The sequence below is a fragment of the Herbaspirillum frisingense GSF30 genome, assembly GCF_000300975.2.
Classification (GTDB): domain Bacteria; phylum Pseudomonadota; class Gammaproteobacteria; order Burkholderiales; family Burkholderiaceae_D; genus Herbaspirillum; species Herbaspirillum frisingense.
Window position 1 is genome coordinate 1 of the sequence record NZ_AEEC02000002.1, and the last position, 55,899, is coordinate 55,899.

Genomic DNA, 55,899 nt, shown 5'->3' on the forward strand with positions numbered 1-55,899 from the left:
CATTGGCCGCGCCGGCGCCGGACACCGCCGAGGTATCGATGGCCAGTCCGTGGCCGACGATGCCGGGGTGCAATTGCTCGGGCGCGTTGCGCACCGCCACCGTGTTCAGGCGGAAGCGCTTGAACAGCGCCACCACGGCGCTCCAGTCGATGCCGGCAGCCGCATCGGCATCCAGGGAGCCGATATCGAGGACCGCGAACTCGTCTTCGAAGAAGTCGGCCACACCACCGGTCATTTCCTTCAAGGCGGATTCCAGCGAAGTCGGATCAGTTTCATGCAGGATTGCCGAAATGGCAACCACAGTGGAAATTTTGATTTCGATCGGTTTGCGGGCTTTTTGCATAAATCCTGTAGTTCAATGCGGCAGAAAGTGAAGGAAAAAGCCAGCTTTCCGCCCGGGCTGGCTGTGCATTATACAGGCAGGATGCGGCTGCGATAGCGGTGGATCGCGGCTTTCAGCGGATATCCGCCGCACCGCCCGCAAGCCGAAATCGCCTATCAAAAAATTGTATGGAGGCAATATATAGACGAGACGCGTCCTCTGTGGAATGCCGATTTGCCAAAAAAAAGCCGCCGACACCTCGCGGTGCCAGCGGCCTTTCATGCTCACCCCCGGTACGGGCGCCGTGACTGCGCCCGTACCACGGTAATACCGTAACAATCAGCCCGGAACCTTGCCGTCCACGCCTTCGACGTAGAACTTGATGCCATGCAGGAAGCCGTCATCGGCCACGGCGTCCTTGCCCAGCACTTCCTTGCCGGCGTTGTCCTTGATCGGACCCTTCCAGATCGGCGCGGAGCCATCGACGATGCCCTTCTTGCGCTCTTCCACCAGGGTCTTCACGTCAGCCGGCAGTTCCGGATTGAAGGCGGCCAGGTCGATGCCGTTTTCCTTCAGGCCGATCCAGCTGGTGCTGCTCTTCCACGAGCCATCCAGCACTGCCTGCACGCGGGCGGTGTAGTACACGCCCCAGTTGATCATCGAGGCGGCCAGGTGGGCCTTGGGGCCGAAGCTGGTCATGTCGCTGTCCCAACCGAAGGCATAGACGCCCTTTTCCTGCGCGGTCTGGACCACGGCGGCGGAGTCGGTGTTCTGCATCAGCACGTCCACGCCCTGGCCGATCAGGGTGGTCGCAGCTTCACGTTCCTTGCCCGGATCGAACCACTTGTTCACCCAGACCACGGCGGTGGTCACCTTGGGGTTCACCGAACGCGCACCCAGGGTGAAGGAGTCGATATTGCGGATCACTTCGGGGATAGGCACCGAAGCCACCACGCCCAGCTTGCCGGACTTGCTCATCTTGCCCGCGACCACGCCGGCCAGGTAGGCACCTTCATAGGTACGCACGTCGTATTGCGCCAGGTTGTCGGCGGTCTTGAAGCCGGTGGCGTGTTCGAACTTGACGTCCGGGAATTCCTTGGCGACCTTCAGCATGGCTTCCATGTAGCCGAAGGTGGTGCCGAAGATCAGCTTGTTGCCATCGGTGGCCAGCTGGCGGAACACGCGCTCGGCGTCGGCTGCGGATTCAGGAATGTTTTCCACGAAGGTGGTCTTGACCTTGTCGCCGAACTTTTCCTCGACGGCCTTGCGACCCTTGTCGTGGGCGAAGGTCCAGCCGGCATCGCCCACCGGGCCGATGTAGACGAAGGCTACCTTCAGCGGATCGGCGGCGGGAGCGGCGGCGGCCGGCGCAGCAGCGGGCGCGGCGGCAGCGGGTTCTTCCTTCTTGCCGCAACCGATCAGGGTTGCTGCCGCCAGGGTGGCGAGCATCGTCAAGGATGCCCTGCGCGAAATCTTCATTGTGTTCTCCCTCAAGGTCAGTGGATAAATACAGGTGCTGCTACAAAAACGGAACGAAAGCAAAAAACGAAAGCAAAAAACGAAAGCCGCAAAGACCGTCAGCGCCGATCAGGACGCCCCCGGGCGGAAGGGCTTGCCCAGCGAGGCCGGCATGTTCAGGCGGATCCAGTCGGGGTTGCGCGAGATCAGCGCCAGCACCACGATGGTGGCCAGGTAGGGCGCCATCGACAGGATCTGCGACGGCACCGTCACGCCCATACCCTGCAGGTAGAACTGGGCGATGGTGACGCCGCCGAACAGCAGCGAACCCAGCAGCACCCGCGCCGGACGCCAGGTGGCGAACGCGGTCAGGGCCAGCGCGATCCAGCCGCGTCCGGCCACCAGGCCCTCCACCCACATCGGGGTGTAGACCAGCGACATATAGGCCCCGGCCAGTCCGCAGCAGGCACCGCCGAACAGCAGCGCCAGATAGCGGATGCCGCGTACCGAATAGCCCAGCGCATGGGCCGACTCCGGCGACTCCCCCACCGCGCGCAGCACCAGCCCGGCGCGCGTGCGATACAGGAACCAGATGCTGGCCAGGCACAGCGCCAGCGCCACGTAACTCATCCAGTGCTGGTGGAACAGCGCCTTGCCCAGGAAGGGAATGTCTTCCAGCAGGGGAATCGAATTGGGTTGGGCCGGCAGCGCCAGTCCGACGAAGCGCTGGCCGACGAACGCCGACAGGCCCGCGCCGAAGATCGACAGCGCCAGGCCGGTAGCCACCTGGTTGGTGGCCAGGCGCAGCGCCAGCCAGCCGAACAGCGTAGCCATCAGCATGCCGCACACGGCACCGGCCATGAAGCCCAGCAGCGGGCTCTTGGTGGCATAGCCGACAGCGAAACCGGCGATGGCCGCCACCAGCATCATGCCCTCGGCGCCCAGGTTGAGCACGCCGGAGCGTTCATTGATCAACAGCCCGATGGCCGCCAGCAGCAAGGGTGTGCCGGCATTGATGGAGGCTGCGATGAGAGGAGCGAGTTGTTCCATGTCCTGTCCTGATTCCTTAGACTTTCTTTTTCCACGCCAGGCGGTAATCGATCAAGGTATCGCAGGCCAGCAGCAGGAACAGCAGCATGCCCTGGAAGACCCCGATGATGGCCGATGGCAGGCCCAGACGCGACTGCGCCAGCTCGCCGCCCAGATACAGCAGCGACATGATCAGCCCGCCCAGGATCGCGCCGATCGGATGCAGGCGGCCGATGAAGGCCACGATGATGGCCGCAAAGCCATAGCCCGGCGATACCGACGGCAGCAACTGGCCGATCGGTCCGGCGATCTCGAACGCCCCGGCCAGGCCGGCGAAGGCCCCCGAGATCAAGAGCGACACCCACAATGCCGAGCGTGCCGAGAAACCCGCGTAGCGCGCCGCATGCGGCGCCACCCCGCCCACCATCAGCGAAAAACCGCGCAGGCTGCGCATCATGAAGATCGCCATCAGCACCGCCAGCACGATGGTCACCGCAAAGCCCACGTGCAGGCGTGTGCCGGAGAGCAGCATGGGCAGCATGAACTCGCTGGAGAACACTTTCGATTGCGGGAAGTTCATGCCATTGGGGTCCTTCAGCGGACCATTGACGGCCCACATCAGCAACAGCTGCGCCACATAGGTGAGCATCAGCGACACCAGGATTTCATTGGCATTGAACTGGTCGCGCAGGTAGGCCGTCACCGCCGCCCACAGCGCTCCGCCGACCACGCCGGCCAGGATCATGAGCACCAGACCCATGCCGCCGGAGATACCATGTCCCGGTACATCCAGCCAGACCAGCATGGCGCCCGAGCACAGCGCGCCGACGGTGAACTGGCCCTCTGCACCGATGTTCCAGATGCTGGCGCGGAAGCACACCGCCAGTCCCAGCGCACACAGGATCAGCGGTATCGATTTGAGCAACAGTTCGCTGATGGCGCGCTTGCCACTGAAGGGATCGACCAGGAACACCTTCAACCCGGCCAGCGGGTCCTTGCCCAGCGCCAGGAACAGCAGCGCGCCAAGCAGCAGCGTGGCGACGATGGCGATCACCGGCGAGAGGTAGGTCATCGTCTTCGACGGTGCGCCACGCAGCTCCAGGCGCAGCGGGAAACTCATGCGCTCAGCCATGACCCACCTCCGTGGCGGCGGGGGCATCCCACAGGCCGCTCATCCACACGCCGACCTGCTCGCGGGTGGCTTGCTCGATGGGAATGGAGGGCGACAGCCGACCCTTGGCGATGACGTGCAGGCGATCACATAACGCGAACAATTCGTCAAGTTCTTCCGAGATCACCAGCACCGCACACCCTTCCTGTTTCAGTTTCAAGATTTCACCGTGGATCTGTGCCGCCGCGCCCACGTCCACGCCCCAGGTCGGCTGTGCCACCACGAAGACGGCGGGCTTGCGCTCCATCTCGCGGCCGACGATGAATTTCTGCAGATTGCCGCCCGAGAGGCTCTTGGCCGGCGCATCGGGGCCTGCCGCCTTGACCTTGAAGCGTTCGATGATGGAGGCCGCGGCGCGCCGGGTGAAGGCGAAATCGATCATGCCGCGCTTCACGTAAGGCGCCTTCTGGTGTGAAAGCAGCATGTTGGCCGTCAGCGAGAGCGTGGGGACGGCACCGCGTCCCAGGCGCTCTTCCGGCACCAGGCCGAGCCCGGCGGCGCGACGCGGGTTGGGCGACAGATCCCCGACCGCCTTGCCGCCCAGCATGATCATGTTGGGCGCGGCGCGCTGGTCCTCGCCCGAGAGCGCCGCCAGCAATTCCTGCTGGCCATTGCCGGACACCCCGGCGATGCCGACGATCTCGCCAGCCCGCACTTCGCACTCGATGTCCTTCAGCTCGGTGGCGAACAGGTGGGCCTTGGGCAGCGACAGGCGATTGACGTGCAGCTTGCGCTCATTGCGCTGCGAATCGGGATTGCGCTCGCGCTGCAGGCGCACCAGTTCGTCGCCGATCATCATGCGCGACAGGCTGGCGCTGCTTTCATTGCGCGGATCGCAGTTGCCGGTCACGCGACCGCCGCGCATCACCGTGGCGCTATGGCACAGGGCGCGGATCTCGTCGAGCTTGTGGCTGATGTACAGGATGCTGCAACCCTCGTCGGCCAGGCGACGCAGGGTGACAAAGAGTTTTTCCACCGCCTGCGGCGTCAGCACCGAGGTCGGTTCGTCCAGGATCAGCAGTTGCGGCTCGGTCAGCAGGGCACGCACGATTTCCACCCGCTGGCGCTCGCCCACCGACAGGGTGTGCACATGACGTTGCGGTTCCAGTTCCAGGCCGTATTTCTCGCCGGTACGGGTGATGCGCTCGGCCAGTTCCTTCAGGTCGGTCTTGGCATCCAGGCCCAGGGCGATGTTCTCGGTCACCGTCAAGGTATCGAACAGCGAGAAATGCTGGAACACCATGGCGATGCCCAGCTTGCGCGCCACCTGCGGATTGGCGATCTGCACGGTCTCGCCGTTCCAGCGGAGTTCGCCGGCATCGGGCTTGACCGCGCCAAAGATGATCTTCATCAAGGTGGACTTGCCCGCGCCGTTCTCTCCGAGCACGGCGTGGATCTCGCCAGGCGCGACCGCCAGGCTGACATCGTCGTTGGCCAGCACGCCCGGATAGGACTTGCGCACGTGGCTGATTTCAAGACGGAGTGGAACTGCGCTCACGTGATTTCCCTGTGGTTTCGTATCGTTGTTGCTTCGATGGTCGCGGGCAGCCCCTCTGCCCCGGTTTCTTCAACTGCCTGCTGCGGCCTACCGTGCCGGTCGCCAGCAGCCGGCGCGCCCGCGCGACATCATAGACAAATTGGGCCGCGCCGCATACCGCTTTCGCCGTGTTGGTCCCGGCGCTGTGGCGCAAAGCCCGATTTGTTTCATTTTCCGCGATGCGCCCAGCCGGTGGTGCGCCGTTCGATGATCGCAAACAGTTCGTACATCGCCATGGCCATGGCGCCGATCACCACCAGCCCGGCAAAGGCCAGCGGCATCTTCATCGACGACCCTGCCGATACCAGCAGATAGCCGATGCCCTGGTTGGAGGCATTCATCTCGGACACCGTGGAACCCACAAAGGCCAGCGTGATGGCCACCTTCAGCGAGGCGAAGAAGTAGGGCATCGAGCGCGGCAGGCCCACTTTGAGCAGGATATCCATGCGGCGCGCGCCCAGCACGCGCAGCACGTCCTCCAGTTCAGGCTCCAGCGTGGCCAGCCCGGTGGCGATGTTGACCATGATGGGGAAGAAGGAAATCAGGAAGGCCGTCAGGATCGCCGGCCCCGCCCCGATTCCGAACCAGACCACCAGCACCGGCACGAAGGCCGCCTTGGGCAGGGCATTGAAGGCCGTCATCAGGGGATAGGCGGCGGCATACAGCATGGGCGAGGAGCCGATCACGAAGCCCAGCGTCACCCCCACGAACACCGCAATGGCAAAGCCCACCATGGTGACCCAGAAGGTCGAGAGCGCATGCTCGGTGATCGGCCCGGCATAGTCCACCATGGCCTGCAGGATGGAGGCCGGACTGGGGAAGATGAAGTCCGAGACCTGCCAGACACTGCAGATGAACTGCCAGATGCCGAGGATGACGATCAGCAGGAACCACGGCGCGAGCGTGGTGGCGGCCTGGTTGAGCTTGCCGTTGAACGGTGTTTTCATGTTGGGTCCTTGGCCGGTCGATCAGGGTCAGGTATTGCGCACATGGCCGATGTGCTCGCGCAGTTCATGCACCAGCGCGTTGAAGCCGTCGGTATAGGTGGTTTCCAGGTCGCAGGGACGCGGCAGCGGGTTTTCGCGGCGCACCACGATGCGCCCCGGGCGCTTGCTCATCACGTAGATGGTGTCGGCCAGGAAGGCGGCTTCGCGCAGGTCATGCGTGACCAGGATGACGTTGAAGCGGCGCTCGGCCCACAGGTCGCGCAGCACGCACCACAGTTCCTCGCGGGTGAAGGCATCGAGCGCGCCGAAGGGCTCGTCCAGCAACAGCATCTTGGGTTCGTGGATCAGCGCCCGGCAGATCGAGGCGCGCTGCTGCATGCCGCCCGACAGTTGCCAGGGAAACTTGTCGGCGTAGCCCTCCAGGCCTACGGTCTTCAACAATTTCAGGGCGCGCTCGGTATATTCGGCCTTCTTCTGCTTGAAGTCGCGCCGGTAGGGCTCGACGATCTCCAGCGGCAACAGCACGTTGTCCAGCGTAGTGCGCCACGGCAACAGGGTCGGCGCCTGGAAGGCCATGCCCACGAACTTCAGCGGCCCGGTCACTGGCTGACCATCGATGACGACGCTGCCGCGATTGGCTTGCTTCAGGCCCGTGGCCAGTTTCATGAAGGTCGACTTGCCGCAGCCGGAGGGGCCGACGATGGCGATGAATTCGCCCGCACGGGTCTGCAGGTCGATGTCTTCCACCGCAAAATCGGTGGCGCCATCATAGGCCAGGTAGACGTGGCGGAAATCGACGAAGGGTTCGCTCATGGAAACGGTCTGCCAAGGATGCGGCCTTGATCCTGGCTGGCCCGTTGTGGCCAGCCAGGGTCGTGGCCGGAAACAATATAAATGATTTACTTCGGGAATACGTCCAGCTCGGCCTTGGAGGGCAGGAAGCTGGCATTCCAGATCTTGTCGGCATTGACCCGGGTCTTGGTGCCATAGGCATCCGAGACCTGCGAGGCCATCAGCGTCAGGCGCGGGCCGTAGACCTGGCCATAGCCTTCCGACTTGGCATGCGGCGTGGCGATGGCGCTGGCAATGGCCAGCTTCAGGCGACGCAGTTCTAGTTTTTCGTCGATCAGGCCGTCGCGCTCCTTGAGCACCTTGATGGCGGCGTCCGGATTGGCCATCACGTCACGGCTGGCCTTGGCGAAGGCGCGCAGGAAGCCCTTGATGGCTTCCGGCTTCTGCTTGACCATGGCGTCGGAGGCGATGATGGCGTTGCCGTACAGACGCACGCCATAGTCCGGATACATCATCACGTTGATGTCTTCATCCTTGATGCCGCGGGCATTGAGGTTCAGCAGGGAGGTGAAGTAGAAACCGGTGATGGCATCCACATCGCCGCGGGCCAGCATGGTTTCACGCAGCGGCGGGTCCATGCTGGTCCACTGGGTCTTGGTGGCGTCCAGGCCGTTGGCCTTGGCAAAGATGGGATAGGCACGGCGACCGGCGTCGAATACCGGTGACCCCAGCTTCTTGCCGACCAGGTCGGCCGGTTTCTTGATGCCGGATTTCTTGAGCGAGAAGATCGCTGCCGGCGTGTCGTTGTAGACCATCATCACGCCCACCGGCTTGCCCGGCGCATCCGGGTTGTTGGCGGTGAATTCCATCAGCGCGGCCATGTCGGCAAAGCCCATGTCATAGGTGCCCGAGGCCACGCGGTTGACCGCATTGCCCGAGCCATTGCCGGCGTCGATGGTGACATCCAGTTTTTCCTGGGCGAAGTAACCCTTGGACTTGGCCACCAGGAACAGGGCCGACGGACCCTCGAAACGCCAGTCGAGCTGGAACTTGATCCTGGTTTCCTGGGCGGCCGCGAGGGTGCAGCTGGCGCCCAGCAGCAGGCTGATGCCGAATTTGAAGAACTTGCTGGAATGCACGGTGGACTTCCCTTCCTGGTTCGTTTGAATGGCAGATTCCCACCGGTTAAAAGCATTTAATGTGCCAAGCGCCGTCCGGCCCCGTTGAGCACCCTCACGCTCCCCGCGGCTCGCGGCCGCAAGCGCAATCCGGTCGGCAAGCCGGTCAGCAAGCCGCGGGGCAATGATCGACAGCGCCTTGATTTTTTGTCGACAATCAAAAAATCCATTTGCGACAATTTGGTGCTTGTCTGCACCTTCATAGATAAAAATGCACTAAAAAAAATACGATCACGGGGCTGAAAGGCTTATCGGCTGCGCCTTTGCCTGTTCCCTGTCGGTTGCGGGCAGAGTGGGTTGATTGTTGACAATCGAAGTGGCGGACCTGGGGTGTCGCCTGCAGGCCCTTGGGATTCGGCCCGGACTCGGCTAGGATTGCGCCCCTGCGCGGGCCGATGCCTGTCCTTTCGGGGGAAAGCGACTCGTGTTTTTGACCACCGCAGACAAGTCAACCGAAGCCCTCGGAAGGGCTGGCACGGGCTTTGCGTAATGGCTGCCGTCGGTGCGGGTGTCGGCAGTGCTGTCAGCAATTTGCCAGACCTTATTTGACAGGTAAGCACAGCGGAATGGCCGGTTTCATCCGGTGGCGGGGAGAGTGCAGGACGCCACGGGTGAACACGGAGATCCGGTCCAACAGCATTTTTTACAGTAGCAATACAGGGAGAAACTTATGAACAAGGGTATCAAGGGGAAGTACTGGATGATGGCGGCCGTGGTCGCCTCGGCAGCCGGCAGCATGTCGGCGCAGGCCGCCGACTGGGCTGACAACTCGATTGGCTATCGCTACGGCACCCGCTTCGCCGAGCCGTACAACTCGCAGGACATCACCAAGAACATCGTCAACTTCCAGCACGCCAGTGGCTACAAATACGGTACCAACTTCCTCAACGTCGACCTGCTGATGTCCGACAGCAAGGATGACAATGCGCAGGAAGCCTACATCACCTATCGTCATACCCTCGATTTCAGCAAGATCAGCGGCAAGAACCTGGCCTTCGGCCCGGCACGCAGCGTGGGCCTGACCCTGGGCTTCGACTGGAACACCAAGAACGACAACAGCTATGCCTCCAAGAAGCGCATGCTGGTGATCGGTCCGACCCTGATGATGGATGTGCCTGGCTTCCTCAACGTGAGCGTGCTGGCACTGTTCGAAAGCAACCAGCCCAAGGGCATCAGCAGCCGCTATACCTACGATACCCACCCGATGCTGAACCTGGCCTGGGGTATCCCGCTGGGTTCGACCGGCCTGGCCTTCGAAGGCTACATGAACTACATCGCCGCCAAGGGCAAGAACGAGTTCGGTGGTTCCACCGGTCCCGAAGTCAACTTCGACGGCCAGATCATGTATGACGTCGGCACCCCGCTGGGCATGGGCAAGAACACCTTCCGCGTCGGTCTGGAATACCAGTACTGGCGCAACAAGTTCGGCAACCCGTCCAACGTCCCGGGCTCGCTGGCCAAGACCCCGATGGTGCGCGCCGAGTACCACTTCTAAGCGGTCCGGTCGCTGCCGCTGCTGGCAGCATCATGGCGATGCCGGATCATTCGATCCGGCATTTTTTGTTGGCGCGCCGCCTGCGTGGCGCGAGCCGGAATTGGCTACACTGTCGGTCCCCGGGTGCATGGATGGCGCGCCCGGATCGGCGGGGCGGCAATCCCGGAAATGGATCACCCCTGGTCGTGAGGGGAATGATCGGCGGTACTTGAGAGCGGAACATCATGGAAGCATATCTACTCGACTGGCTGAACCTGCTGCTGCGCTGGCTGCACGTGATCACGGCCATTGCCTGGATCGGTTCGTCCTTCTATTTCGTCTGGCTGGACAACAGCCTGGTGGCGCCCACCGATCCCGAGCTGAAGGAAAAAGGCGTCGGTGGCGAACTGTGGGCGGTCCACGGTGGCGGCTTCTACAATCCGCAGAAATACCTGCTGGCACCCAAGGCCTTGCCTGAGCATCTGCACTGGTTCTACTGGGAGTCCTACAGTACCTGGCTATCGGGCTTCGCCCTGTTTTCACTGCTGTACCTGTTCAATGCCAATGTGTTCCTGGTGGACCGCAACGTGTTCGACATGTCGGCCTCGATGGCCGGCGGCACTGCCATCGCCTTCCTGCTCTTCAACTGGCTGATCTACGACGCCATCTGCAGCACCATCGGTGACCGTCCCGGTGCGGACCGGCTGGTCAACCTGCTGGTGGGCCTGCAGGTGATCGTCTCGGTGTGGGCGGCCTGCCATCTGTTCTCGGGACGGGCAGCCTTCCTCATCAGCGGTGCCTCGCTGGCCACCATCATGAGTGCCAATGTGCTGATGTGGATCATCCCGGGCCAGCGCAAGATGGTGGCGTCGATGCGCGCCGGGCAGGCGCCCGACCCCATCCACGGCAAGCGCGGCAAGCAGCGCAGCGTGCACAATACCTACTTCACCCTGCCGGTGTTGTTCGCGATGCTCTCCAATCACTACAGCATGACCTACAGCGCGCCACATAACTGGCTGGTGCTGCTGTTCATCATGGGCGCCGGCGCCCTGATCCGGCAGTTCTTCGTGTTGCGCCACAAGGGCGTCTACAACTGGTGGTATCCCGGTGCCGCCGTGGTGCTGCTGCTGGCGGTGATCATCTGGATGAGCCCGGCGCTGCAGGCCCGGCCGGCTGCCCCGGTTGCTGCTGCTGCCACGCCTGCCGAGGCTGCTGGCGCCGCGGCATCGCCAGCGCCATCGCCATCGGCTGGCGGGTTTGCCCAGGTGCAGCAGGTGATACAGGCGCGCTGCATCCAGTGCCATGCGGCCAAGCCGACGCTGATGCCGGTGCCGGGCAAGGGCGTGCTGCTGGATAGCCCCGACAACATCGCCCAGCATGCGCAGCAGATCTATCAACAGGCCGTGGTGCAGAAGTCCATGCCACTGGGGAACATGACCCACATCACCGATGACGAGCGGGCGGTGATCGGAAAGTGGTTCGAGAGCGGCGCCTCCATCAAGTAAAAATGCCGCCAGCAGAAGCTGGCGGCATCGGTCCTGATGCTGATGTCATACAGGGCGTCCAGCCATCCGACGCCCTTCTCTTCAGCGTTGCGCGAAGGGATGCGTCTTCTGCCAGTGCTCGGCGATATCGATGCGGCGGCAGATCCAGACCTTGTCGTGCGACTGCACGTAATCCAGGAAGCGCTGCAAGGCGCGGAACCGCCCCGGGCGTCCCAGCAGGCGGCAATGCATGCCGATGGAGAGCATCTTCGGCGCTTCTTCTCCCTCCTCGTACAGCACGTCGAAACTATCCTTCAGGTACTGGTAGAAATGCTCGCTGGTGTTGAAGCCCTGCGGCGTGGCAAAGCGCATGTCGTTGGAGTCCAGCGTATAGGGGACGACCAGATGCGGACGCTTTTCGCCGCTGGCGGTCTCGACCTCGGTCCAGAACGGCAGGTCATCGCCGTAGTAATCCGAGTCATAGGCGAAACCGCCATGCTCCACCACCAGTTGCCGGGTATTGGGTGAATCGCGGCCGGTGTACCAGCCCAGCGGGGCCGATCCGGTGAGTTCACGGAAGATCTGCACGGCCTCGCGCATGTGGGCGCGTTCGGTCTCGATGTCCATGCTCTGGTAATGAATCCAGCGCAGGCCGTGGCAGGCGATCTCATGCCCCAGCTCCTGGAACGCCTGCGTGACGTCGGGTGAACGCTGCAATGCCATGGCCACGCCGAAGATGGTCATGGGCAGGCCGCGTTTTTCGAATTCGCGCAGGATGCGCCAGACACCCACCCGTGAGCCATATTCGTAGATCGATTCCATCGACATGTGTCGCGCCGGATACGCCGCCGCGCCCACGATCTCCGAGAGGAACTGCTCCGAGGCGGGGTCGCCGTGCAATACGCAGTTCTCGCCGCCTTCTTCGTAGTTCAGCACGAATTGCAGCGCCACCCGCGCCTGGCCGGGCCAGTGTGCGTGCGGCGGGTTGCGGCCGTAGCCGGCGAGGTCGCGTGGGTAAGTTTGTTGCTGTGACATAAGTTCTTCGTTTGGCTATCAAGAAAGAAAACCGCAGCGCCCGACAACGGCGCTGCGTGGGAAATCAGATGCGTGCAAAACCGCTGAGCAAACCATGATAAGTCTTGGGCAGCGGGCGCGCCCATTCGCCACCCTTGGCCGTACCCAGGCCCAGTGCCACCAGCGACTCGGCCAGCTTGACGGCGGCGGTGACGCCATCGATCACCGGCGCACCGATGTCGCGACCGATTGCCGCGCACAGGTCGGCCATGCCGGCACAGCCCAGGACGATGGCCTCGGCGCCGTCTTCGGCCAGCGCACGCCGGCATTCCTCGGTGATGCGGGCACGCGCATCGGAGGCCGGGTTCTCCAGCTCCAGCACCGCGATCTCGCAGGCGCGCACGTTGCGGCAGAAGCGCTGCATGCCGTAGCGCTCGGCCAGGTGCCAGGCCATGCCGCTGGTGCGCGCCAGCGTGGTCACTACCGAGAACGACGGGGCGACCAGGCTGGCCATGTGCATGGCCGCTTCGGCAATCCCGATCACCGGACCATGGGCCAGCTCGCGTGCCGCCGACAGTCCCGGGTCGCCGAAGCAGGCGATCACGTAGGCATCCATGCCGGCGCGCTCGCCCGCTTCGATTTCCTGCAGCAGCCCCGGCACGGCCAGCGCCTCGTCATAGTGGCTCTCGATCGAGGCCGGCCCCATCTGCGGGCTCACGCCCGTGATCTCGGTGCCGGGCGCGGCCACCTGGCGGGCGCAGGCGGTCATGGCCTCGGTCATGCTCATGGTGGTGTTGGGATTGATCAGCTTGATGCGCATGCTTGTTCCTTGATGCAAGGGGAGACGATGTCGACGGCGTTCAGCGCTTGCGCGTGAACATCAGGTAGAACACCGAGCCCAGCGCCGCGCCGATGAACCAGGAGAAGTCGGCCGCCTTGCGCAATTGCGGCAGCATGACGCAGGCCACGCACACGGCGGCGGCCAGCACCAGCGCCTTGACTGCATCGCGGTTGATCCCGTTGGTGTACCAGTAGCGACCCTCCGGACGCATGGTGTACAGGTCCTCGACCTTGACCTGGCGTTGCTTGACCAGGTAGTAGTCCGCCAGCAGGATGCCGTACAGCGGGCCGATGAAGCCGCCCAGCACATCCAGGGTGTAGTGGATCACTTCGGGATTGCCGAACAGGTTCCAGGGCGTGATGAAGATCGAGGCCGTGGCCGCGATCATGCCGCCGGCACGCCAGCTGATGCGGCTGGGCGAGAGGTTGGAAAAGTCGAAGGCGGCCGAGACGAAGTTGGCCACGATGTTGATGCCGATGGTGGCCGTCAGGAAGGTCAGTGCGCCGATCACCGCGGCCGTGGTGCTGTCGATGCGCGAAACGGTTTCCACCGGGTCGGTGATGAGTTCACCGAAGACGGCAATGGTGGCCGAGGTGGTCACCACGGTGACGATCGAGAACGCCAGGAAGTTCACCGGCAGGCCCCAGAAGTTGCCGCGCTTCACATCGGCGAAGCTATGGCAGTAGCGCGAGAAGTCGCCGAAGTTGAGCATCGGCCCGGAGAAGTAGGACACCACCAGCGAGATGGCCGTGATCATCACCGAGACTGCCGCCCAGCCGCTGTACTTGATCTCGCCCAGGTTCAGGCCGACATTCTGCCAGCCGGCCTTGTAGATCATCCAGCCGGCCAGGAAGAACATCACCACGTACACCGCCGGTCCGGCGAAGTCGATGAATTTCTTGATGGTCTCCATGCCGTTCCAGAACACCAGCGCCTGCAGCACCCACAGCAGCAGGAAGCCGCCCCAGCCCAGCGCCGAGAGGCCGGCGAAGGAGTGCACATGGACATCGGCATAGGGCTTCAGTTCGGGGAAGAACTTCAGCACCACCACCACGAAGGCGGCCGAGGCCAGGTAGGTCTGGATGCCGTACCAGGCCACCGCGATCAGGCCGCGGATCATGGCCGGCACGTTGGCCCCCAGCACGCCGAAGGACAAGCGGCTCATCACCGGATAGGGCACGCCATGCGCCTGGCTGGGACGCGCCACCAGATTGCACAGCAGGTAGACGATGCTGATGCCGATTAGCAGCGAGATCAGCACCTGCCAGCTGGTCAGGCCCAGTGCGAACAGGCTGCCGGCGAAGACATAGCCGCCCACGCTGTGCACATCGGACATCCAGAAGGCGAAGATGTTGTAGGAACCCCAGGTCTGTTTTTTCAGCGGGGCGAGATCTTCATTGGTCAGGCGCGCATCATTGCTGCCGGTGGCACCGGTGGCGCCAGCAAGCGCAGGGCCGGAAGCAGAGGGGGAAGCATCGGTAGTCATGGCCGGTCTCCATCAGAGAGAAAGGGTGGGGCGAAACGAATCACGCCCGGCCGGGGCCGGGCTGTTCAACGGACTTCCTGCATGCTCTTGGCGGCATGGTGGTGGTCACACGGTCGGTGCTGCAGCGAGCCGCGCGACGTGGCCCTGTCTGTTGCTGACTTCCTTTTTCACTTCCTTCTTCCATCTTCCTGACGCCCCCGTCGGGGGAAATCAGGATGTGCGCGCCGGCCCGTGGTTCACAGTCCCTTGCCGAGCACGGCGCGCAGATCGAACTGGTCATCCGCATCCGGCCGTACCCGGTCCTCGCACAAATGCAAGTGATGTGCCATATGCGACTGGGCTGCGGCGATGTCGCCCTGTTCCAGCGCTTCCAGCACGGTCTCGTGTTCATCGAAGGAGCAGGCGTTGTGGCCCGGCGCCTCCGTCTTGGCAATCATCAGCGTGGTGCGCGAGACCAGCTTGCGCAGCGTCTCCACCAGCAACGCGTTGCCGGTCAGTTCCGCCAGCGCCAGGTGGAACTGGGCCGAGAGCCTGATCCAGCGCGGCCGGTCGCCGTTGAGATAGCAATCCCGTTCTTCTTCCACCATGCGCCGCAGGCCGGCGATCTGGCGCGTCCCGGCGGCCTGCCCGACCTTTTCCAGCACCGCGTGTTCGAGGATGTTGCGCAACTCGAACATGTCGCGCACCTCGGCGTGCGAGGGACTGGCGATGAAGGCGCCGCGATTGGCTTCCAGGTCCACCATGCCCTCCGAGGCCAGTCGCGAGAGCACCTTGCGCACCGTGTGGCGGGCCGTGTCGTAGATCTGGCACAGCGTCTGCTCGGTCAGCTTGGTCCGCGGCGGCAGCCGGTGTTCCATGATGGCGTCGTAGATGTCCTGGTACATCCTTTCCTCAACCGCCCCGGTGTGTTCGCGCTCGCGGGCGCTGGTACCGGAACTGGCACTGGCACGCGTGGCGGGGGCAGGGGGACGGGCGGTCTTGTTGGCTTTGTTCATGGTGATCGTGCTCTGGCTGGTCATTCTGGTCTGGAAGGTCTTCGCCGGATGACGAGGGAGTGCAGGAATCGTCAACAATCGTGGAACAGATGTGCAACAAAACGGGGCTTATTCTGCACCAAAAAGAGAGGAATGTGTCCCCCTTTGGTTCAGCCATCTGCCGCGTTTCGATGCTGCGATGCAGCGCCCGTCGGCCTGTACTGCCTTGAAGGCCAGTGCTTGTCGGCATGTTGCAGGGCATGATCTGCGTTCCACAGATTGTCGGCAATCCGTCTCGTGATTCCCGGCAAAAATCCTGCTCAATGGCGTAGTCCAGTTGCCGTCATTCACGGACGGGACGGTTGCCAATTCAGGGCCACACGCATGCAAGAAGCGTGCTTGCCGGCGTCTTGCCAAACAAAAACGCCCGGCCAGGGCCGGGCGTGGAAGGCGGAAAGCGGGGCAAAGCGGGCTGCGCTCAGTGGGCGGCGGCGTACTGTTCCAGTTCCTGATGCAGGATGGCCTTGTCCTCGTCCGACAGGAAGCAGGCGTCGATGCCATTGCGTGCCAGTTGCAGTACCTGTTGGCGCGACAGATCGAGCGAGCGCGCCACGGCGTGGTAGTTGGCATTCATGTAGCCACCGAAGTAGGCCGGGTCGTCGGAGTTGACCGTCACCGCCAGCCCGGCATCGAGCAGACGCGCCAGGTTGTGTTCTGCCATGTCCTTGACCACGCACAGCTTCAGGTTGGACAGCGGGCAGACCGTCAGCGGCGTGCGCTGCTGCGCCAGGCGTTGCATCAGGGCCGGGTCTTCCTCGCTGCGCACGCCATGGTCGATGCGCTCCACGTGCAGCACGTCCAGCGCACCGATGACGTAGGCGGCCGGGCCTTCCTCGCCGGCATGGGCCACGAGGCGGAAGCCCAGTTCGCGGCAGCGCGCATAGACGCGTTCGAACTTCTCCGGCGGATTGCCGCGCTCGGAGGAGTCCAAGCCGATGCCCAGCCACAGGTCGGCATATTGCTCGCGCAGCGGCAGGGCGGCCTCCAGGGTGGCGAAGGCATCTTCTTCCGACAGGTGGCGCAGGAAGGACATGATCATCACGCTGCCGAAACCATCGCGACGACGCGCATCGCGCAGCGCACCGGCGATGCCGGCAAACACGGTGGCGATTGGAATGCCGCGCTCGGTATGGGTCTGCGGATCGAAGAAGATCTCTGCATGACGCACCTGGTCGGCCTGGGCGCGGGCGATGTAGGCAGCCGTCATGTCGTAGAAGTCCTGCTCGGTGCGCAGCACGTTGGCGCCGGCGTAGTAGAGGTCGAGGAAGGACTGCAGGTCGCTGAAGTTGTAGGCGGCGCGCAGGTCTTCCACCGAGGCGTAGGGCAGATCGACCTGGTTGCGCTGGGCCAGGGCGAACATCAGCTCGGGTTCCAGCGTGCCTTCGATATGCAGATGCAGTTCGGTTTTCGGCATGCCGGCGATGAAGCCGTCGAGGGCGGCGCCGGTGGCGGTGGAGGAAATGGCTGCTGAGCTCATGGAGACGACCCTTCAAAAATGGCGGTAACAGGGGAGGCGGGCATAGGCTGGCCCCGGGCCAGTTCAAGCGAGCGGGGTTCGCGCCAGTATGGCCGCCTTCCGGACCCCGCATTATCACGCAAATCCCATACCGGGCTCCATCTGCGTACGCGATGCTGAACCATCCGCAGGCGCCAGGCTCTGAGTAGCACGGCAACAGGCATCCCGCCAGACGGGACTTTGACGGGGATGCAAGGAAATATCGCCAGCAACCGGCAAGACATGTTTAAATGCTAAGCTTCTTGGGGGAAACGAATGCGCAACACGATCAGGGGTACTGTGCAGTGGATGTTGACCGGAACCATGCTGGCCACCATGGCCGGCTGTTCCATGATGCCGTGGACCGAAGAGGAGGACCCCACCGTGGTCCCCTACAAGACCATTCTCAGCGGTTCCTACCAGGGCTTCCTGAAGAACTGGGATGACCAGCGCCAACCGGTCTTCTGCGCCCTGATCCGCAGCCGCAGCGAATGGGACCGCTGGATGCAGCCGGCCCCGACCAACGGTGACCAGCGCCCCACCGGCCCCTCGGCCGATCACTTCGAACGCAAGCAATACCTGCTGGTGGCCCGCACGATGAGCGCCCCGGATGCGGCCGAACGTCCGCATGTCTTCACGCCGCTGTCGGTACGCCTGCGCGATGGCCGGCTGCGCCTGAACTACCTCTATCGCGCCCCGGCCTCGGGCGCTTCCTACCGCATCAAGGATTACCTGATGGTGGCCATTCCCAAGGAACGCTTCACCACCGGACCGGTGGTGTTCTATGAGAATGATCGCAAGGTGTGTGAGCTAGACCGTTGAACGGCGGCACCGGCTGAAGCACGCGCCCGGCAGGCAGGGCCTGGCTTCAGGGTCTTGCCAGCTTGATGATAGGGAAATGCTTTGCTTCGTAGGCCTCGACCAGCGTCACCAGGACGTCCAGCCTATCCCCTTCAGGCGTGTTCCGCCTGGCCGACATGAGGCCGTCGATTTCCACCAGCGTGGCACGATAGTCGGCCTTTGTCTTGATCGGCTTGATCTCCATGGTCTTTCCCTTAATCGTCTGCGCGTCGATGCGATCGTGCTGGGCGTGCGTGCCGATGAAGCGGACGTAGACGAAGGCGCGTGCACCATAGCAGCCATCCCCTTTCCAGTCCGCCATCGCCCAATAAAAACACCCCAGGTCCGGAAAATCTTCCGTACCTGGGGTGTCTTCTATCCGGCAATCGATGCAGTACAGTGCCGTCGCTCAGGCGCCGTGCGTCATGCCGATGAACTGCTGCAGTTCCGGGGTCTTCGGATTGCCGAACAGTTCTTCCGGCGGTCCGATCTCATGGACCTTGCCCTGGTGCATGAAGACCAGGCGATTGCAGACCTCGCGGGCGAAGCGCATTTCGTGGGTCACCATCAGCAGGGTCATGCCCTCCTTGGCCAGACCGCGCATGACGGTCAGCACTTCATTGACCAGTTCCGGGTCCAGCGCCGAGGTGATTTCGTCGCACAGCAGGGCCTGCGGGCTCATCGACAGCGCGCGCGCAATCGCCACGCGCTGCTGCTGGCCGCCGGAGAGCTGGTCGGGGAAGGCGTCGAACTTGTGACCCAGGCCGACCTTCTCCAGGTTGGCCTTGGCCGTGGCCATGGCTTCGGCTTCGGACGTGCCCTTGACGATCATCGGCGCGATCATCACGTTGCGACCCACCGACAGGTGCGGGAACAGGTTGAATTGCTGGAAGATCATGCCGACCTTCAGGCGCAGGTTGCGCAGTTCCAGTTCGCTGGCGCCCAGCTTGGCGCCGGCCACGCTGATGTTGCCTTCGTCGATGCTCTCCAGACCGTTGATGCAGCGCAGGAGGGTGGACTTGCCCGAGCCGCTCTTGCCGATGATGGCGATCACTTCGCCGGGCTCGACATCCAGGCTGATGCCCTTGAGGACCTCGTTGTCGCCGAAGCGTTTCTTGACGTTGTCAATGGCGATGAGCGGCATTGTATTTCCTTTCTAAAGACTGGCTGTACTTGGACAGCGGCCAGCAAAGCACGAAGTAGAAGGCGCCCACGATGGCGAACACCGTGAAGGGGCGGAAGGTGGCGTTGGTGATGACGGTGCCGGCCTTGGACAGTTCGATGAAGCCGATGATGGACGTCACCGCAGTGGACTTGATGATCTGCACGCCGAAGCCGACGGTGGGCGCAATGGCGATACGGAAGGCCTGCGGCAGCACGATGTAGCGCATCTGCTGGAAGTAGCCCATGGCCAGCACCGAGGAGGCTTCCCACTGCCCCTTGGGTACGGCTTCCACGCAGCCGCGCCAGATTTCGGCGAGATACGAGGCGCTCCAGCACATCAAGGCCAGTCCTGCCGCCAGCCAGGCCGGCACTTCGATGCCGAACAGCGCGATGCCGAAGAAGACCAGGAACAGCTGCATCAGCAGCGGCGTGCCCTGGAACAGTTCGATGTACAGCCGCGCCACCTGACGCAGCCAGTTCTGGCGCGAGGTGCGCATGAACAGGATGATCAGGCCCAGCGCGCCGCCGAGCAGGAAGGTGACCAGCGAGAGCAGGATGGTCCAGCGCCACGCCAGCATCAGGTTGCGGACGATGTCCCAGGTGGTGAACGAGATCATGCGGTCCTCCGGGCGGTGATGAAGTATTGGCCGATCAGGCGCAGCAGTTGGCGCAACAGGATGGCCAGTACCAGGTAGATGGCGGTGGCCACGATGTAGGCCTCGAAGGCGCGGAAGTTGCGGCCCTGGATGTAGTTGGCGGCGAACGACAGTTCTTCCACCGCGATCTGCGAGCACACGGCCGAGCCCAGCATCACGATCACCACCTGCGAGGACAGCGCCGGCCAGATCTTCTGCAGCGCCGGGCGCAGGATGATGTGGCGGAAGATCTGCATGCGCGACATCGACAGCGATTGCGCCGCTTCGATCTGGCCCCGCGGGATGGCCTGCACGCCGGCACGGATGATCTCGGTGCTGTACGCGCCCAGGTTGATCACCATGGCCAGGATGGCGGCGCTGATTTCACTGATATGGATATTCAGCGAAGGCAGGCCGAAGAAGATGAAGAACAATTGCACCAGGAAGGGCGTGTTGCGGATCATCTCCACATAGGCGCTGACGATGGGCTTGAGCCAGCCCGGTCCCTGCGTGCGCGCCCAGGCGCCGAAGATGCCCACGGCCACGCCGAGCACGCCGCCGATGGCAATGAGCTCGATGGTGGTCACCACACCCTTGACGATGACGTCGGTGTAGTCAAGGGTGGAAAGGAAATCGAATTGATAAGCCATGATGTCGTGTCTGCCCTGCCTTTATATTGCTGCGTGCTGCCGGGTTGTCCGCCTGCCCTGCGATGGTGCTCTTGCTCTGAAAACGTGTATCTGGTGCTGCATGCATCGCCGGTTCCGGGCGGAATCGGACCGGCGATGCAGGGTACTGCGGGGCTATTGCAATTTACAGGCCAGCCGGCAGCGGCAGGCCCAGCCACTTCTGCGAGATGGCGTTGAGGCTGCCATCCTTCTTGGCTTCGGCCAGGATCGCGTCGACCTTGTCCTGCAGCTTCTTCTCACCCTTGTTCAGACCGATGAAGCAAGGCGAATCCTTGATCAGGAACTTGGTTTCGGGCTTCTTGGGCGGGTTCTTGGCGATGATGGCAGCGGCCACCACGTTGCCGGTGGCCACCAGTTGCACCTGACCCGAGAGGAAGGAGCTGATGGTGCTGTTGTTGTCTTCGTAGCGCTTCACTGTCGCAGTGGGCGGGACGATCTTGGTCAGTTCCAGGTCTTCCACCGAACCGCGGGTGACCGCGATGGTCTTGCCGGCCAGGTCGGCCGCACCCTTGACGGACAGGTCAGCCGGTCCGAACACGCCGTTGAAGAACGGTGCATAGGCGGCCGAGAAGTCGATCACTTTCTCACGCTCTGCGTTCTTGCCCATGCTGGAGATGACCAGGTCGACCTTCTTGGTGGTCAGGTAGGGGATACGGTTGGCGCTGGAGACCGGGATCAGTTCCACCTTCACGCCCAGCTTCTTGGCGATCAGGGTGGCCACGTCGATGTCCAGTCCCAGTGGCTTGAGGTCGGAGTCGACCGAGCCGAACGGCGGGAAGTCGGCCGGCACGGCCACGCGCAGCGTGCCGTTCTTCTGGATATCGTCCAGGGCGTCGGCACGGGCAGCCGAAGCGGAGAACATCATGGCGCCGGCCATCAGGCCGAGCAGGAGTTTGGTCAGTTTCATAGCAGTTTCCCTAGTGTTGACGACGTTGATGAGTGGCCCTGCGCGGTGCTGGCGCTTACTGCGGCCGTTTGCCTGGCGGGCCCGAGACGTCGGTCCCCGCGGCGGCCCCCTGCCGCGAGACCGATGCCAGTGCCTGCCGCAGCGGTTCCAGCGGATCGCTGCTGCGCACCTGGTTGAGACCTGATTCCACGTGTTGCAAGTGGGCCTGCATCAGGTGCTCAGCCTGTTCCAGATCGCCGCGTTCCAGCGCCTCGACGATCAGGACATGTTCCGAACACGAATCCTCCGCCTGCTCCGACGACTGGTGCAGCATCGCCGTCAGCGTGGTGCGGGCGGTCAGGTCGCGCAGCGTTTCCGACAGCAGCGAGTTGCCCAGGCATTCGCACAGGCAGACGTGGAAGTCGCCCAGCAGATAGCTGCGCGCCCCGACGTCGGCGCCGGCAATGGCGGCCTCTTCGCGGGCGATGTGCTCGCGCAGTTGCCGGATTGCCTCGCCGCTGACCGGACGTACCCGCGCCTGTCGCAGCAGACCCAGCTCGATCACGCGGCGCGCCTCGAAGGCCTCGCGCGCCTGCTCCGGCGTGGGTTCGATGACGAACCAGCCGCGCCGCGCACTGACCGTGACGATGCCGCGTGCCATGAGCCGCGTCAGCGCTTCCCGCACCTGGGTGCGCGAAACGCCGAACAGGTCGGCCAGTTGCTGCTCGCCCAGCCGGGTACCCGGCGCCAATTGCTTGGCGAGGATGGCCTCGGTGATGCGGATCGCAATCTGCGACGACGACTTGACGGAAGGATTGGTGCTCATGTCCCCTCATCAGCAAGTTGTGTGCCACGCTGATATACAAGATTGGCATACAACACACGGCGACGATTATTGGTGGCGAAAAGCTTGTGTGGCAAGGATTTTCGCTGGGTGCTGGGTGGGAGGAATACTGCGGGGGTGAAGTGTGCTGCAGTGCGATGCTAGTGGAAGTGAAGCTTAATACTGCACCTTTTGCTGCTTTTTGGTGCAGGAAAAGATACGCCGGGGTCATCGCCGCCGCCCCGGTTTTGTGCATTGCATTGTCGTCATGCCATCGTTGGTGGCGGGTGACGGCGGGCCTGTCCCGGCCTGCGGGACGATGGCCCTAAGGCAGCCGGCCCAGCGCTTCCCTGGCTTGCCGGTATTGCTCGACCAGTTGCTCCACAATGCGTGCGGCCGGCAGCACTTCGCTGACGGCGCCCAGCCCCTGGCCGCTGCCCCAGATGTCCTTCCAGCGCTTGGGGCGGGCCACATCCATGCCTTGCGCCGGCGCGTCTCGAAGCTGGTCGGGATCGAGGCCGGCGGCGCGGATGCTCGGTTTGAGGTAATTGCCGGGGACGCCGGAGAAATAGGGGGTATAGACGATATCCTCGGCGCTGCCCTGAACGATCATCTGCTTGTACAGCGGTGCCGCCGCCGATTCTTCTGAGGCGATGAAGCGTGTTCCCATATAGACCAGGTCGCAGCCCATGGCCTGTGCCGCCAGGATGCCGCGTCCATCGGAAATGGCGCCGCCCAGTACCAGCAGCCCGTCGAACAGGCGGCGCACCTCGGCCGCCAGGGCGAACGGACTGAGCGCGCCGGCATGCCCCCCGGCCCCGGCGCAGACCAGGATCAGGCCATCCACACCGGCGGCGATGGCCTTGCGCGCATGGCGCAGCGTGGTCACATCGTGCAGCACGATACCGCCATAGGCATGTACCGCAGCCACTACCTGCTCGGGCGCATGCAGCGAGGTGATGACGATCGGCACGCGGTGGCGCACGCAGGTGGCCAGGTCATCCTGCAGGCGCTGGTTGGAGGGATGCACGATCAGGTTCACTGCATAGGGCGCAATGATGCGCGAAGGATGGGCCTGGCGCAGGGCGTCCAGGTCCTCTTCGATGCGGCACAGCCATTGCTCCAGTTGTTCCTGCGGACGGGCATTGAGGGCCGGGAAGGCGCCGACGATGCCGGCCCCGCATTGCGCCGTCACCAGCGCCGGATTGGACACCAGGAACATGGGCGAGCCGATCACCGGCAGCCGCAGCCGTGCCGCCAGGGTGGCGGCGTTCATGCCGTCCTCCCGCTGGCCTGGCCGAAGGCGGCGATGCGTGCGGCCATGTCCGGGCCCTTGCCGGCATTGCGGAATACTTCGTGCGCCAGTCCGGCCGCCAGGGGCAGGCCATCGGTCTCTTCCAGCAGGCGCTTGGTGGCGCGGTGAGAGAACCAGGAGCCGGCCAGCAGCTCGCGTACCAGTGCCTGGAGTTCGGTCTCGAACTGCGCATCGTCGAAGCAGAGATTGGCCAGCCCCATCTCTGCGGCGCGCTGACCGTCGTAACGCCGGCCCAGCAACATCATCTCGCGCGCACGGGCCACGCCGATGCGTCTTGGCAGGCGCTGACTCATGCCCCATAACGGCGTCAGCGCCCAGCGCGCATGGGTATCGGCAAAGCTGGCCGAGCGGCTGCAGACGATCAGGTCGCCGGCCAGCGCCAGTTCCAGCGCACCGGTGTAGCAATGGCCGTGCACAGCCACGATCACCACCTGCGGCAGCCGCGCCAGGCGATCGATGGTGCGCGCCTGCAGATGCGGCAGCGGCAGGGCCTGGCCGGCGGCGATGTCGTGCAGATCGTTGCCGGCCGAGAAGCAGCGGCCGGCACCACGCAGCAGCACCGCACCGATGTGCTCCTGTTGCTGTTCCAGCGCACCCAGGTGGGCGTGCAACTGCTGGAACATCTCTACCGTCAGGGCATTGAGCTTGTCGGGCCGGTTCAGCGTCAGCGTGCATAGCCCATCGCAGTCCTCCCGCAACACCTGCGCGCTCATGACTGCACCGACTGCGCCTGCTGGCGCGCGCCTTCGCGGGTGAGGACGAGGACCTCGCTGTCGCCTTCCTGGGCGACCTCGCCGCGCTGGTTCAGCAGCCGGAAGCGCCGTCCCAGCTTGCCGCTGCGTCCGCTCTTGCCGGCTTCCACCGTCAGGATCTCCAGCTCCAGGTGCAGTGTGTCGCCCACCAGGATGGGTTGCTTGAACTCCCACTGGCGCAAGCCCAGCATGGCAATCACGGAGTGTTCGAAGATGCCCAGCTGGTGCAGCATCCCGGTACACAGGGCGATGCCCAGGGTGCCATGCACCAGGCGCTGACCATAGCGCGTGTGGCGCGCAAATTCGGCATCGGCGTGAATCGGGTTCCAGTCACCGGACAGCATCGAGAACATGGTCAGGTCCGTCTCTGTGAGAGTGCGTCCGCCGCTGGTGAAGCGTTGACCGGGCTGGAAATCTTCGAGGTAGAGGGAAGGCATGCGGGCTCCGTGGGCAAAAGGGTCAGGCGGCTGCGGTCAGCCGTTGCAGCGCCATGTCGCGCAGCTTGGCGCGCTGGATCTTGGTGCCGTTCGAACTCTGGGTGGTCGGGAAGGCATCGACCAACCAGACATGCGCCGGCACCTTGAAGGGCGCCAGGTTCTGGCTGGCGCAGTGCAGGATGGCCTGCGTATCGGGACGGGCGTCGGGCGCGGCGATGACGAAGGCCACCGGCCGCGCCTGGCAGCCGATATCCACCGAGACCACCTGCACATCGGCGACCCCGGCCACGGTCTTGATGACATCCTCGATTTCCACCGGGCTGACCAGATAGCCGCCCAGCCGCATGGCGTCGCCCTGGCGCGTCAGATAGACGAAGCTGCCATCGGCGCGCAGGTATCCGACGTCGCCGGTACGGAAGTAGCCCTCGGCGTCAATTGCGCGGGCGCTGGCTTCGGGGTTGTTCAGATAAGTCACGAAGTTGGTATCGGCGCGGATTTCGATGGCGCCGCTCTGGCCTGGACCCAGCAGCTCGCCACTGTCGATGTCGCGGATGCGGATCTGCACGCCGAAAGCGTGGCTGGCCGGCAGGCCACCGCCGAGAATGCGCTCCGACAGCGGCAACGCGCGCGCTTGCAGCGAGAACAGTGCCTGCACCTCGGACGAGCCGTACAGACCGATCAGGGGGATGCCTCTGGCCCAGGCGGCCTCGGTGAATTCCACCACGCCCGGATGGAAGCAGGCAAAACCGAATACGCGTGCACTGGGGAAGGGGCGTTCGCCCTGTCCGTGTTCGATGATGCGACGGAACATCTCGTCGCTGCCGAAGACATGCGTGACCGCGTGGCGCACGATGAGCTGCGCGGCCTGTTCTCCATCGAAGGTATCCATCATCACGATGGGCTGGCCGGCAACGAAGGTCGCCATCGCCGCATTGAATCCGAACACGCCGGCGAAGGGCAGGGCCGCCAGCAGCCGCACCCCATCCTCGCTGAAGCCATAGGCCGGCGCCGCGCGCTGGCTGTGCAGGCAGATCGTGCGCTGGCTATGCAGCACCAGCTTGGGACCGCTGGTGGTACCTGACGTGGTGAAGAGGATACTGGCCATATCCGGTGCGGCGGCCGTGATGGGGTCGTCGGCGGCCACCGGCGGCAGCCGATGCAGATCGAAGCGCACTGCGGGTTTGCCCAGTACCTGCGTGGGTGGCGTATCGCCGGCATCCAGTACCACCACCTCGCGCAGCGCTGCTGCAGCTTGCGCCGGCACATCGGCCAGCACCGCCGGAAAATCGATCTTGCGGAAGTTCAGTTGCAACACCAGCAGACTGGCCTGGGAACGTTCCAGGATGTAGGCCAGCTCGTGCGAGCGATAGCGGGTATTGACCGTCATCACGGCGGCGCCCAGACGCGCCAGTGCGAAGTACAGCGCCAACCACTCGATGCGGTTGACCAGCCACAGCGCCACCCGGTCGCCGGGCCTGACGCCGCGCGCCTGCAGCCAGGCTGCGCTGCGTCGGACCATGTCATCGAATTGTGCGTAGGTAATGCGCTCTTCATCGACGATGAAGGCGGTGGCGTCGCCGCGTTCGGCCACATGACGGGCCAGCAGAGCGGGCAGGGTCAGCAGGGTCTGCGGAGTTTGCGGAGTTTGCGGAGTTTGCGGAGTTTGCAGAGTTTGGTCGGGCATCAGTACAGCTCCATCAGCTTGGCGTTGTCGTCCAGTTCGGCGGGCAGGGCTTCGCGGATGATGGCACCGGACTTCATGACCACCACCCGATCCGAGATCTTCAGGGCCTGCTTGACGTTCTGCTCCACCAGCAGGATCGCCATGCCGGTCTCGCGCTGCAGTTGCCGGATCGGTTGCAGCAGGTCCTGGAACAACTTGGGTGCCAGACCGATCGAGGGTTCGTCCATCAGCAGGCAGCGTGGCCGCGACAGCAGTGCGCGACCGATGGAAACCATCTGTTGCTGGCCGCCCGAGAGGGTGCCGGCGCGGCGCCCGTAGAACTGCCGTAGCGCTGGCAGGACCGACATCACCCAGTCCAGGCGTGCCTGGCGTTCGCCTTCGGCCACGCCGGCGGCCCACAGCCCCATCTTCATGGTCTCGGCCACCGTCAGTCCGGGAAACACTCCACGCCCCTCCGGCACCAGCGAGACACCGGCCGCACACAGGCGACGCGGCTCCACTACCGCCAGCGGTTGGCCGTCCAGCAGCACCTGGCCTTCCTGGCGGGCGACCAGACCGAACAGCGTCTTCAACAGGGTCGACTTGCCGGCGCCGTTATGCCCGATCAGACAGAGCACTTCGCCCGGCAGCAGGCGGAAATCGAAATCGCGCAATACCGGACGACCGCCATAGCCCACCACCAGCTGGCGGGTCTCCAGCAGGGCCGGGGCAGAGTCGGGATGGACTTGGGCATTCATGAGGTCTGGTCTCCGAAATAGATGGCGGCGAGGTGCGGATTCTTCAGTACCTCGTCCGGCAGGCCATCGGCCAGCAGCTTGCCCTGATCGAGGAAGGCGATGCGGTCGGAAATCCCGACCACGATATCGAGGTTGTGTTCGATGATGCACACCGTCACGCCCTTGGCGACCTCGCTGCGCAGTAGTCCGAGGAAGCGCTCGTAGGAGCTGCGGTCCAGGCCCGAGGCCGGTTCGTCGAGCAGCCAGATGCGGGCATCGGCGGCCATGATGCGGGCCATGCTGAGAAACTTGCGTTCCGCATAGGAGAGGTCGATGGCACGGGTGCGCGCCTTGGTCTCCAGGCCGGTGCGTGCCAGGATATCGTGCACCCGTTCCAGGCGCTGCTGGCGCGCGGCACGCCCGCCCGGTTGCCAGATCCACGACACCGGCTCCATCACCGTCAGCACGTTTTCTTCCACGCTCATCTGGTTGAACAGGCGCAGGTCCTGGAAGGTACGGGCGATGCCCATGCGCGCGATCTGGAAGTGGCGGCGACCGATCAGGGATTGACCGCGCCACAGGATCTCCCCGTCATCCGGGACCAGATGGCCGGTGATCTGGTTGAACAGCGTGGTCTTGCCCGCGCCATTGGGGCCGACCAGCGTGGTGACGATGCCGGCGCGCAGATCCAGGCTCACATCGTTGGTCACCTTCAAGCCGCCGAAGCTCTTGTTGAGGTGGCGTATCGACAGCAGCACTTCGCCATCGCCCTGCGGCGCAAGCGCAGCCTGCATGGCGCCTTCGTGTTCGGTGATGGCATTCATGCGGCCTTCTCCTTGGCGGGTCGTGCGGACGAGGAACCGACGATGCCGCCGGGGCGATAGATCATCAGCAGCACCATGGCCAGGCCATAAGCGATCTGCTGGATCGAGCCGATCTCGGTTTGCGGCAGGAAGGACATGTAGCTGAACACGCCCGGCAGCAGCATCAGCAGCACCGTGCCCACCAGGGGGCCGAGCAGGGTGCCGGTGCCACCGATGATGACCATGGCCATCAGCAGTACCGAGGTGTCGAGCATGAAGCTCTCGACATTGATGAAGCCCATGTAGAACGCGTAGAGGGCGCCCGCCACCGCGGCCAGCATGGCCGAGATCACCACCGACAACGTCTTGATCACGGCCACGTTCTTGCCGCAGGCATGCGCGGCCGATTCACTGTCGCGGATGGCCTTGAGATTGCGACCGAACGAGGAGCGCAACAGCACGCTGGTCAGCAGCAGTACCGGGATCAGGCAGCACAGTGCCAGCAGCAGGAACTGCACCGGATCGGCCACGGCATGCCCGAACAGTTCGGCGGGCGGGATACCGATCATGCCGCCCAGCCCGCCGGTGACCGACTTCCATTCGGAGAACACGGTCACCCCCAGGACCTGCAGCCCCAGCGAGGCGGCCACGAAATATTCGCCGCGTACCCGCAACGCCGGCAGTGCCAGTACCAGCGACAGGGCGCCGGCCACCAGCATGGCCAGCGGGATCACCAGGAAGATGTTGGCGCTGGCGTGGAGCGCCAGCCAGGCCGCGCTATAGGCCCCTACGCCGAAGAAGATGGCGTGGGCGATCGAAAAGATGCCGGCATAGCCCATGATGAAATTGAGCGTGATGGCCAGCACCGCATTGATGCACATGAGCGTGGCCAGGTTCAGGAGATAGGCAAGCATGGTGGCCTCAGCTGGTGGCGACCCGACCGAAGAAGCCGGAGGGGCGGAACAGGATGAACAGGAACAGCACGATGAAGGTGATGGCCTCGCTCCATTGCGGCTCGAACCAGGCCAGCGCCAGGTTTTCGGCCAGGCCCAGCAACAGGCCGGCGCAGGCGGCGCCACGCAGGCTGCCCACGCCGCCCACGATGGTGGCGGCCAGGCTGATGAGCATGACGTGGTGACCGATGGCTGGATTGAGTCCCGAGCCGGCCGCCGACAGCAGCGCTGCCGGCACCACCAGCAGCGAACCGAGTGCGAACACCATCATCGACAGCCGGCGCGGCGACAGGCCGTAGGCGCGCACCAGTTCCGGGTTCTCCGAGAGGGCGCGCATGGCCATGCCGGTATGGGTGCGCATGAGGAAGAGCTGCAGTGCGAAGAAGAACAGCAGCGCGATCACGATGGCAATGCCGGCCAGCGGTGACACATATAGCCCCGGCAGCCATTCGACGCTGCGCGAGAGCGGTGTGCTGACGGCCACGAAGCTGCGTCCGAACAGCATGCCGCACAGGTTCTGTACCACGATGCCGACCCCGAAGGAAGCGACGAAGACGGTGAAGAACGATCCCTCGTGCTTCTGGATCGGTACATACACGAAGCGGTTCAGCGCCAGTCCGAACAGGACCGCCGCTGCGGCCGAAGCCAGTACCGCCAGGCTCCAGTGCCACTGCGCGATGGACAGCAGGTCATAGAACACGTAGGCGGCGATGGTAAAGGTGGAGCCGTGGGCGAAATGGAAGATGCGGGTGGAGCCGAAGATCAGCGAAAACCCCACCGCAATGAGCGCATACAGGGCGCCCACCTGTACTCCATTGATCAATAGCTGTAGCAATAGCATGTCTGGATCCTCCGGGTGCCGTCCGGCGACGGACGGCACGCTCCTGTAGTTGCACCGATGGCCGGGATACCGGATCAGCGGGCCGAGGTGCTGACCACCTTGCCACCCTTGCCGTCGATCTCGTTGATCTGCATCGGCATGGTGACCGTACCGTTGGCCGCGAAGCTGACCTTGCCGCCGACCAGGTCGAAGCTGGCGCTCTCGATGCGCTGCTTGAGCAGGTTCTCACCGGTGACAGGCAGTCCCTTCTTGATCAGCTGCTGTGCCAGCAGGCCGAACATGCGTACCGCGTTGTAGTAGTTGGCGATATAGGCCGTGGGCATCTTGTTGTACTTCTTGCGGTAGTCGTCGACGAAGCGTCGCGTCACCGGATCCTGTGAATTCCAGTCGATGTTCTGCGAGGTGTAGAGCGAGCCGGCGGCCTCGGGCAGGGCATTGATCTCCGGAATCGAGAAGGCGGTATAGCTGGCGAACTGCTGCTTGATGCCGTTGTCGCGGAACTGCTTGACGATCTGCGACTGCTGCGAGCCGTAGGAGGCCACGTAGATCACGTCCGGATTGGCGGCCCGCACACGCGCGGCGATGCCGCCGAACTGCTGCGCCGTGGCCGGCACCGACAGGGCTTCTACCAGCTTGCCACCGGCACCGGGCAGCACGCTTTCCATTTCCTTGCGGATGGCCTGGCCGAGCGGATCATCGACATAGACCAGCACGAAGTTCTTCAGCTTGCGCTCGTTGATCAGGTAGGGAATGATGGCCCGCACTTCATAGTTGGCCAGCGGGATGATGTTCCAGAAATAGGGACCGAGTTCGGCCAGGTCCGGTCCCACGCCGCCGCCGTTGACGGCGACCGTCTTGCTGCGTCCGGCAATGGTGGAAATGGCCTTGGAAACGCCGGTGAAGGCCGACAGTACATAAGGAACCTTCTCCACGTTGACCAGCTTGTTCATGCCGATCACCCCCTGTTGCGGCAGCGCCTGGCTGTCTTCGTACTGGATGCTCAGCTTGCCGCCCAGCATCTGGTCGGCATTGATGTGGTCGGCCGCCAGATTGGCACCTGAACCGAAGATGTCGCCATAGGAAGCGTTCGGGCCACTCATCGGGAACAGCGCGCCGATGCTTATGTCCCCCGCGCGCGCCAGACCCGGTGCGGCAGACATTGTCAGTGCGCAGGCCATGATCCCGGCCGTCCATGCCTTGTTCCACTTGCTCATGTTCATCTCCTTGTCTCCTCGCTTGTGATAGGCGCTGGTCGGATGGCCGCGCCGGTTTGTACCGTCAATGCCCCCGAAAGACGGGGCTGCGTTTTTCGCGGAAAGCGCTCACGCCCTCCCGGTAGTCATCGGTATGGCCGAGCGCACGTTGACCCTCGGTCTCCAGGTCGAGTTGGCGTGCCAGGTCGTTGTGGGCGGCGGCATGGATGGCGGCCTTGGTCAGACCCAGGGCACGGGTGGCGCTGCCGGCCAGCTGCTGCACCAGCGCCTGGCTGGTCGCTTCGAACTGCGCGTCGTCCACGCAGCGCCAGATCAGGCCCCAGTTGGCCGCCTGTTCGGCATCCAGCCGCTCGTTGAGCAGGCACAGCCCCAGGGCACGCGCCGTGCCGATGCGCTGTGGCAGAAACTGCGTGGCACCACCGTCTGGCATCAAGCCCAGTCGTGAGAAACCCTGCATGAAGTAGGCCGAGCGAGTGGCGATGACGATGTCGCAAGCCAGCACCAGGGTGGCGCCTACGCCCACCGCCAGTCCATTCATGAGGCACACCACGGGCACCGGCAAGGCACGCAGGCGCAGCATCAGGGGTTTGTAGTAACGCTCCAGGGCCGCACCGAGATCGCGCTGCTGGCCGGGCGGCAGCGGCGCGCGGTCGCTCTGGTCCTGGCCGGCGCAGAAGGCGCGTCCGCGACCGGTCAACACCAGCACCCGCAAGCCCGACTCTCCTTCGATGCGATCAAGGAAGGCACGAATCTGCTCATGCATGGCGTCGTTGAAGCTGTTGAGCCGCTCCGGCCGGTTCAGCGTAATGCTGGCCACGCCCTGCTCGAAGCTGCACAGTACGGAACTGTCCTCCATGGCGCTCATCCCTTACTCCTGCTCGCGCAGGTGGGCGCTGGCGCGGGCTTCGATCTCGTGCCACAGCTGATAGGACATGGGCGATTCCGATTCCTCCAGCAGATGGCCGACCAGGCCGATGGCGCGCGCCATCACGCCGAAGCCGCGCACGATCTTCCAGGGAAAGCCGAACTCGCAGCAGATGGCACCCAGCGCGCCGGTGGCATTGATGGGCAGCTGCTTGCCGGAGGCCCGTTCGGCCTCTTGCTGGATCAGCTGGATCAGTTGTACATAGCGTCCCGCTATGCCGTTCTCCTGCGCCAGCGCGAACAGGCGTGGGGTACGTGGATCGATGGGCTTGTGCACCGGATGGCCGAGCCCGGGGATGATCTGCCGGCGCTCGCGATAGTGCGCCACCGTCTGCACTGCCAGGGTCGGCAGGTCAGCGTCGTCGCCGGCCTGTTCGAAGGCTTCGTAGAGCATCCGGGCGGCGCCTTCGGTGGTGCCGACGAAGACCGTACCCAGTCCGCACAGGCCGGCCGCCACCGCCGCCTGCAGCGACTCCGGCGCACCGGCATAGGTCATGCGTGCGGCGATCGCACTGGGGGTGATGCCGTGTTCCACCAGCGTGATCAACAGGGCGTTGAACATGTTGGATTGTTGCGGCGTGGCAGTCTTGCCGGTCAATTGCAGGTAGGCGAAGTCGCCCAGGTTCATCTTGCCCAGGATGTCGTCGGGCAGGCTCTTGCCGCGCACCACGATGCGGTCGGCCGTGCTGAAGGCGATGTCGGAGCGGATCGGCTGGTTGTTGCTGGTCATGGGGTCTCCGTGGAGAAGTTCGAAGGCGTGGCATCGGTCATTTCGGCGGTACCGTTGGCGAGCACGATCACATCGCGTTCCAGCGCACGCATCTGGAACTGCAGATAGCGACCGTCACGCCAGATTTCGGTACGCAGGGTTTCACCCGGGTAGACCGGGGCGGAAAAGCGCGTGGCCAGGGCGCACAGGCGGCTGGCGTCGTAATCGCAGCAGCTGCGTAGCAGGGCGTGGCAGGCGATGCCATAGGTCGCCAGGCCGTGCAGGATGGGCCGCCCGAAGCCGGCACGCAGGGCGGTCTGTGGATCGGCGTGCAATGGGTTGCGATCGGAAGAGAGGCGATACAGCAGTGCCGCCTCCGACCGGGTCGGCAGGTCACAATGCAGGTCGGGCGCGCGCGTCGGGACCGTTGGCATGGGCGCCGACGGGGCATCGGCTGGCGTGTGCGCATCGCTGAAGCCGCCGTCGCCACGACAGAAGCTGGTCTGTTCCACCGTTGCCAGCAGCTCGCCGCCGGCATCGCGCAATTCGCGCTCCACGATCAGCAGCGCGCCCTTGTCACGCCCCTTGTCGATCACCGCCCTGACCCGCGAGCGGCCGACCACGCTGCCGCTGGCCGGCAATGGGCGATGCAGACGCAGGCGCTGTTCGCCATGGACGACCTTGAGCAGGTCCACCCCGGCTTGCGGCGCGCCCATCCACAGGCCGGGGTGCGCCAGGATCACCGCCATGCTTGGCAAGGCCTGCAGGCGGGCCTCGTAGACGTAGCGCAGGGCTCCGTCGCGTTGCCCGTCGTCGCTGGTGGCGGCGGCTCCCAGTCCCACTGCCAAGGCATAGCGCATGGTGTCATCGGCGTCGTAGGCGTGCTGCAGGACCGGGAATTGCCAGTTCTTCAGGGTCTGGTAATCGATGCTCATGATGGGCTCGTTGCCGTGACCGGTTCAGACCGGGTCCCACTGGAAGACATCGGCGGAGCGATCCAGCGGCACGAAGCTGGCCTTGAGGGCTGGCATGGCATGCTCGGCCACGGTCTGTGCGGTCCAGCCCTCGCCACGGTGGATGGAGCGCAGCGGACGCGGCTGGCTCATCAGGAAGATCTCATTGTTGCGCACCGTGAAGACCTGGCCATTGACGTCGGCGGCAGCGTCGCTGGCCAGATAAGTGGCCAGCGGCGCGATCTTGTCGGGTGTCATGCGCTTGATCTTGTCCACCCTGGCCTGCTGTTCCTCGTTCTTGACCGGGATGGAACTGATCATGCGGCTCCACGCAAACGGCGCGATGCAGTTGGAGCGCACATTGAATTTCTGCATATCCAGTGCGATCGATTTGGACAATGCCGTCAGTCCCAATTTTGCGGCCGAATAGTTGGCCTGACCCAGATTGCCGATCAGGCCCGAGGTCGAGGTCATGTGCACCAGGCTGCCCGATTGCTGTTCGCGGAAGTGCAGCGCCGCAGCGCGACTGACGTGATAGGCGCCATAGAGGTGGACCTTGATCACGGCATCCCATTCGTCGCCACTCATCTTGTGAAACAGCGCGTCACGCAGGATGCCGGCGTTATTGACCACGCAATCGACGCGACCGAAGCTTTGCACTGCCTGCTCCACGATGCGTGCCGCGCTGGCGGGGTCGGCCACGCTGTCGGTGTTGGCCACGGCCTGGCCGCCGGCCTGGCGGATCTCATCGACCACCTGCTGCGCCGGACCGGCGCTGGCGCCTTCACCGGTGAGCGAGACACCGATGTCGTTGACCACCACGGCGGCACCCTGCTGCGCCATCGCCAACGCGATTTCACGTCCGATGCCGCCACCGGACCCGGTGACGATGACGACCTTTCCTTCCAGCATGCGGGGAGTGCTCATCTTTTTTCCTGTGCGGGAAACGACGGGCAAAGCTGCGCCCTCGCGCCGGTCTGCGCGTTGTCGTTTCGGTTGATCGGTGGTGCCGGTTCCGGTCGTGACCGGGATCCCGTGAACGCTGTGCGCCGTGACTCCTGCGGGAGTGGTGGCAGCGAACTGCTGCTGATGCTGACGTAATGGTGTTGCTTACACGTGCGTACTGCTGCGACGGGTGTGGCTGGTGTCTCGTGTGTTCTGCTGTTCTTGTATGCGCTTGCCGGTGCTGCTGGTACTGCGATGTGCGTATAGTCTGGAAGAGCCAAAACAGTGTCAAGCCGGCCGGAGACGATGTTCCGTACATCGGAATGAATTTTTTTCTTCCATCCTTCGTGTCACTGATCGACCGGCCGGCAGCGGCCAATTGCGCGCCGCAAGAGAAAATCAGAGTGCCTCTAGAAGTCCCCAGAATACAAGGCGGATTTGGGATAGCTGCATCGCATCAAAGCTGGTCAGGAATCTGCGGATGATCTGCGCCGTTGGAGAGAAAATTCAAAACTACATTGGAAATTCCAAAGTACGGAACATAAAATATTCATCGGTTGACCCTCGGCGGATCGTTGTCGCAAGGTAGCGTCCAGGAAACAATCCCGCGCCTCGCGCTCTGCGCAAGGCCGGACCATAGAGGGCAAGGAGACCCGGTGAATCTGATCATTGCAGCGGCATCCATGGCCGCCGGTCGCGCATGAGCACGGCGACCCGCCAGCCTCACCCGCAGGCCCCACGGCAGCGGCGCGCACGCATCAAGGATGTGCGCCTGGTGCTGCGCGCTCCCCATCCGCCCGGCTATCGCGCAGGTGCCGATGCCGGTACGGTCGGCGAGAGTGCGGTCATCAAGCCGGTCGAACGCGGCTTCGCCGTGCTGGATGCCTTCCTCGGTACCGACGAATGGCTGGCCAACCAGGACCTGGCCGCGCGCACCGGTCTGCCCAAGGCCACGGTGTCACGCCTGACGCAGACGCTGACCGCCTTGGGCTATCTCGGCTACAGCGAACAGCGGCGCAAGTACCGGCTTGGCGTGGCCGTACTCACCCTGGGTTTTGCCGCCATGGTCGATGCCGACGTGGTTCTGCAGGCGCGTGCATTGATGCAGAAGCTGGCCGACGACAATGGTGTCTTCGTGGCGCTGGCCGGACGTGACGGACTGGACATGATCTTCTTCGAGAACTGCCATAGCGCTTCCAGCAATGCGACCGTGGGACTGGGTGTGGGCGAACACCTGCCGATGGCATCCTCTCCAGTGGGATGGGCCTTGCTGGCCTGCCTGCATGAAAACGAACGCAATTACCTGCTGGACCACATGCGCCCCTATCACAAGCGTGACGAATGGATGCTGCTGCGCCAGAAGCTGGCCGATGCCCAGCAGCAGATCGCCGACAAGTCGTATTGCCTCTCCACCGGTGACTGGGGGCCGGAGATCACCGTGCTGGCGGCGCCGCTGCAACTGGCGCAGCGCATGCCCATGGTGCTCTTGTGCGCCGGCCCTGCGCGTAGCCTCAGCAAGGCCCGTGTCGAGCAGCGCATCGGTCCGCAACTGCTGGCCGTGCGTGCGCGTCTGGGGGCGGGCACATGAGTGGCGCTGCAGGGAACCGGCGTGCGGTACGTCAATTGCCGGCCGCAGCGGCGGGACAGGCCGATGAGCGTAGCGAGGCCGGGCAGGCCGCCACCCATTCGCTGGAGCGCGCGCTGTTGCTCATGAAGGTTTTCCAGGGCAGCGCCAAGCCCTTGTCGCATGCCGAACTGGTGCGTCGCAGTGGCTACTCCAAGGCGTCGGTCTCGCGCCTGACCGCCACCCTGGTGGCCCTGGGCTATCTGGATCGCGCACCGGATGGCGTGCGGGTGCAGGTGGGTGTGCGCGGCTTGCGACTGGGGCAGCGCTACCTGTCCAATAGCCTGGTACAGGATGCGGCCCGTCCTATCATGCAGGACTTCGCCGACCGCTTCGACATGTCCGTCGGGCTGGCCGTGGCCGATCAGCTGGACATGGTCTATATCCAGTATTGCAATGGTCGCAAGATCGCCACCTTGAGACTGGGCGTGGGACGTTCGGTGCCGATGGCGCTCAGTTCGATAGGACGCGCCTACGTCTGGTCACAGTCGCCGGAGCAGCGCCAGCGCCTGCTGTTCGGCATATGGAAGAAAAGCGGCGAGCACGGCCCGCAGGTGGTGGCACGGATGGAGCGTGCCTTCGGCGAGCTCGATGCCCATGGGTATTGCCTGGCGGCCGGCGAATACCAGCGCGACACCTTTGCCATCAGCGTCCCGCTGGCGCTGGGCAATCCACCGCTGCGCATGGGCCTGAACTGCAGTGCCGTGGGAGCGCTGCCGGATCGTGAGGTGATCCGCGAACAGCTGGCGCCAGCCTTGATGAAGACTGCCAGGCTGTTGATGCTGGAACTGGAAGAGGTCGACTCCAGTTGCTTCTGAGCGACTTCCGGCTGAGGGTACCTAACGCGGCAAGTCCTGCGCCTGCCATTTCTTCCAAAGGCGCCGTGTGCGCGCATGACCATCCCCGGCCTGTCCGCTCAGGAAGCCGCGGACCCACGCCACGCTGGGCGCCAGCCGGGCCTGCCGGCGCTGCAGTTGCTGCAGCAGGGCGTCGGCCACGACCAGGTCGTTCTGCAGGCCGAGCTGATCCTGCAGGCGGGCCAGCGCCTTGAGATAGGGGCGGCTCTTCTTCTCGCCATACAGGGCCAGGAAGAATTCGATGTCATAGCGCATCTTCTTGGCGGCGATGCGGGTGCGGTGACGGGCGCGAGCGCTTTCGTCCATGTGCGCGCCGCGTTTGTTCAGCCGCTTTTCATCCTGACGCAGATGCTGTCGGGCAAAGCGTGCCAGGGCTTGCTCCAGGGCTTGGCGGTTGTCCCCCGTGGCGGTCGTGCGCCAGCCGGCCTGCAGCAGCCAGCGACTGAATTGCAGCACCAGTGCGGTGTAGCGCGGCGAGGCTACGGTTTCGACCGCCTGCGCATGTTGCTTGCGCGCCTGGATCAGGGCGGCGTGACGTACCGCCTCAAGATCGATTCCCGCGATGCTGTCTGCTGCCAGGCCCGGCAGGGTGGATAGGGTCTGGGTGGCCAGCACGTCCCAGTCGCGTGCGTGGCCGATGGCTTCGGCGATCCAGGCGAATTCCTGCTCCAGTGGGGCGGGCAGGGCGATCACCTCGCCGAACAGGCTGAAGGCAGAACGCAGGCGTCGCAGGCCTACGCGCATCTGGTGCAGGCGTTCGATGTCGCCGCTGTCCTGGTCGGCAATGTCGTTGGCCTGGATCTGCGCCACGCAATTGCCCACCACTGCGAGGAAGGCCTGTTCCACCGGCATCTTGCGCGCCAGTTGCAGCGCCGTGGCGCGGCTGGCGGAGGAGATCGGCGCCGCATCGCCGCGCCGCGCCTGGTGGAACAGCGTATAGCCGCGCTGCGCCTTGCTCTGGATGCCGATGCGCAGGGGCAGGTCCTGCAGCAATTGCAACGCGAAGTCGAACAGGGCATTGACGTCACCGCTCTTGAGCTCCAGCTCGATCTCGCACACCGGCGACTGCAACGCGCCGTGTTCCACCGTCCCCTGGTCCAGTACGCATTCCACTTCGGTGCCGTCTTTCAACCGCAGGTCCCACACCATGCGCTGGATGCGGGTGCTGAAGATGGGCGTGATGCGTGCCGCCACCTCGTCGGACAGGATTTCGGCCACCTGCTCGTCGTCGCCGGCCACCAGTGCACGCAGCGCGAGCAGGTCCGGGGTCTCCGCTGCCACCTGCGACTCCCACTCGTTGCGCTGATGCAGCCCGCCGGACACGCCGCCCCCGGCCTTGAGGGTCTGGATGAATTCATTGCCGGTGCGGCGCACCCGCAGGCCGGCATCGTGACGACGCAGCAGCAGGTCGGGGGTATCGAAGTAGGTGCCGGTCTGGTCCTTGATGCGCGGCGCAGCCAGGGCATGGCGCTTGACCAGCGGATGACGGATGAAGGCTTTGGTGTGGGCCGGGGCGAGCAGGAGTTTCAGTTCGGTTTCCATGAGGGGGTCCGTTTCGGTTGGAAGTAGGGGGCCGTCGGCAGCGGTGGCGAAGTTGGCGAGGGCGGCGGCGGGTGCGCCTGGCGCTGCGCCATGTAGCGCGCCGGTGGCTTGCCCAGGGTCTTCTTGAACATGGTGATGAAGGCGCTGACCGAGTCATAGCCCAGGTCCTGCGAGACGCGTTGCACCGAACTGCCCGAGGCCAGGCGCTGCAGCGCCACCATCAGGTGGATCTGGCGCCGCCAGCGGCCAAAGCTCATGCCGGTCTCGGCCTGGACGAAGCGGGCAAAGCTGCGTTCGCTCATGGCGTGGCGCTGGCCCCACTCGGCCACGGTGCTGCGGTCGGCCGGCTGTTCGGCCAGGCGCCGGGCGATCTCGCGCAGACGCGAATGCCGGGGCATGGGCAGCGGTGGCGGCAGGTGTGCGGGCTGGGCCTGGCGTTGGCTGTGTTCCAGTTCTTCCACCAGTACCGCCGCCAGGCGAGCAGTACGTTCATGGGGGGCGTAATCCTGTGCCTGTTCGGCCAGGTGGCAGATCATCTGAACCAGCAGGGGCGTCAGCGCCAGTGTGCAGCAGGTGGTGGGCATGCGCGCCGCATCGGGATCGATGAACAGGAAGCACAGCTGGCCGTCAAGTGTGACCCGGTTGCTGTGGGGCACGCCGGCCGGGATCCACACCGCCGATTGCGGCGGCACGATCCACATGCCCTGCGCCGTCTCGCAGGTCACTGCGCCATGCAGCGCCACCACCAGCTGACCCTTGCGATGGCTGTGGAAGGGCGTTTCCCGCTCGCTCTCGCGGGTATGCACGCGCAGCGCCGTCACGGCGGCGGCCAGGCGGTCCGGATCGTATTCGACGAGGCTGGCGTAGAGAGTTGGCATATGCGTGGTCATGCGGCGGCAGGGCAGGTGGGTTGACCGTTTTTAGCAATATCCTGGCATTGTAGCCAAATACGTCCACGCTGCGATTGGCTAAGCTTGGCGCTCCATCTTTCCGCCCGCTGCCATGCACGCTACCGACACCGATTCCTCTTCCCCAGCCGCCACCGCGTCGGCTGTGCTCCGCGCCGGCCGCCTGTGGCTGGTGGCCGGCATCCTGCTGATTGCCGCCAACCTGCGCGCCCCGGTCACGGCCGTGGGACCGGTCATGGAACTGCTGCAGCAGACCTTTGCGCTCTCGGCAGGGGCGGCCGGACTGATGCTGACCTTGCCCCTGCTGTGCTTTGCGCTCATTTCGCCACCGGCCGCGCGGCTGGCCCGAAGCCTGGGGCTGGAACGCGCCCTCTTGCTGGCCTTGCTGCTGATCGCCGCCGGCATCGTGTTGCGCTCGACCGGATCGATGGCCGCGCTCCTGGTGGGAACCTGCATCATCGGCTGTGGTATCGCCGGTGGCAATGTCCTGCTGCCCAGCCTGCTCAAGCGCGACTTCCCTGACCAGCTCACGCGCATGACTGCGATCTACGCCCTGACCATGGGCGGCGCCTCGGCGCTGGGCTCGGTGTGTGCGGTGCCGCTGGCCGGCGCCCTGGGCTGGTCATGGGCGCTGGCGACCTTCATCGTGCTGCCGCTGGTGGCCATCCTGGTCTGGTTGCCCCAGTTGCGCCGCGCCACCCGCCCCGCTGCCATGCCGGCCCGCGCTGCGTCCATGTGGCGCCAGCCCCTGGCCTGGCAGGTGACCTTTTTCCTCGGCACCAATTCGCTGGTGTATTACGTGGTCACCGCCTGGCTGCCTTCGATACTTGCGGCCAATGGTCATAGCGCGGTCGAGGCCGGCAACCTGCACGGCCTGATGCAACTGGCCTCGGCCCTGCCGGGCTTGCTGCTGATCCCGCTGGGTGGTCGTATCCGCGACCATCGCCCGGTGGCAACCAGCATGTCGGCGGCCACCGTACTGAGCCTGGTCGGCCTGATTGCCTGGCCGCAGGCCTCCATCGTCTGGGTGCCGCTGTTCGGGTTTGGCACGGGTGCGGTGCTGATCCTGGGCCTGGCCTTCGTCGGCACCCGGGTATCGACGCCACCCCAGGCCGCGGCGCTGTCGGCGATGGCGCAAAGCGTGGGTTACCTGCTGGCCGCCGCCGGTCCCATCCTGATGGGCCGCCTGCACGATGCCAGCGGCCACTGGACCGTGGTCCTGGCCTTGTGTGCGGCCGGTGCGGTACTCATGGGTATGCTGGGCTGGCTGGCCGGCAAGCCGGGCCGGGTGATTGCCTCGCCTTGACGCTAGTCCACGGCATCGACGGCATGCTGACAAGACCTGACTGACCAGTCGACCGTGGCATGGTCGATGGCGGCATGCACGGGTGAACCGGCCAGCTCGGTGACGATGCCCCGGGCCGCCCGCTGGCCGTTAGCGACCGAGGTCCACAGGAGCATGTCGACGACCATCCCGTCGTCCTGTACGCAGATGCGCCGCTGGATGAATCCGGGCTGTTGCCTGAGCCATTCGTCGACATCGGCATTGGCCGCGATGAATTGCTTCATCGTCACGCCGGGCGCGAGGTGAAAGCGCGTGATCTCCATTGCCTGCGCCATCATGCCTCCGGGTGTTGCCAGCTCTTGTAGACGAACTCCAGGCTGTAGCCATCCGGGTCCAGCACATTGGCGGCGTAGTAGCGTGGATCGTAATAGGTGCGTGCTGCCGGCGCGCCATTGTCGGTGGCACCGGCGGCCATTGCCGCCGCATAGGCTGCCTGTACTTCATCAGAGCTATTGGCGACGAAGCCGACATGGGCGGCCTGTCCTTCTACCTTGCCCTCGCGTAACCAGAAGAACATGCGCCCACGGGCGCCGAAGCCTTTCAGGTCGGGGTGTCCTGGCGGGCCGTCCTTGCCGTCATAGTCATGGCGTGCGGTGATGCCCAGTGGCGCCAGGGTCGCCGTGTAGAAGGAGATCGAGCGTTCAAGGTCGCTGACCGACAGAAATAGGTGATCCAGCATGGCGTCGTTTCTTTCGTGAAGCAAGGTTTGTCGGAATCCTTCAGCTTAGCCACTCAGGCGCAGACTCGCCTTGCCGGTTCCTGCCTCAAGCCTGCCTGTTTCTGCTTTTTCATTGCCGGAGCACCGTCATCCCGGTTCTAATGCGCAGATGGAAGATCAATTGAACGAACTACGCCAGCTCGCCGCAGGGGCCGAGAACCGGCGTACCGAGACCGGCATTGCGCGCGTGGCCATGGTGCAGGGGGAGATTCCCCAGCACCAGTTGGCCGCCGTCTACGATCCCATGGTCAACCTGATCCTGCGCGGCAGCAAATCCATGACCGTCGGCGGCAGCACCCTGCATTACGATCCTGCGACCTATTTCGTGATGTCGGTAGACCTGCCGGCAGCCGGGACTGTCCATCCGGATGCACAGGGGAATCCCTATCTTGCGGTGAGCCTGACGCTGGACCCCGGCATCATCGTCAAATTGCTGGGCGACCTGCCGGACCATATCGGGCGACCAAAAAACTCAGCCGGTTTTTCGGTGGCGTCGGTGACGCCGGAGCTGCTCGATGCCTGGATCAGGATGTTGCGCCTCATGGGGCAGCCGGCCGACATTGCCGCGCTGGCCCCGGTGTATGAACGTGAAATCCTCTATCGTGTCCTGCAGGGGCCAATGGGCTGGATGCTGCGCGACATCGCCCTGCCCGACAGTGCGCTGGCGCGGGTCAATGCGGCAATCCAGAGAATACGCCGCGACTATGCGCAAGCTCTGCGCATCGAGGATCTGGCCGATGGCGTGGCCATGAGCGTGTCTGCCTTCCATCGCCACTTCAAGGCGGTCACCGCGATGAGCCCGCTGCAATACCAGAAGCAGATCCGTCTGTTGCAGGCCCGTACCTTGCTGGTGGCCGCGCGCTATAACGTCAGCGCCGCCGCCCATGAAGTGGGCTACGAGAGCGCGACCCAGTTCAGCCGGGAATACGCACGTGAGTTCGGCAGTCCTCCCGGTCGTGATGCCGAAAGGATAGTGCGCGAGATGAAGCCCTAGGGACGTTGAAAAAGTCGTGCCGTGTCGCACAGGTTGCCATGGCCCTGCGATGTGTGACCGGGTGAATGCGGCAGAAGCGTTTGTCTCCGCCCGCATCCAGTCTCGCCTCAGCCCTTGCTGCCCCGTCCCCGTGCCACCCGTCCTCCCTCCAGCGTCCCGCCCTTGTACGGCACGCGTCCCGACGGCACCACCACTGCCGCCTTCTGCACATGCCCCTCCTGATCGTCGAAGAACATGTGGGCGCCGAAGGCCTGCAATACTTCCGCCTTGTTCAGGCCACCGAGGAAGAAGGCTTCGTCCACCGTCACGTTCCAGGTACGCAGGGTGTGGATTACGCGCTGGTGTGCGGGACTGTTGCGGGCGGTGACGATGGCGATGCGTACCGGGCACTGCTTGGGCGGAAACTGTTTCTGGATCGCCGACAGGGCCAGCAGCAGCTTGGCGAAGGGGCCTTCCTTCATGGCCTTCTTGCGATGCCGCTGCTCGTGGCGGGCGAAGGCTTCCAGGCCCTTCTCGGCAAAGATGCGTTCGGACTCCGCCGAGAACAGCACGGCGTCGCCATCGAAGGCGATGCGGATCTGGTTGTCCGGCGCGCTGTAGTCCAGCGGGGCCGCATATAGCTGCGCAGCGGCCACGCCGGCATCGATGGCTTCCTGCACGTCACCGGTGTCGCGTGACAGGAACAGGTCGATCTTGAAGGCCTGCAGGTAAGGCGCGGTCGGGCCGCCTCCGGTAAAGGCGGCACGGCTGATGTCGAGCTTGTGGGCGGCAATCGCGTTGAAGGCGCGCAGGCCGGTATCGGGCGTGTTGCGCGAGATCACCACCACTTCCACCAGACGGCGTTCCGGGATCAGTTCATTCAACTGAAGCAGTGCCTTGACCAAGGGGAAGGCCGTGCCGGGTTGCAGAGGATCGTTCTCGTGGGCGCGCTGGTAGTCGGCGTAGGTCTCGACGCCTTGCTCGTCGTAGATGGCGTTTTCCACCTCCAGGTCGAACAGGGCGCGGGAGGAAATTCCGATGACGAGCTTGTCCGAGAGATCGTAGGGCATGCGGCGAATACGTAGCGGGAAACCGTCGATTGTAGAGCCAGCCGCCCGACGATGCAGCTATGGCTCAGATATTCACATTCTTGATGTCTGGAGCGAACGGCTGGATATAACACTCCAATTTCTTTCATCTCCTTCAAATTCTTGCAAAAAGGGGGTGTTACTCCGCGTAAAGAGAAAAAATCGGATTGCCGGCCTCAAAATAAATTTGTATGATGACCGGATAACCTGACGATAAAACGACCGCGAGACAGCATGTTTCAGAAAATCCCCGCCCAGGCCCTGAGCGACACGGTAGCCCGGCAATTGCTGGAAAACATCGATGCCGGCGCCTTCCCGCGTGGCAGCAAGCTGCCCACCGAAGCGGTGCTGGCCCAGCAGTTTGGCGTCAGCCGCACGGTGGTACGCGAAGCCATCGCGCGGCTCAAGCATGAGGGCGTGGTCGAGCCGCGTCAGGGAAGTGGGGTGTTCGTCACCGAGCAGGCCGGCATCAAGCCCTTGCGCATCGACTACACCGAAGTCAGTTCGCCCGACGCGGTGCTGCAGATCGTCGAGCTGCGCCGCGCCATCGAGGCCGAAGTGGCAGCGCAGGCGGCCAAGCGTCGCAGTGCCGAGGATCTGCGCGCCATCGACGATGCGCTGGCGCAGATCGGTGCCGATGTCGCTGGCGGCGGTGACGGCGTGGCGGCCGATGTGGCCTTCCACCGGGCGCTGGCGCAGGCCACGCGCAATCCCTACTTCATCAAGACGCTGGAATTCCTGTCGCAGTACCTGGAGGCGGCCACGGCGGTCACCCGGGGCAACGAGGCCCGTTATGAGGATTTCTCGCGCCAGGTGCGCGAAGAACATGAAGCCATCGTCGAGGCGATTCGTGCCGGCGATGAAATGGCTGCGCGCAATGCTGCGCAGACCCACATGTTCAATGCGGCGCGTCGCCTGAGCCAGGGTCAGGCCTGAAGCCGGCGGCGTCAGATGAGCCGCACGCAAGAAGCAAACAAGCAGCAAACAGGCAGCAAACAGGCAGCACATGATTCGATGATCTGGCGGGGAATTCCCTCCAGACCAAGTTGGAAATACGGACGCCGGCATGAGCCGGCGTCGCATCATCAACCCGGCGCAACGTCCTGCCCTCATTCATCGGCAGCGGCGCCAATAACGCGGAGGCAATTATGTCCAGGAATGTAGGTGTGATCGGTTTGGGTGCCATGGGTTATGGCGTGGCCAGCTCGCTGTTGCGTGCCGGCTTCAACGTGCATGCCTGTGACGTGCGCAAGGAAGTCCTGGACAAGTTCGCCGCCGCCGGTGGCGTGGCCTGCGCCAATCCGGCCGAGCTGGCCAAGTCGGTGGACGTGGTCATCACCCTGGTGGTCAATGCTGCCCAGACCGAGACCGTGCTCTTCGGTGACAACGGTGCCGTAGCGCAGATGAAGCCGGGCAGCGTGGTCATCTCCAGCGCCACCGTGGCGCCGGACTTCGCCATCGAACTGGGCCAGCGCCTGGCCGCCAAGGGCCTGCTGCTGCTGGACGCGCCGGTCTCCGGTGGCGCCGCGCGTGCCGCCTCGGGCGAAATGACGATGATGACCTCCGGCCCCGCCGAGGTCTACGCCAAGATCGAAGACGTGCTGGCTGGCATGGCCGGCAAGGTCTACCGTCTGGGCGATACCCACGGCATCGGCTCCAAGGTCAAGATCATCAACCAGCTGCTGGCCGGCGTGCACATCGCCGCCTCTGCCGAAGCCATGGCCCTGGGCCTGCGCGAAGGCGTCAATCCGGATGCACTCTACGACGTCATCACCCACAGCGCAGGTAATTCCTGGATGTTCGAAAACCGCGTGCCGCACATCCTCAATGGCGACTACACCCCACTGTCGGCCGTGGACATCTTCGTCAAGGACCTGGGCCTGGTGCTCGATACCGCCCGCCGCAGCAAATTCCCGCTGCCGCTGTCGGCCGCTGCCCACCAGATGTTCATGATGGCCTCCACCGCCGGTCATGGCGGCGAGGATGACTCGGCCGTCATCAAGATCTTCCCGGGCATCGACCTGCCGCCGGCCAAGGCCAAATAAGTCGTCGGCAAGACGCCGTCACCACCACAGAATCGAGGAGCTTCCATGTCCCAATCCCGACCCTTGCTGGGCTGCATCGCCGATGATTTCACCGGCGCCACCGACCTGGCCAACATGCTGGTGCGCGGCGGCATGCGTACCGTGCAGACCATCGGCGTGCCCAGCGAAATGCCCGGCGTCGCTGCCGACGCACTGGTGATCGCGCTGAAGTCGCGCACCGTGCCGGCTGCCGAGGCCATCGAACAATCGCTGGCCGCGCTGCGCTGGCTGCAGCAACAGGGCTGCACGCAGTTCTTCTTCAAGTACTGCTCCACCTTCGACTCCACCGACGAAGGCAACATCGGCCCCGTTACCGACGCGCTGATGAAGGAACTGGGCGTGGACTTCACCATCGCCTGCCCGGCCTTCCCGGAAAACGGCCGCACCCTCTATCGTGGCTACCTGTTCGTGGCCGATGCGCTGTTGAACGAATCGGGCATGGAAAACCATCCGCTCACGCCCATGACCGACGCCAACCTGGTGCGCGTGCTGCAGCGCCAGACCGAGTCCAAGGTCGGCCTGGTGCGCTACGACACCGTGGCCCGTGGCGCGGCTGCCACCCAGGAGCGCTTCACCGCCCTGCGCACCGAAGGCGTGAAGATGGCGATTGCCGATGCCGTCTCCGACAAGGACCTGTTCACCCTGGGCGAAGCCTGCGCCGAACTGAAACTGATCACCGGCGGCTCCGGTGTGGCCCTGGGCCTGCCCGAGAACTTCCGCCGCGCCGGCCTGCTCACCGCCACCGGCGAAGCCGCGCAACTGCCCAAGGTCGATGGCCTGTCGGTGGTGCTGGCCGGTTCCGCCTCCAAGGCGACCAATGCCCAGGTGGCCGAATGGAAGGCCAAGCGTCCGGCCTTCCGCATCGATCCGCTGGCCCTGGCCCGTGGCGAAGACGTGGTGGCCCAGGCCCTGGCCTTTGCCGACGAGCGCATCAAGAACGAACCGGTGCTGATCTATGCCACCGCCACCCCTGACGAAGTCAAGGCGGTGCAGAAGGAACTGGGTGTGGCCAAGGCCGGCCATCTGGTCGAGCAGGCGCTGGCCAGCATCGCCGCCAGCCTCAAGCAGCGCGGCGTGCGCCAGTTCGTGGTGGCCGGTGGCGAGACCTCCGGCGCGGTGGTGCAGGCGCTGGATGTGCGGGCGCTGCGTATCGGCCCGCAGATCGATCCGGGCGTGCCGGCCACGGCCACGCTGGATGAGCAACCGGTGGCACTGGCCCTGAAGTCGGGCAATTTCGGCAGCGTCGATTTCTTCGAAAAAGCACTGCGCTACCTCGACGGGAAAACCGCATGAGCCAGGAAAGCCAACTGCGTGAAGAGATCTGCCGCATCGGTGCTTCGCTGTACCAGCGCGGCTACACCGTAGGCTCGGCCGGCAACATCAGCGCCCGCCTCGACGACGGCTGGCTGATCACGCCTACCGACGCCTGCCTGGGCTACCTCGATCCGGCCGCCATCGCCAAGGTCAATGCGGCCGGCGAATGGGTCTCGGGCGACAAGCCCTCCAAGACGCTGGTACTGCATCGCGCGATCTACGACAACAATCCCGAGATGCATGCCGTGGTGCACACGCACTCCACGCATCTGGTCGCGCTGACCATCAACGGCGTATACAGCGAACAGGACGTGCTGCCGCCGATCACACCGTACTACGTGATGAAGGTCGGCCACATCCCGCTGATCCGCTACGCCCGCCCGGGTGCACCGGAAGTGGCCGAGCAGGTCGCCAGGATCGCCACCAGCGTGCGCGGCGTACTGCTGGAACGCCTCGGCCCGGTGGTCTGGGAGAGTTCGGTGTCCAAGGCCGCCTTCGCCCTGGAAGAACTGGAAGAAACCGCCAAGCTGTGGCACCTCGCCGGTGGCCGCGCCACGCCGCTGGAAGAGCCCGCGCTGCAGGATCTGCGCGATACCTTCAAGGCGCGCTGGTAGGCCAGGCGATTTCAGGCAGGTCCGGACAAGTTGCGCAAGTTCGGGCCAGCCCAAGGAAGCTCGCGCCACCCAACAGCAACAACGCAATCATGGCGGCCATCGAATGGCCGCCATGCCCTGCCTGCGCCCATCGTCAGGAGATAGGTGCAGGAATGGGACAAGAAAGCCGGCGCAAGACCGGTCCATCAATGCCGGGTGTCAGCCTCTTTCGGAAGGGGAAGCTGGCGCCTCGATTGAATCCATAAATTGCCCGTCAGACCACGGGCACCAAGCAACCAGCGGCCGCAGCTGCAGCCGCGACACTCTTAGGGAGATGTAACACCATGACCACCGCAAGCAACACCGGCGTCGGACTCGACGTCAACGACAAGACCAAGGACGGTCTGTACAAGAAAGTCTTCTGGCGCATCATGCCCTTCCTGATGCTGTGCTACGTGATCGCCTACCTGGATCGCGTCAACGTCGGCTTCGCCAAGTTGCAGATGTCGCAGGACCTGGGCTTTTCCGAGACCGTCTTCGGTCTGGGCGCGGGCCTGTTCTTCATCGGCTACTTCCTCTTCGAAGTGCCCAGCAACATCCTGATGCACAAGGTCGGCGCGCGCATCTGGATCGCCCGCATCATGATCACCTGGGGCATCCTCTCGGCGGCCTTCATGTTTGTGCAGAACGCCACCCAGTTCTACATCCTGCGCTTCCTGCTGGGTCTGGCCGAGGCCGGTTTCTATCCCGGCATCATCCTGTACCTGACCTACTGGTTCCCTTCACACCGTCGTGCCAAGGTGATCGCGGTGTTCATGTCGGGCATCCCCGTGGCCGGTATCCTGGGCAACCCGCTGTCGGGCTGGATCATGGATGCCTTCCACAACAATGGCGGCCTGGAAGGCTGGCAGTGGATGTTCCTGATCGAAGCCATTCCCGCCGTGCTGATCGGCGTGGCCACGGTCCTGTACCTGGACAACGACGTCAAGAGCGCCAAGTGGCTCAGTGACGACGAAAAGAAGTCCCTGCAGGCCGACATCGACGGCGACGCCAAGGGCAAGGAGAGCAAGCACGGCTTCGGCGCCATCGTCAAGGATGCGCGTGTCTGGCTGATGTGCCTGATCTACTTCTCCTTCGTGATGGGCCAGTACGGCCTGACGCTGTGGATGCCGACCCTGGTCAAGGCCACCGGCGTGAAGGGCAACCTGGAAATCGGCCTGCTGTCGGCCATTCCCTTCGGCTGCGCCATCGTCGCCATGAACCTGATCGGCCGCAGCGCCGACCGCATGCGCGAGCGTCGCTGGCACCTGGTGATCCCGGCCCTGATGGGGGGTGTGGGCTTCGTGGGCGCGGCCTTGTTCGCCGACAACACCGCCGTGTCGATCGCCGCGCTGTCGCTGGCTGCCGCTGGCGTGCTGACCTGCGCACCGTTGTTCTGGTCGCTGCCGACCTCCTTCCTGTCGGGTGCTGCTGCAGCCGTCGGTATCGCCGCCATCAACTCGGTGGGCAACCTGGCCGGTTTCGTCAGCCCCTACCTGATCGGTTACTTCAAGGACCTGACCCAGAGCAATGCGACCGGCATGTACATGCTGGCCATCATGCTGGTGGTAGGTTCGGTCGCCACCCTGATGACCAAGCCCAGCGTGGTCAACAAGTAATGTGATGTCCCGTTCGAAGCCCGCATGCCTGTGCCTGCGGGCTTTGACGTTTTCTGCACCGTCGGTGTCTGCGCGGCGATCCGCGTTCGCGCTACACTGGCCCCCTTCGTTATCAAGGAGAACCCGATGCTGCGTTTTGCCGCCAACCTGAGCATGATGTACGTGGAACACGATTTCCTGGACCGCTTCGCCGCCGCCGCCAAGGATGGCTTCTCCGGCGTCGAGTTCCTGTTCCCGTACGACTATCAGCCGCAAGAGATCAAGTCGCGCCTGGAGGTCAACGGCCTGACCCAGGCGCTGTTCAATGCGCCTCCGGGTGACTGGGCTGCCGGCGAGCGCGGTATTGCCTCGCTGCCGGGCCGCCAGGACGAATTCAAGCGCAGCATCGACACCGCGCTGGAATACGCCGCCGTGATCGGCAACCAGACCCTGCACGTGATGGCCGGCCTGATCAAGCCTGATCAGGATCGCGCACAGCACCGCGCCGTGTATCTGGACAACCTGTCGTACGCTGCGCACCAGGCCGAGTCCGCCGGCCTGACCGTGGTCATCGAGCCGATCAACACCCGCAACATTCCCGGCTTCTTCCTGAACCGCCAGGATGATGCGCAAGCCATCTGCGCCGAAGTGGGCGCCCCCAATCTGAAGGTGCAGTTCGACTGCTACCACTGCCAGATCGTCGAGGGCGACGTCGCCGTGAAACTCAAGCGCGACATGCCCGGCATCGGCCACATCCAGATCGCCGGTGTGCCGGAACGTCACGAGCCAGACGTGGGCGAGCTGAACTATCCCTACCTGCTGAAACTGATCGATTCGCTGGGTTACCAGGGCTGGATCGGTTGCGAATACAACCCGGCCGGCGCTACCTCGGCTGGCCTGGGCTGGCTGAAGGCCCTGGCCGAACAGGGACTGACGACGCTGAAGAAGTAAGTGCCCAGGCGCCCGCAAGTTGGGCGTCGATGCAACGGAATGCCGCCCGGTGTTGTGCCGGGCGGCATTTTTTGTTGATGGTCAGAGGGTTCAGGCGGAGGGCTGACTTCGTGCAGCCCCGGTCTTGGTGGGACCTTTTTCTTCATGGGCCTTCCGCGATCGGGGCTCGGCGACGGAAGACTGAGGCGAAGCCGATTTCCTGATGGGCCTGCCTTTCGTCGCAGGCTTCGCAGGTTTGGCAGCGGCAGGTTTTCTCGCTTTGCGAATTGCCCGCGCGGGGCAGATGCTCAAGCGGATGCCAAGCGCGTCCAGCAGGCGCAGGATCGTTCCCAGCCTCGGTTCGGCGCCCGGCTTCAGGGTCTTGTAGAGGCTCTCCCGTCCCAGCCCGGCCTTGCTGGCGACTTCTGCAATGCCGCGGGCGCGGATGACGTCACTGAGTGCGGCCATCAGGAAGGCAGGATCGTTCTCTTCGAAGGCGGCTTCGAGATAGGCGACCATTGCCTGGTCGCTGTCGAGATAGTCCACCGGATCGAATACGGAGACTTGCAGATCCCCGCTGCTGAATTTCCGACTTGTCATGCTGGCTCCCTTGATGTCCTGGCCGAATCACTTCTTCCTGAGTTGCCGCCAGAGTTCCCTGGCTGCCAGAATGTCGCGCGCCTGAGAAGACTTGTTGCCGCCACATAGAAGGAGATAGGTTATCTCTCCTTCGCGGGCGAAATAGACACGATACCCAGGGCCATACGCTATCCGCATTTCACTGACGCCATCGCCCACAGGTTCGCAGTCGCCGAGGTTACCCTGTCCCGCACGTACGATGCGGGCCACGATTCGCGAACGCGCCCGCAGGTCCTTCAGACCGGCCAGCCACGTCTTGAACTTTCCGGTTTCCTTGATGGTGTACATCGACGGCAGCCTGATCCTTGAACGCGATATCGCGCGCAATTGTATCCATATGGATACTTCGCTGCCGAAGCGCCATGTTACCAGAAGCTGAAAATCGTGAAATGACGAGCGCGCACGCCGGCATCGTACCGGTCGTACGCAATACGGAAGGGGAAGAAAAGGCGTTGGTGGAGCAGTAATTCAGAACAGATCGATATCCCCGCCCACCGGCTTGGCCTGCAGCTTGGAGGCATATTCGCGTTCGCGGCTGGCCAGGTCGGCGCCGGCGTCCTTGATCTTCTTGACCAGCACCTTGCCGCTGCGGGGGAAGAAGTGGACCTTGCGCGGCCAGATGTCGTTGAGGTCTTCGGCCACCACGCGGATCTTTTCAGCCGAGAGGAAGCTCCTGACGAAGGCGGCATTGCGTTCGCCGACATTCATCGCGTTCATCCCGCGCAGCACCGCACCGCCACCGAATACCTTGCATTCCAGGTTCTCGCGGCGGGCGCCGGCCTTGAGGACGTCGTTGATCAACACTTCCATGGCATAGGTGCCGTAGCGCATCGAGGCCGAGACGGGGCTATCGGCCTCGCCACCGCCGTCGGGCAGCATGAAGTGGTTCATCCCGCCCACGCCGCTGACGCGATCGCGCAGGCAGGCTGATACGCAGGAACCCAGTACGGTGACGATCATCATGTCGGCGCCGGTGTAGTAGTACTCGCCCGGCAGGATCTTGGCGGTTTCGCAGTCGAAGGCCCGGTCGTGATAGACGTAGGAAGCGAAATTCTCCGGCTTGTTGATGACGGTCTGCATACGGGCCCCTGGCTGTTCTGGTGATCCCTGTGAGGGATGGTGACTGTTTTTGCTGTTCCCATTGTCGGCCCTGCGTCGTGCAGCCGGTATCGGGGATTTCCTGAGCGAGAACAGGCTTGTGCCGGCGTGGTAATGAGGGATATCCGCAATCGCCACCCGTATCGGCACCGTGCTACCCTGCGCTCCCTCGACATGACCCGATCCCGGTCCGCTCTGACGGAGACGATTTGTACAGGCATTCCCCAAATGCCGGAGACAGGCATCGGACAGGCAGTTGAATCCGGCAGGCACGCCGCGGGCAGCGACCCCCGACCCGTGACGTGCGCCGTGGCCCCGCGCGGCCACGCCCGGTCGCCGATACGCCGCCAGGCAGTGGCGCGTATTGCACGTGGCGCCTCATGTCGCGCCTGCCCTCCACGGCAGGTGTGCAGGAAGCGTCCCGCACCGGTTGTCCGACTCCCGCGCCTGGCGCAGGGAGGCAGCCCTCTCTCCATCACAAACGGTTTAGACAATGTTGAAAAAATCTTTCCTGGCCTTGCTGGGATTCGTAGTTGCGCTGGTCACCGTACCAGCCTCGCAGGCGGCCGACGTCAAGAAGGTCGACGTGCTGCTGATCGGCGGCGGCATCATGAGCACCACCCTGGCGGTCTGGCTCAACGAGCTGGAACCGGGTTGGTCCATGGAAATGGTCGAGCGCCTGGGTGGCGTGGCCGAGGAAAGCTCCAACGGCTGGAACAATGCCGGCACCGGCCACTCGGCCCTGGCCGAACTGAACTACACGCCCGAAGACAAGAACGGCAAGATCCAGATCGCCAAGGCCATCGAGATCAACGAAGCCTTCCAGATCTCGCGCCAGTTCTGGTCCTGGCAGGTCAAGAACGGCGTGCTGAAGAACCCGCGCTCCTTCATCAATTCGACCCCGCACATGAGTTTCATCTGGGGCGACGAGAACGTGGCCTATCTCAAGAAGCGCTATGAGGCGCTGCAGGCCAGCCCGCTGTTTGCCGGCATGCAATATTCGGAAGACCACGCGCAGATCGCCAAGTGGGTACCGCTGATGATGGAAGGTCGCGATCCGGCGCAGAAGATGGCCGCCACCTGGACGCCGCTGGGTACCGACGTGAACTTCGGCGAGATCACCCGCCAGTTCGCCGGCTATCTGCAGAGCCGCCCCAATTTCGCGCTGAAGCTCTCCAGCGAAGTGCGCGACATCACCCGCAACGCTGACGGCAGCTGGCGCATCGGCTACAAGAACCTCAAGGATGGCAGCACCACCGAGACCGATGCCAAGTTCGTCTTCATCGGCGCCGGTGGCGGCGCGCTGAAGCTGCTGCAGAAATCCGGCATCCCGGAAGCGCGTGACTACGCAGGCTTCCCGGTCGGTGGTTCGTTCCTGATCACCGACAACCCTGCCATCGCCGAGCGCCACCTGGCCAAGGCCTATGGCAAGGCTTCCGTGGGCGCGCCGCCGATGTCGGTGCCGCACCTGGATACCCGCGTGCTGGATGGCAAGCGGGTGATCCTGTTCGGACCCTTTGCGACCTTCTCGACCAAGTTCCTCAAGCAAGGCTCGCTATGGGACCTGTTCTCCACCGCCACCACCCACAACGTCTGGCCGATGGCCCGCGTCGGTATCGACGAGTATCCGCTGGTGGAATACCTGGCCGGCCAGTTGATGCAGTCCGATGACCAGCGTTTCGCAGCCCTGAAGGAATACTTCCCCAATGCAAAGAAGGAAGACTGGCGCCTGTGGCAAGCCGGCCAGCGCGTGCAGATCATCAAGCGCGACGACAGCAAGGGTGGCGTGCTGAAGCTGGGTACGGAGATCGTGGCCTCGGCCGACGGCAGCATGGCCGGCCTGCTGGGTGCATCGCCCGGTGCCTCCACCGCAGCGCCGATCATGCTGACCGTGCTGGAGAAGGTCTTCAAGGACAAGCTGGCCACACCCGAATGGCAGCAGAAGGTGCGCCAGATCGTCCCCAGCTACGGCACCAGGCTCAATGACCATCCCGACCAGGTTGCCAAGGAATGGGCCTATACCAGCGAGGTGCTGCAACTGGCACCGCCGCCGGTGATCGCCCCCAAGGCCGGTGGCAAGGACAGCGCCAAGGGCAGCATGGAAAAGCCCAAGGCCAATGCCGCAGCCGACATGGCGCTGTAAGGTGCCAGCCCCGGTGTGACGGAATCGGCAAGCCGTGATGCGGCGGCCTGATCCCCGCACCAGGAAATCGAAAGAGGGTAGCCAGGGTAGCCGTGGCTACCCTTTTTTATTGTGTCTTGCCGCCGGCAGCAGCAGTGTGCGAAGTGCAAGGCAAGGGCTGGCGCAGCAGTCCCGGCCAGATGGCCGGCCAGTCGCTCTCATGGGCCATGCCCGGCACCACCTGCAGGGCTGCGCAGGCCCCGGTCTGTGCCACGAAGTCGCGGGTAATGGCGGTGGGGACGACGCGATCATCGGCGCCGCTGAAGTGACGTTGCGGGATAGTCCTCACCCGTTGCGCCACGTCGATGGGATTGAGCGAGCCCGGCATCTGCGAGACCTGATGCCAGCGGTTCACGGCCACGTGATCCAGATTGCCGGCGATGGTGCGGATGGCACTGACATCCTGGCGCCGCGCTGCCAGCAGCACTGCGATGGCACCACCTCCGGAATACCCGACCAGCTCCAGGCGCGCTGGCTTGAAGCGTGCCACGTACTGGCTCAGGGCCTGGTTCATGGCATCGACCACCTCCGGGGCATAGCGCAGACCGGTCCAGTAGGCCGGGCCACAGGCAGGGTTGCGCGCCATCGGCGTGAACTGGCAGGGGCGCGCCAGATAGAGCAGGGCAGTACCGTTCGCCGTATCGGTGGCGGTACCGGCGGCGGTATTGGTGGCCGTATTGGCGCGGGCATCGCTTAATGCCAGCCGCAGGCCCATGGCCTCATGTGGGGTCGGATCGGGCGAGACCTGGGTGCGGCTGAGCCAGGCACGGCCATCCCCCTCGATATAGACGCGCAGCACCGTCGGCGCGGGCCGCGCTTTCACGTAGGTGGTGAGCACGAAGCGGCCGGTGTCGATCTCTTCGCGCTGGAAGGCCGCGCCGGAGGCCAGCCCGTCAGCATGTTGCAGGGGATCGCCGGCACAGCCGGCCAGCAGGATGGCCAGGCCGGCGAGGAGATTCCGATAGGGCAGTTGAGGTAGGAAGGGTAAGCGCATGGCGCGCATTGTCCCCCGAGTAAAAACGGCCCGCAAGCTGACGCTGCGGGCCGTTTGCGGAATGACGCCGGATCAGAACAGCCAGCCCACCCGTGCCGTCAATTGATGCACCAGTGCACGATCGCGGATTTCGGCATCGTAGCCCAGCGTGCCGTAGCTGCCGTGGGCGGCATTGAAGCGATAGCTCGCCCCCAGTTGCACGGCATCGCGATTGGGCGCGGCGCTGGCGGTGGTGAAGCTGGGACCGCCGGCCACGAAGCTGGCGGTGACATCCGGATTGCCGGCCAGCTCACGCAGGTAGCGTGCGCGCAGTTGCAGGCGGTCGCCGTTGTCGCTGACGCGGTTCAGCTCCACGCCCAGCGTCGGCTGTACGGAATTGGCATTGGTCGCGCCCACGTTCTGCGCCAGCGCTGCGTTGCCGCTCTCGGTATAGCCCTGGTTGGCCAGGTGCGACAGGCGCAGACCCGCCAGCCAACGGCCTGACCAGGTCTGGCTGACGGTAAAGGGTAGGCCGGCTTCGACCCGTGCGCCGAGTTGCCAGCCGTTGTAGCTGCCGTTCACGTTCTGGCCGAGGAAGTTGATGGCGCGCTTGCTGCTGTAGTGATTGCCACCCACCATCAGCGAGCCGTCCAGCGTCCAGCCGCCCATGTCCAGGCCGAGGTAGCCGCCCAGGTTCACCGCATCGACATCGACATCATTACCGCTGGCATTGTCGTTGCCACGGGTACCGGCGCGGGTGTAGCCCAGCGTGAGGCCAGCCACTTCACGTGCGGAGAGGTCGGTTTCCAGGCCAGCCGCCATGCCGTAGGCGTTGATGTTGTAGCCATC

At 64.2% G+C, this 55,899-nt stretch carries 56 protein-coding genes (1 of these 56 only partly in view); 14 read left to right on the top strand and 42 right to left on the bottom strand.

Annotation, left to right across the window (positions count from 1 at the left end; translation table 11 throughout):
• The 8 genes from HFRIS_RS01365 to HFRIS_RS01400 form a co-directional block, all read right to left on the bottom strand.
• A partial coding sequence (locus HFRIS_RS01365; protein ID WP_006461413.1) for a septum site-determining protein MinC occupies positions 1–343 on the bottom strand: 343 nt, incomplete at its 3' end.
• A gap of 318 nt (positions 344–661) precedes the next feature.
• Complete coding sequence (locus HFRIS_RS01370) at positions 662–1,801, bottom strand: BMP family ABC transporter substrate-binding protein (protein WP_006461414.1); 1,140 nt, start codon at positions 1,799–1,801, stop codon at positions 662–664.
• Between the two features lie 108 nt (positions 1,802–1,909).
• Positions 1,910–2,830 (bottom strand): ABC transporter permease, encoded by a 921-nt coding sequence (locus HFRIS_RS01375; RefSeq protein ID WP_006461415.1) that lies wholly within the window; start codon positions 2,828–2,830, stop codon positions 1,910–1,912.
• Between the two features lie 16 nt (positions 2,831–2,846).
• On the bottom strand, positions 2,847–3,941 hold the full coding sequence (locus tag HFRIS_RS01380; RefSeq protein WP_006461416.1) for an ABC transporter permease: 1,095 nt from the start codon (positions 3,939–3,941) through the stop codon (positions 2,847–2,849).
• Positions 3,934–5,478, bottom strand: coding sequence for an ABC transporter ATP-binding protein (locus HFRIS_RS01385; RefSeq protein ID WP_039873925.1), 1,545 nt, complete (start codon positions 5,476–5,478; stop codon positions 3,934–3,936). The genes HFRIS_RS01380 and HFRIS_RS01385 overlap by 8 nt, the downstream gene beginning before the upstream one ends.
• A 206-nt stretch (positions 5,479–5,684) precedes the next feature.
• Positions 5,685–6,464, bottom strand: a complete 780-nt coding sequence (locus HFRIS_RS01390; protein ID WP_006461418.1) for an ABC transporter permease — start codon at positions 6,462–6,464, stop codon at positions 5,685–5,687.
• Between the two features lie 27 nt (positions 6,465–6,491).
• Entirely contained in the window at positions 6,492–7,277 is a 786-nt protein-coding gene (locus HFRIS_RS01395) for an ABC transporter ATP-binding protein (RefSeq protein ID WP_006461419.1), read from the bottom strand.
• Between the two features lie 86 nt (positions 7,278–7,363).
• Positions 7,364–8,395 (bottom strand): ABC transporter substrate-binding protein, encoded by a 1,032-nt coding sequence (locus HFRIS_RS01400; RefSeq protein ID WP_006461420.1) that lies wholly within the window; start codon positions 8,393–8,395, stop codon positions 7,364–7,366.
• A gap of 709 nt (positions 8,396–9,104) precedes the next feature.
• Here HFRIS_RS01400 and HFRIS_RS01405 point away from each other — a divergent pair.
• Both HFRIS_RS01405 and HFRIS_RS01410 read left to right on the top strand, forming a co-directional pair.
• Positions 9,105–9,929 carry a hypothetical protein gene (locus tag HFRIS_RS01405; RefSeq protein WP_006461421.1) on the top strand — a complete coding sequence of 275 codons (825 nt, stop codon included), beginning with the start codon at positions 9,105–9,107 and terminating at the stop codon, positions 9,927–9,929.
• Between the two features lie 224 nt (positions 9,930–10,153).
• Positions 10,154–11,413 carry a urate hydroxylase PuuD gene (locus tag HFRIS_RS01410; protein WP_006461422.1) on the top strand — a complete coding sequence of 420 codons (1,260 nt, stop codon included), beginning with the start codon at positions 10,154–10,156 and terminating at the stop codon, positions 11,411–11,413.
• An 81-nt stretch (positions 11,414–11,494) separates the two neighbouring features.
• Here HFRIS_RS01410 and puuE read toward each other — a convergent pair whose 3' ends face one another.
• The 5 genes from puuE to HFRIS_RS01435 form a co-directional block, all read right to left on the bottom strand.
• Positions 11,495–12,427 carry an allantoinase PuuE gene (puuE, locus tag HFRIS_RS01415; protein WP_006461423.1) on the bottom strand — a complete coding sequence of 311 codons (933 nt, stop codon included), beginning with the start codon at positions 12,425–12,427 and terminating at the stop codon, positions 11,495–11,497.
• Between the two features lie 64 nt (positions 12,428–12,491).
• Complete coding sequence (locus tag HFRIS_RS01420) at positions 12,492–13,226, bottom strand: aspartate/glutamate racemase family protein (protein ID WP_006461424.1); 735 nt, start codon at positions 13,224–13,226, stop codon at positions 12,492–12,494.
• A gap of 40 nt (positions 13,227–13,266) precedes the next feature.
• A complete protein-coding gene (locus tag HFRIS_RS01425; RefSeq protein WP_006461425.1) occupies positions 13,267–14,733 on the bottom strand; it encodes an NCS1 family nucleobase:cation symporter-1 in 1,467 nt (488 codons plus the stop codon).
• Between the two features lie 236 nt (positions 14,734–14,969).
• Complete coding sequence (locus tag HFRIS_RS01430) at positions 14,970–15,728, bottom strand: GntR family transcriptional regulator (RefSeq protein ID WP_039874068.1); 759 nt, start codon at positions 15,726–15,728, stop codon at positions 14,970–14,972.
• A gap of 457 nt (positions 15,729–16,185) precedes the next feature.
• The gene (locus HFRIS_RS01435; RefSeq protein ID WP_006461427.1) at positions 16,186–17,244 is read right to left on the bottom strand and encodes an adenosine deaminase; all 1,059 of its coding nucleotides are present in this window, start codon (positions 17,242–17,244) and stop codon (positions 16,186–16,188) included.
• A gap of 294 nt (positions 17,245–17,538) precedes the next feature.
• Here HFRIS_RS01435 and HFRIS_RS01440 point away from each other — a divergent pair, with 294 nt between their 5' ends.
• Entirely contained in the window at positions 17,539–18,084 is a 546-nt protein-coding gene (locus HFRIS_RS01440; protein WP_006461428.1) for a hypothetical protein, read from the top strand.
• Positions 18,085–18,130: 46 nt separating this feature from the next.
• Here the strand turns inward: HFRIS_RS01440 and HFRIS_RS26070 are convergent, their stop codons facing one another.
• The 19 genes from HFRIS_RS26070 to HFRIS_RS01535 all read right to left on the bottom strand — a co-directional run bounded on the left by HFRIS_RS26070 (position 18,131) and on the right by HFRIS_RS01535 (position 34,512).
• Positions 18,131–18,424: a helix-turn-helix domain-containing protein gene (locus tag HFRIS_RS26070; protein ID WP_006461429.1), complete on the bottom strand. Its 294-nt coding sequence runs from the start codon at positions 18,422–18,424 to the stop codon at positions 18,131–18,133.
• Between the two features lie 87 nt (positions 18,425–18,511).
• Positions 18,512–19,246, bottom strand: coding sequence for an amino acid ABC transporter ATP-binding protein (locus tag HFRIS_RS01450; protein WP_006461430.1), 735 nt, complete (start codon positions 19,244–19,246; stop codon positions 18,512–18,514).
• Entirely contained in the window at positions 19,227–19,883 is a 657-nt protein-coding gene (locus HFRIS_RS01455) for an amino acid ABC transporter permease (RefSeq protein WP_006461431.1), read from the bottom strand. Before HFRIS_RS01455 ends, HFRIS_RS01450 begins: the two co-directional genes overlap by 20 nt.
• Positions 19,880–20,551, bottom strand: coding sequence for an amino acid ABC transporter permease (locus HFRIS_RS01460; protein ID WP_006461432.1), 672 nt, complete (start codon positions 20,549–20,551; stop codon positions 19,880–19,882). The genes HFRIS_RS01455 and HFRIS_RS01460 overlap by 4 nt, the downstream gene beginning before the upstream one ends.
• Before the next feature lie 163 nt (positions 20,552–20,714).
• On the bottom strand, positions 20,715–21,497 hold the full coding sequence (locus tag HFRIS_RS01465) for a transporter substrate-binding domain-containing protein (protein WP_006461433.1): 783 nt from the start codon (positions 21,495–21,497) through the stop codon (positions 20,715–20,717).
• 55 nt (positions 21,498–21,552) lie between these two features.
• Positions 21,553–22,302, bottom strand: a complete 750-nt coding sequence (locus tag HFRIS_RS01470; protein ID WP_006461434.1) for a GntR family transcriptional regulator — start codon at positions 22,300–22,302, stop codon at positions 21,553–21,555.
• 322 nt (positions 22,303–22,624) lie between these two features.
• Positions 22,625–23,575, bottom strand: coding sequence for an NAD(P)H-dependent flavin oxidoreductase (locus HFRIS_RS01475; RefSeq protein WP_006461435.1), 951 nt, complete (start codon positions 23,573–23,575; stop codon positions 22,625–22,627).
• Positions 23,572–24,327 (bottom strand): enoyl-CoA hydratase/isomerase family protein, encoded by a 756-nt coding sequence (locus tag HFRIS_RS01480; protein WP_006461436.1) that lies wholly within the window; start codon positions 24,325–24,327, stop codon positions 23,572–23,574. Before HFRIS_RS01480 ends, HFRIS_RS01475 begins: the two co-directional genes overlap by 4 nt.
• Positions 24,324–24,803 carry a MaoC/PaaZ C-terminal domain-containing protein gene (locus HFRIS_RS01485; protein WP_006461437.1) on the bottom strand — a complete coding sequence of 160 codons (480 nt, stop codon included), beginning with the start codon at positions 24,801–24,803 and terminating at the stop codon, positions 24,324–24,326. The genes HFRIS_RS01480 and HFRIS_RS01485 overlap by 4 nt, the downstream gene beginning before the upstream one ends.
• A 22-nt stretch (positions 24,804–24,825) precedes the next feature.
• Positions 24,826–26,487 carry an AMP-binding protein gene (locus tag HFRIS_RS01490; RefSeq protein WP_006461438.1) on the bottom strand — a complete coding sequence of 554 codons (1,662 nt, stop codon included), beginning with the start codon at positions 26,485–26,487 and terminating at the stop codon, positions 24,826–24,828.
• Positions 26,487–27,224, bottom strand: coding sequence for an ABC transporter ATP-binding protein (locus HFRIS_RS01495; RefSeq protein ID WP_006461439.1), 738 nt, complete (start codon positions 27,222–27,224; stop codon positions 26,487–26,489). Before HFRIS_RS01495 ends, HFRIS_RS01490 begins: the two co-directional genes overlap by 1 nt.
• The gene (locus HFRIS_RS01500) at positions 27,221–28,027 is read right to left on the bottom strand and encodes an ABC transporter ATP-binding protein (protein WP_006461440.1); all 807 of its coding nucleotides are present in this window, start codon (positions 28,025–28,027) and stop codon (positions 27,221–27,223) included. Before HFRIS_RS01500 ends, HFRIS_RS01495 begins: the two co-directional genes overlap by 4 nt.
• Positions 28,024–28,920, bottom strand: coding sequence for a branched-chain amino acid ABC transporter permease (locus HFRIS_RS01505; RefSeq protein WP_006461441.1), 897 nt, complete (start codon positions 28,918–28,920; stop codon positions 28,024–28,026). Before HFRIS_RS01505 ends, HFRIS_RS01500 begins: the two co-directional genes overlap by 4 nt.
• A 7-nt stretch (positions 28,921–28,927) precedes the next feature.
• Complete coding sequence (locus HFRIS_RS01510) at positions 28,928–29,800, bottom strand: branched-chain amino acid ABC transporter permease (RefSeq protein WP_039873933.1); 873 nt, start codon at positions 29,798–29,800, stop codon at positions 28,928–28,930.
• Positions 29,801–29,874: 74 nt separating this feature from the next.
• Complete coding sequence (locus HFRIS_RS01515; protein WP_006461447.1) at positions 29,875–31,014, bottom strand: ABC transporter substrate-binding protein; 1,140 nt, start codon at positions 31,012–31,014, stop codon at positions 29,875–29,877.
• Between the two features lie 64 nt (positions 31,015–31,078).
• A complete protein-coding gene (gene paaG, locus HFRIS_RS01520; RefSeq protein WP_006461448.1) occupies positions 31,079–31,879 on the bottom strand; it encodes a 2-(1,2-epoxy-1,2-dihydrophenyl)acetyl-CoA isomerase PaaG in 801 nt (266 codons plus the stop codon).
• A gap of 3 nt (positions 31,880–31,882) precedes the next feature.
• On the bottom strand, positions 31,883–32,668 hold the full coding sequence (locus HFRIS_RS01525) for a citryl-CoA lyase (RefSeq protein WP_006461449.1): 786 nt from the start codon (positions 32,666–32,668) through the stop codon (positions 31,883–31,885).
• Positions 32,665–33,582: a MaoC family dehydratase gene (locus HFRIS_RS01530; protein ID WP_006461450.1), complete on the bottom strand. Its 918-nt coding sequence runs from the start codon at positions 33,580–33,582 to the stop codon at positions 32,665–32,667. The genes HFRIS_RS01525 and HFRIS_RS01530 overlap by 4 nt, the downstream gene beginning before the upstream one ends.
• 24 nt (positions 33,583–33,606) lie before the next feature.
• Complete coding sequence (locus tag HFRIS_RS01535; RefSeq protein ID WP_006461451.1) at positions 33,607–34,512, bottom strand: SDR family NAD(P)-dependent oxidoreductase; 906 nt, start codon at positions 34,510–34,512, stop codon at positions 33,607–33,609.
• Positions 34,513–35,245: 733 nt separating this feature from the next.
• On the opposite strand from HFRIS_RS01535, the gene HFRIS_RS01540 reads away from it, so the two are divergent.
• Together HFRIS_RS01540 and HFRIS_RS01545 are read left to right on the top strand one after the other, a co-directional pair.
• Positions 35,246–36,133: an IclR family transcriptional regulator gene (locus HFRIS_RS01540; protein WP_006461452.1), complete on the top strand. Its 888-nt coding sequence runs from the start codon at positions 35,246–35,248 to the stop codon at positions 36,131–36,133.
• Positions 36,130–36,987, top strand: a complete 858-nt coding sequence (locus HFRIS_RS01545; RefSeq protein ID WP_152486608.1) for an IclR family transcriptional regulator — start codon at positions 36,130–36,132, stop codon at positions 36,985–36,987. Before HFRIS_RS01540 ends, HFRIS_RS01545 begins: the two co-directional genes overlap by 4 nt.
• Positions 36,988–37,008: 21 nt before the next feature.
• On the opposite strand, the gene HFRIS_RS01550 is transcribed toward HFRIS_RS01545, so the two are convergent.
• Both HFRIS_RS01550 and HFRIS_RS01555 read right to left on the bottom strand, forming a co-directional pair.
• Positions 37,009–38,568: a CYTH and CHAD domain-containing protein gene (locus HFRIS_RS01550; RefSeq protein ID WP_006461454.1), complete on the bottom strand. Its 1,560-nt coding sequence runs from the start codon at positions 38,566–38,568 to the stop codon at positions 37,009–37,011.
• Complete coding sequence (locus HFRIS_RS01555; RefSeq protein ID WP_006461455.1) at positions 38,553–39,446, bottom strand: AraC family transcriptional regulator; 894 nt, start codon at positions 39,444–39,446, stop codon at positions 38,553–38,555. The genes HFRIS_RS01550 and HFRIS_RS01555 overlap by 16 nt, the downstream gene beginning before the upstream one ends.
• A 124-nt stretch (positions 39,447–39,570) precedes the next feature.
• Between HFRIS_RS01555 and HFRIS_RS01560 the strand changes: the two genes are divergently transcribed.
• Positions 39,571–40,782, top strand: coding sequence for an MFS transporter (locus HFRIS_RS01560; RefSeq protein WP_039873937.1), 1,212 nt, complete (start codon positions 39,571–39,573; stop codon positions 40,780–40,782).
• A 2-nt stretch (positions 40,783–40,784) separates the two neighbouring features.
• Here HFRIS_RS01560 and HFRIS_RS01565 read toward each other — a convergent pair whose 3' ends face one another.
• A complete protein-coding gene (locus HFRIS_RS01565; protein WP_209442990.1) occupies positions 40,785–41,084 on the bottom strand; it encodes a hypothetical protein in 300 nt (99 codons plus the stop codon).
• A gap of 11 nt (positions 41,085–41,095) precedes the next feature.
• Complete coding sequence (locus tag HFRIS_RS01570) at positions 41,096–41,500, bottom strand: VOC family protein (RefSeq protein ID WP_006461458.1); 405 nt, start codon at positions 41,498–41,500, stop codon at positions 41,096–41,098.
• A 160-nt stretch (positions 41,501–41,660) separates the two neighbouring features.
• On the opposite strand from HFRIS_RS01570, the gene HFRIS_RS01575 reads away from it, so the two are divergent.
• Positions 41,661–42,533: an AraC family transcriptional regulator gene (locus HFRIS_RS01575; RefSeq protein ID WP_006461459.1), complete on the top strand. Its 873-nt coding sequence runs from the start codon at positions 41,661–41,663 to the stop codon at positions 42,531–42,533.
• Between the two features lie 107 nt (positions 42,534–42,640).
• On the opposite strand, the gene HFRIS_RS01580 is transcribed toward HFRIS_RS01575, so the two are convergent.
• Entirely contained in the window at positions 42,641–43,582 is a 942-nt protein-coding gene (locus tag HFRIS_RS01580; RefSeq protein WP_006461460.1) for a 5'-nucleotidase, read from the bottom strand.
• Positions 43,583–43,834: 252 nt separating this feature from the next.
• Between HFRIS_RS01580 and HFRIS_RS01585 the strand changes: the two genes are divergently transcribed.
• The 6 genes from HFRIS_RS01585 to otnI all read left to right on the top strand — a co-directional run bounded on the left by HFRIS_RS01585 (position 43,835) and on the right by otnI (position 50,179).
• Positions 43,835–44,536, top strand: coding sequence for a FadR/GntR family transcriptional regulator (locus HFRIS_RS01585; protein WP_006461461.1), 702 nt, complete (start codon positions 43,835–43,837; stop codon positions 44,534–44,536).
• A gap of 212 nt (positions 44,537–44,748) precedes the next feature.
• Complete coding sequence (gene ltnD / locus HFRIS_RS01590; RefSeq protein ID WP_006461462.1) at positions 44,749–45,645, top strand: L-threonate dehydrogenase; 897 nt, start codon at positions 44,749–44,751, stop codon at positions 45,643–45,645.
• A 45-nt stretch (positions 45,646–45,690) separates the two neighbouring features.
• Positions 45,691–46,977, top strand: a complete 1,287-nt coding sequence (otnK, locus tag HFRIS_RS01595; protein ID WP_006461463.1) for a 3-oxo-tetronate kinase — start codon at positions 45,691–45,693, stop codon at positions 46,975–46,977.
• Entirely contained in the window at positions 46,974–47,612 is a 639-nt protein-coding gene (gene otnC, locus HFRIS_RS01600) for a 3-oxo-tetronate 4-phosphate decarboxylase (protein WP_006461464.1), read from the top strand. The genes otnK and otnC overlap by 4 nt, the downstream gene beginning before the upstream one ends.
• A 323-nt stretch (positions 47,613–47,935) precedes the next feature.
• Complete coding sequence (locus tag HFRIS_RS01605; protein WP_006461465.1) at positions 47,936–49,249, top strand: MFS transporter; 1,314 nt, start codon at positions 47,936–47,938, stop codon at positions 49,247–49,249.
• 126 nt (positions 49,250–49,375) lie between these two features.
• Positions 49,376–50,179, top strand: coding sequence for a 2-oxo-tetronate isomerase (gene otnI, locus HFRIS_RS01610; RefSeq protein ID WP_006461466.1), 804 nt, complete (start codon positions 49,376–49,378; stop codon positions 50,177–50,179).
• A gap of 90 nt (positions 50,180–50,269) precedes the next feature.
• Here the strand turns inward: otnI and HFRIS_RS24465 are convergent, their stop codons facing one another.
• From HFRIS_RS24465 to cheD, 3 genes are all read right to left on the bottom strand, one after another.
• The gene (locus HFRIS_RS24465; RefSeq protein WP_006461467.1) at positions 50,270–50,758 is read right to left on the bottom strand and encodes an addiction module antidote protein; all 489 of its coding nucleotides are present in this window, start codon (positions 50,756–50,758) and stop codon (positions 50,270–50,272) included.
• A gap of 27 nt (positions 50,759–50,785) precedes the next feature.
• Positions 50,786–51,085: a type II toxin-antitoxin system RelE/ParE family toxin gene (locus HFRIS_RS01620; protein ID WP_006461468.1), complete on the bottom strand. Its 300-nt coding sequence runs from the start codon at positions 51,083–51,085 to the stop codon at positions 50,786–50,788.
• Positions 51,086–51,265: 180 nt separating this feature from the next.
• Complete coding sequence (gene cheD, locus HFRIS_RS01625; RefSeq protein WP_006461469.1) at positions 51,266–51,877, bottom strand: chemoreceptor glutamine deamidase CheD; 612 nt, start codon at positions 51,875–51,877, stop codon at positions 51,266–51,268.
• A 511-nt stretch (positions 51,878–52,388) separates the two neighbouring features.
• Between cheD and mqo the strand changes: the two genes are divergently transcribed.
• A complete protein-coding gene (mqo, locus tag HFRIS_RS01630) occupies positions 52,389–54,038 on the top strand; it encodes a malate dehydrogenase (quinone) (RefSeq protein WP_006461470.1) in 1,650 nt (549 codons plus the stop codon).
• Between the two features lie 106 nt (positions 54,039–54,144).
• On the opposite strand, the gene HFRIS_RS01635 is transcribed toward mqo, so the two are convergent.
• Both HFRIS_RS01635 and HFRIS_RS01640 read right to left on the bottom strand, forming a co-directional pair.
• Positions 54,145–55,071: an alpha/beta hydrolase gene (locus HFRIS_RS01635; RefSeq protein ID WP_039874080.1), complete on the bottom strand. Its 927-nt coding sequence runs from the start codon at positions 55,069–55,071 to the stop codon at positions 54,145–54,147.
• A 72-nt stretch (positions 55,072–55,143) separates the two neighbouring features.
• Positions 55,144–55,899: the 3' end of an autotransporter outer membrane beta-barrel domain-containing protein gene (locus tag HFRIS_RS01640; protein ID WP_152486610.1), read on the bottom strand. The gene runs 2,571 nt beyond the window's last position; 756 of the gene's 3,327 nt are visible here — the last part of the coding sequence; its start codon lies off the right edge, out of view; its stop codon occupies positions 55,144–55,146.

Coding starts and splice junctions, on each gene's coding strand:
- paaG (WP_006461448.1), bottom strand. CDS start 31,879: ATGAGCGCCATGGAGGACAGTTCCGTACTGTGCAGCTTCGAGCAGGGC.
- HFRIS_RS01460 (WP_006461432.1), bottom strand. CDS start 20,551: ATGGCTTATCAATTCGATTTCCTTTCCACCCTTGACTACACCGACGTC.
- HFRIS_RS01495 (WP_006461439.1), bottom strand. CDS start 27,224: ATGAATGCCCAAGTCCATCCCGACTCTGCCCCGGCCCTGCTGGAGACC.
- HFRIS_RS01480 (WP_006461436.1), bottom strand. CDS start 24,327: ATGAGCGCGCAGGTGTTGCGGGAGGACTGCGATGGGCTATGCACGCTG.
- HFRIS_RS01500 (WP_006461440.1), bottom strand. CDS start 28,027: ATGAATGCCATCACCGAACACGAAGGCGCCATGCAGGCTGCGCTTGCG.
- HFRIS_RS01535 (WP_006461451.1), bottom strand. CDS start 34,512: ATGCTGGAAGGAAAGGTCGTCATCGTCACCGGGTCCGGTGGCGGCATC.
- HFRIS_RS01470 (WP_006461434.1), bottom strand. CDS start 22,302: ATGAGCACCAATCCTTCCGTCAAGTCGTCGTCGCAGATTGCGATCCGC.
- HFRIS_RS01505 (WP_006461441.1), bottom strand. CDS start 28,920: ATGCTTGCCTATCTCCTGAACCTGGCCACGCTCATGTGCATCAATGCG.
- HFRIS_RS01410 (WP_006461422.1), top strand. CDS start 10,154: ATGGAAGCATATCTACTCGACTGGCTGAACCTGCTGCTGCGCTGGCTG.
- HFRIS_RS01570 (WP_006461458.1), bottom strand. CDS start 41,500: ATGCTGGATCACCTATTTCTGTCGGTCAGCGACCTTGAACGCTCGATC.
- HFRIS_RS26070 (WP_006461429.1), bottom strand. CDS start 18,424: ATGGCGGACTGGAAAGGGGATGGCTGCTATGGTGCACGCGCCTTCGTC.
- puuE (WP_006461423.1), bottom strand. CDS start 12,427: ATGTCACAGCAACAAACTTACCCACGCGACCTCGCCGGCTACGGCCGC.
- HFRIS_RS01430 (WP_039874068.1), bottom strand. CDS start 15,728: ATGAACAAAGCCAACAAGACCGCCCGTCCCCCTGCCCCCGCCACGCGT.
- HFRIS_RS01605 (WP_006461465.1), top strand. CDS start 47,936: ATGACCACCGCAAGCAACACCGGCGTCGGACTCGACGTCAACGACAAG.
- HFRIS_RS01620 (WP_006461468.1), bottom strand. CDS start 51,085: ATGTACACCATCAAGGAAACCGGAAAGTTCAAGACGTGGCTGGCCGGT.
- HFRIS_RS01405 (WP_006461421.1), top strand. CDS start 9,105: ATGAACAAGGGTATCAAGGGGAAGTACTGGATGATGGCGGCCGTGGTC.
- HFRIS_RS01465 (WP_006461433.1), bottom strand. CDS start 21,497: ATGAAACTGACCAAACTCCTGCTCGGCCTGATGGCCGGCGCCATGATG.
- HFRIS_RS01555 (WP_006461455.1), bottom strand. CDS start 39,446: ATGCCAACTCTCTACGCCAGCCTCGTCGAATACGATCCGGACCGCCTG.
- HFRIS_RS01455 (WP_006461431.1), bottom strand. CDS start 19,883: ATGATCTCGTTCACCACCTGGGACATCGTCCGCAACCTGATGCTGGCG.
- HFRIS_RS01435 (WP_006461427.1), bottom strand. CDS start 17,244: ATGAGCTCAGCAGCCATTTCCTCCACCGCCACCGGCGCCGCCCTCGAC.
- HFRIS_RS01395 (WP_006461419.1), bottom strand. CDS start 7,277: ATGAGCGAACCCTTCGTCGATTTCCGCCACGTCTACCTGGCCTATGAT.
- HFRIS_RS01450 (WP_006461430.1), bottom strand. CDS start 19,246: ATGCCGCTCATCGCCATTGACAACGTCAAGAAACGCTTCGGCGACAAC.
- HFRIS_RS01585 (WP_006461461.1), top strand. CDS start 43,835: ATGTTTCAGAAAATCCCCGCCCAGGCCCTGAGCGACACGGTAGCCCGG.
- HFRIS_RS01510 (WP_039873933.1), bottom strand. CDS start 29,800: ATGCTATTGCTACAGCTATTGATCAATGGAGTACAGGTGGGCGCCCTG.
- HFRIS_RS01490 (WP_006461438.1), bottom strand. CDS start 26,487: ATGCCCGACCAAACTCTGCAAACTCCGCAAACTCCGCAAACTCCGCAA.
- HFRIS_RS01370 (WP_006461414.1), bottom strand. CDS start 1,801: ATGAAGATTTCGCGCAGGGCATCCTTGACGATGCTCGCCACCCTGGCG.
- HFRIS_RS01525 (WP_006461449.1), bottom strand. CDS start 32,668: ATGACCAGCAACAACCAGCCGATCCGCTCCGACATCGCCTTCAGCACG.
- otnC (WP_006461464.1), top strand. CDS start 46,974: ATGAGCCAGGAAAGCCAACTGCGTGAAGAGATCTGCCGCATCGGTGCT.
- cheD (WP_006461469.1), bottom strand. CDS start 51,877: ATGCAGACCGTCATCAACAAGCCGGAGAATTTCGCTTCCTACGTCTAT.
- ltnD (WP_006461462.1), top strand. CDS start 44,749: ATGTCCAGGAATGTAGGTGTGATCGGTTTGGGTGCCATGGGTTATGGC.
- HFRIS_RS01580 (WP_006461460.1), bottom strand. CDS start 43,582: ATGCCCTACGATCTCTCGGACAAGCTCGTCATCGGAATTTCCTCCCGC.
- HFRIS_RS01545 (WP_152486608.1), top strand. CDS start 36,130: ATGAGTGGCGCTGCAGGGAACCGGCGTGCGGTACGTCAATTGCCGGCC.
- HFRIS_RS01560 (WP_039873937.1), top strand. CDS start 39,571: ATGCACGCTACCGACACCGATTCCTCTTCCCCAGCCGCCACCGCGTCG.
- HFRIS_RS01515 (WP_006461447.1), bottom strand. CDS start 31,014: ATGAGCAAGTGGAACAAGGCATGGACGGCCGGGATCATGGCCTGCGCA.
- otnK (WP_006461463.1), top strand. CDS start 45,691: ATGTCCCAATCCCGACCCTTGCTGGGCTGCATCGCCGATGATTTCACC.
- HFRIS_RS01375 (WP_006461415.1), bottom strand. CDS start 2,830: ATGGAACAACTCGCTCCTCTCATCGCAGCCTCCATCAATGCCGGCACA.
- HFRIS_RS01550 (WP_006461454.1), bottom strand. CDS start 38,568: ATGGAAACCGAACTGAAACTCCTGCTCGCCCCGGCCCACACCAAAGCC.
- HFRIS_RS01540 (WP_006461452.1), top strand. CDS start 35,246: ATGAGCACGGCGACCCGCCAGCCTCACCCGCAGGCCCCACGGCAGCGG.
- HFRIS_RS01635 (WP_039874080.1), bottom strand. CDS start 55,071: ATGCGCTTACCCTTCCTACCTCAACTGCCCTATCGGAATCTCCTCGCC.
- HFRIS_RS01440 (WP_006461428.1), top strand. CDS start 17,539: ATGCGCAACACGATCAGGGGTACTGTGCAGTGGATGTTGACCGGAACC.
- HFRIS_RS01390 (WP_006461418.1), bottom strand. CDS start 6,464: ATGAAAACACCGTTCAACGGCAAGCTCAACCAGGCCGCCACCACGCTC.
- HFRIS_RS01565 (WP_209442990.1), bottom strand. CDS start 41,084: ATGGAGATCACGCGCTTTCACCTCGCGCCCGGCGTGACGATGAAGCAA.
- HFRIS_RS01425 (WP_006461425.1), bottom strand. CDS start 14,733: ATGACTACCGATGCTTCCCCCTCTGCTTCCGGCCCTGCGCTTGCTGGC.
- HFRIS_RS01380 (WP_006461416.1), bottom strand. CDS start 3,941: ATGGCTGAGCGCATGAGTTTCCCGCTGCGCCTGGAGCTGCGTGGCGCA.
- mqo (WP_006461470.1), top strand. CDS start 52,389: ATGTTGAAAAAATCTTTCCTGGCCTTGCTGGGATTCGTAGTTGCGCTG.
- HFRIS_RS24465 (WP_006461467.1), bottom strand. CDS start 50,758: ATGACAAGTCGGAAATTCAGCAGCGGGGATCTGCAAGTCTCCGTATTC.
- HFRIS_RS01485 (WP_006461437.1), bottom strand. CDS start 24,803: ATGCCTTCCCTCTACCTCGAAGATTTCCAGCCCGGTCAACGCTTCACC.
- HFRIS_RS01475 (WP_006461435.1), bottom strand. CDS start 23,575: ATGAACGCCGCCACCCTGGCGGCACGGCTGCGGCTGCCGGTGATCGGC.
- HFRIS_RS01530 (WP_006461450.1), bottom strand. CDS start 33,582: ATGAGCATCGATTACCAGACCCTGAAGAACTGGCAATTCCCGGTCCTG.
- HFRIS_RS01420 (WP_006461424.1), bottom strand. CDS start 13,226: ATGCGCATCAAGCTGATCAATCCCAACACCACCATGAGCATGACCGAG.
- otnI (WP_006461466.1), top strand. CDS start 49,376: ATGCTGCGTTTTGCCGCCAACCTGAGCATGATGTACGTGGAACACGAT.